The following is a 57,671-nucleotide window of genomic DNA, read 5'->3' as shown; positions in this document are numbered from 1 at the left end:
CATGCTGATCCTGCACCTGCAGCCCAAGGGGCTGGAGGACTTCGTCCGCCTCGTCGTGCCCGAGTTGCAGCGCCGTGGGCTGTTCCGGACGGAGTACAAGGGCCGCACGCTGCGCGACCATCTCGGCCTGCGCCGCCCGCCCTTCCAGCCGCCCGTTTCCGCCGCGGCCCGCGCCGCCGAATAGGAGCCCCGACCATGGCCGACACGAAGCAGATGGCCCTGGCGCTGCTGTGCCACCCGACGGGCCACCACAATGCGGGCTGGCTGCACCCCTCGACCCAGGCGGGCGCCTCCACCGACATCGACTGGTACCGCAGCACGGCGCAGCTCGCCGAGCGGGGGCTGTTCGACCTGTTCTTCATCGCCGACACCCCGGCGGCGCGGACGAGCAACCTCGAGGCCTATAGCCGCTACCCGCTCTTCATGAATGTCTTCGAGCCGGTCACGCTACTCTCCGCGCTGGCGGGAGCAACGCAGCACATCGGCCTGGGCGGCACCGTCAGCACGAGCTTCACCGAGCCCTACAACGTCGCCCGGATGTTCGCCTCCCTCGACCATCTCAGCCGCGGGCGCGCGGCCTGGAACGTGGTCACCTCCGCCAATGACTTCGCGGCGCGCAACTTCGGGCTGGACAAGCTGCCGCCGCATGCCCGCCGCTACGACCGGGCGCGGGAATTCGTGGATCTGGTTGGCAAGCTCTGGGACAGCTGGGAGGACGACGCCTTCGTGCGGGACCGGACAGCCGGCCTCACCTTCGATCCCGCCAAGCAGCACGTGGTGGACCACAAGGGCGAGTTCTTCACCCTGCACGGGGCACTGAACATCGAGCGGCCGCCGCAGGGTCATCCCGTCATCATCCAGGCCGGCGCCTCCGATACCGGCAAGGAACTGGCGGCCGAGACGGCAGAGGTGGTCTTCGCCTCCGACGCCACGCTGGAGGCGGCGCGCCGCTTCTACGACGACCTGAAGGGCCGGATGCCGAAGTTCGGCCGGGAGCCGGAGGCGCTGAAGGTCCTGGCCGGCAAGCCCGTGCTGATCGCGGACAGCCAGGGGGAGGCGGAGGACATGTACCAGACCCTCCAACACCTCATTCACCCCGTGGTTGGCCGCATGCGCCTGGGCATGGACCTGGAGACGGACCTGTCCGACCTGCCGCTGGACGAGCCGATCCCGGAAGACCGGATCCCCCGCAACTCCAACTTCCACAAGGCCTATTTCGACAAGATCGTGGAGATGATCCGCAGCGAGGGGCTGACCCTGCGCCAGCTCTACCTGCGCTACGAGCGTGGCAACCAGACGCTGCGCGGCACCGCGACCCAGGTGGCCGACCATCTCGAGGAGTGGTTCACGGCGGGCGTCGCGGACGGCTTCATGGTGACGCCGAGCCTCATGCCACAGGGGCTGGAGCGCTTCGTAGACGGGGTGGTGCCGGAACTCCAGCGCCGCGGCCTGTTCCGCACGGCCTATACCGGCCGGACGCTGCGCGAGAACCTCGGCCTGAAGCGGCCGCCCAACCGCCACGTCGCGCCCGCGCCGGCCATGGCGGCGGCGAAGTAGGCGGTGTCAGCCACAGGCTCCGCGGTCATGGCCGGCCCCGCATCGGCGGTGCCGGCGCGGCGGCGGTGGAACGCGCTCTGGCTGGCCCTGCCCGGCGCGCTCTTCCTACTCCTCCTTCTCGTCCTTCCCTCGTTGCAGCTCCTGTCCGTAAGCCTCACGGATTCCGAGACCGGCGAGTTCTCCCTCGCCGCCTATGAGCGGGCCTTCGGGGCGCGGGTCTATGCCCGCATCATCGGCAATACCTTCGCGATCGCGGCCCAGACGACCGGGCTGTGCCTCCTGCTCGGCTATCCCCTGGCCTATTGGCTGGCGGGGCTTCCGGCGCGGCGGCAGCGCGCGGCCACGTTGCTGGTTCTGCTGCCCTTCTGGACCAGCGCGCTGGTGAAGAACTTCGCCTGGCTGGTGCTGCTCGGGCGCACGGGGATCGTGGCGGGTGCCTTCCAGGCGCTGGGGCTCGGGCAGCCGCCGGACCTCCTGTTCAACCGCCCTGTCGTCCTCTTCGCCATGGTGCACAGCCTGCTGCCGCTCGCGGTCGTCTCCATGCTGCCGGTCATGACGGGGATCGATCGCGGGCTGCTCCAGGCCGCGGGCACGCTCGGCGCCCCGCGCGCGGCCGCCTTCTGGCGCATCCACCTGCCGCTCTCCATGCCCGGAGTCGCCTCGGCCGGGCTGCTCGTCTTCATCGCCTCGCTCGGCTATTTCATCACGCCCGCGCTGCTCGGCAGCCCGCAGGAGACGATGATGGGGCAGGCCATCATCACCCAGGTCCAGCAGATGGATAACCTGGTCTTCGCCGCCGCCCTTTCGGCGCTGCTGATCGGGGCGGCGCTGCTGAGCTGCCTCCTCTACGACCGCGTTTTCGGCCTCTCCTCCGTCTCGGGCGGGGCCGCTGCGCCGCGCGCGGCGGGCAGCCCCTTGCGGCGCGCCGGCCTCGGCCTTGCCGCCAGCCTCGCCACGCTGTTCGGCGGGCTGTCCGAGGGGCTCGCGCGCCTGCTGGGCGGGCACCGCTTCGGCTGGCTTCTTCCCGCCTATGCCTGGGCCATCGTGGCCGTCCTGGTGCTGCCCCTGCTCGCCATGGTGCCCATGGCCTTCACCAGTGCCAGCTTCCTCTCCTTCCCCCCGCCGGGCTTCGGCCTGCGCTGGTTTGCCGAGTACTTCGCCTCCCCCGTGTGGATGAGCGCGACGCTGCGCTCCTTCGGCATCGGGCTGGCGACGGCGGTCGTGACCACGGCCCTCGCCGCCCTTGCCGCCTTCGGGCTTGCGCGCGGGGCCGGGCGCCTCTCCCGGCCGGTCTTCCTGATGTTCATGACGCCGATGATCGTGCCCTCCATCGTCGTCGCCGTCGCGCTGTTCCAGCTCTTCGCGCGGGTGGGGCTGGTGGCGACGGATGCCGGCATCATGCTCGGCCACACCGTACACGCCATGCCGATCGCCTTCGTCATCCTCCTCGCCACGCTCAAGACCCATGACTGGCGGCTGGACCAGGCGGCGGCGACGCTCGGGGCGGACCGGCGGCGCACCCTGCTGCGCGTCACCCTGCCGCTCATGCGCGGCGGCCTCGTCGGCGCCCTGATCTTCGCCTTCCTCTCCTCCTTCGAGGAGCTGACGGTCGCCCTGTTCATCGGCGGCGGGCTGCGGACCACCCTGCCGAAGCAGATGTGGGACGACGTGATCCTGCAGGTCAGCCCGGTGCTCGTCGCGGCCTCCGTGGTCGTTGTGGTGCTGGTCACCGCGCTCTTCCTCCTGGCCGAATTCCTCCGCCCGGCCCGCCGCGGCCGGGCTGCGTGACGGAACGGCGGCGGGCAGCCCGGCGTCGCCACTCCCCTCCCCCAGGGTTGCCGGCCAGCATCGGCATCTGTCAGGAAGGCAAATCCAGGAGGACAGGGGTGTGGCATGAGCATCGGCCGGCTGCGCGACTTCGTCACTGCAATGACCCGGGCCGCGGACACGGTTCCCGCCGGCTCGGCCCTCATGGAGGCGGCCAGGCCGCTGCTCGGGCGGCTGATCGCCCGGGACGATTGGTTGCCCGAGGCCTGCGCCGTGCCGCACCCGCAATACTACCGGCAGTACCTGCTGCACTGCGATCCGGCGGAGCGCTTCTCCCTCGTCAGCTTCGTCTGGGGGCCGGGGCAGCGAACGCCGATCCACGACCACATGGTGTGGGGGCTGATCGGGATGCTGCGCGGCGCGGAGGTCTCCGCCGGCTTCTCCCGCCGGCCTGACGGCAGCCTGTATGCGGAAGGCGAGCCCGTGCGGCTGGAGCCGGGAGACATCGACGCGGTGGCGCCGGAGATCGGCGACATCCACCAAGTCGTGAATGCCCATGACGACCGGGTCTCGATCAGCATCCATCTCTATGGCGGGAACATCGGCGCGGTGAGCCGGCATGTCTTCGACATGGAGGGCCGCGAGAAGTCCTTCATCTCAGGCTATTCGAACGAGCAGGTGCCGAACCTCTGGGACCGGTCCCGCGCGACCGCGTGAACTGCCGCGGGGATCGGGCGCGTGGAAAGGCTGGACCTCGCCTCCATCAGGACGGAAACGGACCGGACCAGCACGGGGGCCAGGACGGCATGAGCGGATCGGGGGCGGTCGCGGTTGAGCGGGATGGCGATGCAGCAATCCTTTGGCTGAACCGTCCGGAGCGAGGCAATGCGCTGGGACCGGAACTGGTGGAGGCGCTGGACGCGGCGCTCGATGCGGCGCTGGCGGAGGGTGCCCGGCTGATCGTCCTGCGCGGGCGTGGCCGCAATTTCTGCACTGGCCTCGACCTCGCCGATCTCGACGCCGCTGAGGAGGGCGACCTCGCGCTCCGCATCATCCGAATCGAGCTGCTGCTGCAGCGGATCAGCGCCCTGCCGGTGGCGACCATGGCGGTGGCCGGCGGGCGGGTCTTCGGGGCTGGCGCGGACCTCTTCGCGGTCTGCGACCACCGCCTGGCCCTGGCAGGCGCCAGCTTCGCCTTTCCTGGGCCGGCCTTTGGCCTGGTCCTCGGCACCGGGCGGCTGGCCGACCTGTTGGGGGACACCGCCGCGCGCCGGCTGCTCCTCGCGGGCGCGCCGGTGGGGGCCGAGAGCGCGCTCTCCCTGGGCCTCGCCTCCTCCCTGCTGGAGGAAGGGGCGGTGCCCAATGCCGTCGCGGACGCCGCGCGGGCCGCGGCGCGGCTGGACGCGGCCACCGTCGCCGCGCTGCACGGGCGCACGCGCCGGGCTGATGACGATGCCGATCTCTCGGCGCTGGCCCGCTCCGTCGCCCGCCCCGGGCTGAAGCGGCGGATCCAGGACTACCGCGCCGCGGCCATGGCGGCCCGGCCTTCCAAGGCCGGAGCGCCCGGATGAACGCCTACACCGCCTCCCACTGGGGCATCTACGAGGTGGCGCAGGACGCCGCGGGCCGGGCGAGCCTGCACCCAATGCCCGGGGACCCGGATCCCAGCCCCATCGGCCTGCACCAGACCGACGACTCCCTCGCCCGGCTGCGAGTGCTGCGCCCTGCGGTGCGGCGGAGCTGGCTGGAGAAGGGGCCGGGCGCCGCGCCGGAGCTGCGCGGGCGGGAGCCCTTCGTAGAGGTGCCGTGGGAGAGGGCGCTGGTCCTCGTGGCGGCGGAGCTGCAGCGGGTGCGGACGGCGCATGGCAACACGGCGATCTTCGGCGGTTCCTACGGCTGGTCCTCCGCCGGCCGCTTCCACCACGCGCAGAGCCAGGTGCACCGCTTCCTGAACGCGGTCGGCGGCTATGTCCGCCACATGGATTCCTACTCCCTCGGGGCCGGGCGCGCGCTGATGCCGCACATCGTCGCGCCGATGGACGACCTGATGGCCCAGCACACCTCCTGGTCTGTCATGGCGGAGCATACCGGGCTCTTCGTCGCCTTCGGCGGCGTGCCGGCCAAGAACGCGCAGATCTCCGCCGGCGGGGCCGGACGCCACCGCGTGCGGGAGGGGCTGCACCGAATGGCCGCGCGCGGCGTGCGCTTCGTCAACATCGGCCCCGTGCACGACAACCTGGACACGGGCGCGGGGGCCGAATGGATCCAGGCCCGGCCGAACACCGACACGGCGCTGATGCTCGCGCTCGCCTGGGTTCTGCGAGAGGAAGGGCTGGCGGATCGCGATTTCCTCGCGCGCTGCTGCACGGGCTACGAGCGGTTCGAGCACTACCTCTCCGGCGAGGAGGACGGGCAGCCGAAGACCCCGGAATGGGCGGAGGCCATCACCGGCGTCCCTGCCGCCCGCACCGCGGCGCTGGCGCGTGAGATGGCGGCGCAGCGCACGATGCTGAACATCTCCTGGTCGCTCCAGCGCGCCACGCACGGGGAGCAGCCTTTCTGGATGCTTGTGACCCTCGCCGCGATGCTCGGGCAGATCGGCCTGCCCGGCGGCGGCTTCGGGCTGGGCTACGGGGCCACTAACCTGATGGGCAGCCCGCACCCCCGCCTGCCCGGCCCCACACTGCCCCAGGGGCGCAACGCGGTGCGGGATTTCATCCCCGTGGCCCGCATCGCCGACATGCTCCTCAACCCCGGCGCGCCCTTCACCTATGTCGGCGGCCGCTACACCTACCCCGACATCCGGCTGGTCTACTGGGCCGGCGGGAACCCCTTTCACCACCACCAGGACCTGAACCGGCTGGAGCGCGCCTGGCAGAAGCCGGAGACGATCGTGGTGCACGAGCAGTACTGGACGCCCGCCGCGAAGCGGGCGGACATCGTGCTGCCCGCCACCACGACGCTGGAGCGCAGCGACATCGGCTCCGCCACGAAGGAGGGCTTTCTCGTGGCCATGCGCCCCGTCTCGGCCCCTGCCGGGGAGGCGCGGGACGACTACGACATCTTCGCCGGCATCGCCGCCCGCATGGGCGCGGCCGACACCTACACGGAGGGGCTGGACAGCGAGGGCTGGCTACGCCGCCTCTACGACGAGACGCGGCAGAAATCGGCGGGCCAGGGCATCGACCTGCCGGAATACGCGGCCTTCCAGGAGACCGGGCTGATCAGCCTGGCCGAGCATGACCGGCCGGTGGTGATGCTGGAGGCCCTCCGCACCGATCCGGCGGCCAACCCGCTGAACACGCCCTCCGGCCGGATCGAGATTTTCTCCGAGCGGATCGCCGGCTTCGGCCTGCCGGACTGCCCGGGATACCCGGTGTGGCGGGGACCCGCGGAATGGCTGGGCGGCCCCGGCGTGGACCGACACCCGCTGCACCTCCTCTCCGACCAGCCGGTGCGGCGGCTGCACAGCCAGCTCGACGCCAGCGGATACAGCACCGCCGGGAAGGTGCGCGGGCGGGAGCAGGTCTTCATGCACCCGGAGGACGCGGCTGCGCGCGGCCTGTCGGATGGCGACATCGTGGAGCTCTTCAACGACCGCGGCCGTTGCCAAGCCGCGCTGTGCCGTAGTGATGCGGTGATGCGCGGCGTGGTCCGGCTGAACACCGGCGCCTGGTACGACCCCGACCCCGCCACGGGGGTGGAGAAGCACGGGAACCCGAACGTGCTGACGCTGGATGCCGGCGCCTCGGGCTTCTCGCAGGGCTGCTCGGCGCAGACCTGCCTTGTCGAGGTGAGCGGCCCGATAGCCGATCCGCCGCCCGTCACGGCCTTTGACTTGCCGGAGCTGTTGGCCCAGGACAGGTGAAAATCGGGAGGGACGACGCCATGGAAAACCCGCTTCTGCAGCTGGCGGACTATGCGGTTGGCTGGCGCGGCCGCCCGATCGAGCCCGAGCTGGAGGCGCATGCCCGCCGCGCCCTGCTGGACTGGTTCGCCTCCCTCCTGCCCGGCTGCAGCCAGCCCCCGGCGACGACCATAGCCGAGGCCCTGGGGGCCGAAGGCGCCACCGGCCGCGCGGTCTGCTACGTGGACGGCACGATGGTACCGCTGCGCCACGCGGCCCTGGTGAACGGCACCGCCGGCCACCTGGTGGAGTTCGACGACATCTACCGCGATGCCGGCTACCACCCGGCCTGCCCCACGATGCCGGCTGCGCTGGCCGCCGCGCAGGTGCAGGGCGCATCGATGCAGGACCTGCTGCGGGCGATCATCGCGGGCTACGAGGTAGGCTGCCGGATCGGCATGGCGGTGCAGCCCAGCCACTACCGCTACTGGCACACCACGGGCACGGTCGGCACCTTCGGGGCCGCCGCCGCCGTCTCCGTTCTGCTCGGGTTGGACGAGGCGCGGACGGCGCATGCCCTCGCTACCGCCGCCACCATGGCAGCCGGGCTGCAGGGGGCGATCCAGGGTGAGGGGATGAGCAAGCCGCTCCACGCCGGCCACGCCGCCGAGGCAGGCGCCCTGGCCGCCATGGCCGCCGCGCGCGGGATGACGGGCACGCTGGAGGTGCTGCACGCCCCCGCCGGCTTCGCTGCCGCCACCAGCGACAGCACCGGCCGCTGGGAGGCCGCGCTGGAGGGACTGGGCGGGCCGCCCGCCATCACGCGCATCACCTTCAAGAACCATGGCTGCTGCGGCCACATCTTCCCGGCACTGGACGCGGTGACGGCCCTGCGCGACGAGCACGGGTTCGGCGCCGGCGACGTCGCCGCGGTGCATGTCGCGGGCTATACCCAGACCAAAACCCTTTGCGACCGGCCGGATCCGCGCACGGTGGCCGATGCCCGCTTCTCCGTGCAGTACTGCGTCTCCGCGCTGCTCCATCTCGGCGGCGTGCGGCTGGCGGCCTTCGAGGCCGCGAGCATGGCGGACCCGGCCATCCGGGCCGACATGGTGAAGGTGACGGTCGCCATCGATCCCGAGATGGCGGACGCCTATCCCCGGCAGCGCAGCGCCCGCGTTACCATCAGGCTGCGGGACGGCAGGGTGCTGGAGCGGTACCAGCCGACGCGCAAGGGCGACCCGGATGCGCCGCTCAGCGATGCTGAATTGACAGCGAAGTTCCGCGAGCTGGTCGGCCCCGCCATCGGCAGCGCGGCGGCAGCGCGGCTGGAACGGTCGCTGCTGCACGGGGATGCCCTGCCCGGGCCGATCCCCCTGGCAGGGGCGGCAATCGCCAGGCGGCGGGTGGGCTGACGCCCGTTCCCTATTCCGGCTTCACGCCGGTGGCGGCGACCACGGCCCGCCACTTCGTCAGTTCCCCGGCGACGTAGCGGCCGAAGGCCTCCGGCGTCTCCTGCCCCGGCGTCGCCCCCAATTCCCGGTACCGGCGGGCCACGGTTTCGGACCGCAGGGCGTCGTTCAACACCCCGTTCAGCGCCAGCACCATGTCCGGAGGCAGGTTCTTCGGGCCGAAAAGGCCGAACCAGGCCGTCGCCTCGTAGCCCTGGACCGTCTCGCCCACCGTCGGCACCTCCGGCAGGCTCTCGTCCCGCGCCCGGGTGGTGACGGCGAGCGCCTTGATGCGGCCGGCCTTGATATGCGGGACGGAGGTGGTGGTGGCATCCACCATCAGCGGGATGTGCCCGGCCAGCAGGTCGTTCATCGAGGGGCCGCCGCCGCGATAGGGAATGTGCACGAGGTTGGCGCCGGTCATCATCTTCAGCAGCTCGGCGCTCATATGCGTCGTCGTGCCGATGCCGGCGGTGCCGTAGCTGACGGGGCTGGACTTGGCCTGACGCAGCAGGCCGGCGATGTCGTCCGCCGGGAAGCCGGGATGGGCGACGAAGATGTTCGCCGTGGTGCAGGCGAGCGCGAGCGGGGTGAAATCCGCGGCGACGTCGTAGCCGAGGTTGGGATAGAGCGCGGCCTGGATGCCGTTGGTGCCGCCGGAGCCGAAGAACAGGGTGTAGCCGTCCGGCGCTGCCCGGGTCGCCGTGGCCGTTCCCACGGTGCCACCGCCGCTCGAGAGGTTCTCAATGACGATGGACCAGCCCTTCGTCGCCTGGATCTCGGCGGCGAGGATGCGGGCCAGCACGTCCGTCGGCCCACCCGCGGAGAAGGGAATGATCAGGCGGATCGGGCGGGACGGGTAGCCACCCTGCGCCCGTCCTGAGACGGGGCGCAGCAGCAGCGGCGCGGCGAGGCCTGCCCGTAGCAGGGCGCGGCGCGGCAAGGCGATCATGGCGTGTTCCTTCCTCTCCGGACCTTGCTGGGGGCGCGCCGGCCTGGCCCTGGCCGGCGCGCTTCGTCAGGCCGTCGTACCGCCATCCACGGGCAGGGCGGCGCCGGTGATGAAGGAGGCCTCGTCCGAGAGGAGGAACAGCGCCGCGTTGGCGATCTCCTCCGGCCGCGCCGGGCGGCCGAGCGGGTTCACGGCGCCGCGCTTCTTCACCAGCGCCTCCACATCCGCGCCAGCCGTCGCGGCCTGGTCGGGGCGGGCGACGAAGACGCGGAGCATCGGCGTGTCCACGCTGCCCGGGCAGACGGCGTTGCAGCGGATCCCCTCCGGCGCCAGCCGCTTCGCCAGGGCCCGCATGAAGCCGACCACGCCGAACTTCATCGCGGAATAGACCGGGCTGAACACCGATCCCTGCAGGCCGGAGGTGGAGGCCGTGTAAAGCAGGGACGCACCGGCCCTGCCGCGCAGGTGCGGGATGGCGGCATCGGTGGTCGCCATGATCGTGCGAAGATTGAGGTCGATCGCGAGGTCCAGGTCGTCCCGTGGCAGGCCCTCCACCACGGAGGGGCCGGGATGGCCGACATGGTTCCACACGAAGTCCAGCCCGCCGAAGGCCGCAACCGTGTCCTCGACGATGCGGCGGGAGAAAGCGTCGTCCCGCAGGTCGCCGGGAAGGCCGATGGCGCGCCCGCCCGCCGCCTCGATCTCCGCCACGGCAGAGGCCACGCCCGCCGCGTCGCGATCGACCACGGCCACCGCCGCGCCTTCCCGCGCGAAGCGCAGCACGCCCGCCCGCCCCATGCCGGACGCGGCGGCGGTGACGAGCCCGATCTTGCCCTGCAGCCTCATGGTGCCGTCCTCTCCTTTGCCGCCGCGCGGACCCGGTCCAGCACCGGCTGCAGGAACTCCGCGAAATGCGCGTAGTTCTCGCTCATCGGGAAATGTCCGAGGCGGGACATGATCGTCACCTCGCTGCCGGGGATGTGCCGCGCCGTCTCCCGCGTCGCCTCCGGCGAGCAGGAATAGTCGTACTCGCCCGTCAGCAGCCACACCGGGCACTGTGACGTGTCGATCATCGCCAGCCGGTCGCGCAGGTCGCCCTCGGCCTTGTAGAAGTGCAGGTCGCCGCGGAACACGCCGGGGCCGCCCTGCATGTAGTGCCACAGCGTCTCCCATCGCTCGCCCTCCGGCGATTGCGGCGCCATGAGGCCGGAGACGATGCCGGCGCAGACCTCGCCACCGTGCACGTCCGGCCGGTGAGTCCACTCCGTGTCGTAGTAGGGATCGACGTGGGAGGAGGATTGCAGGCCGATCACGCCGCCCAGGCGCGCGCCATGCGCCGCGGCCAGTTCCAGCACCACGCGCCCGCCGATGGAGCAGCCCATCACCACGGGCCGGTGCAGGCCGAGCGCTTCGGAAACGCCGAGGATGGCCTCTACATAGGCGGCGGTGGTGAGCTTGTACTCCTCCCTCCACCAGCCATCGGGCGGGGAGGACTTGCCGTGCCAGGGGAGGTCGAAGGTGATGCAGCGGAAGTGCTGCGTCACCGCCGCGTCGTTCAGCAGCCCGCGCCACTGTCGCGTGTCGGAGCCGGCGGTGTGCAGGAGGAGCAGCGGGATCCCCTCACCCGCCTCCTCGACATAGATGCGGTGCGGCTGGCCGCCGAGGGTGACGGTGATGTAGCCGCCGCGGATCGGTTCCATCATGCCGCGCTCTCCGAATGCGCGCCGCGCAGGCTGGCGAGCGCGGCCTTGAACCACAGCAGGTGGCTCATGAAGGGGTGCAGGTTGCCCTCCAGCCGCAGCTCCCGGCCGCGCACCAGTGCCATCAGGTCGTGCCGGCCGGGTGGCGGCTCCGGCGAGAGGAAGTCGCGCCACGCCGCCGGCTCGATGCGGATGGCCAGCGTCCAGGAGGGCATGACGAAGGGGCCGCGGCGGATGGATTCCACGGCGCCGTCGCGCAGGCGAAGCAGCCATTCCTCGGCACCGACCGCGAGCATCACGTCCGCGTCCAGGAAGCGCCCCCAGCGGCGCAGCATCGGGTCGTCGTTCACGAGCCCGGGCAGGTCTTCCGGCGTCATGACGGCACCATGGCGCAGCCCGCGCCCTGCATGGGCCGGAAGGCCTGGTCGGCGGGTATGGTGCGGGTCGTGGCGTAGTAGTCCCAGGGTCCCTTGCTCTCCTCCGGCGTCTTGACGCGGAAGAGGTACATGTCGTGCACCTTGCGGCCATCGGCGCGCACGGTTCCCCGCCCGAAGAGCGGGTCCTCCGTGCCGTTCGCCTTCATCCAGCCGACCGCCGCGCGGCCGCTGGCATTGTCGCCGAGCGCGTCGCGGGCCTTGAGGTAGTGCATCACGGCGGAATAGCCGCCGGCGTGGATCATCCCCGGCTTCTGCCCGCCCATCTGCGGCGCGAAGCGGGAGGAGAAGGCGCGCGTGCCCTCGTTCATGTCCCAGTAGAAGGCCTCCGTCAGCGCCAGCCCCTGCGCCGCCTGCAGCCCGAGGGAGTGGACATCGGCGATCTGGAACAGCAGCCCCGCCAGTCGCGTGCCGCGCCGGGCGACGCCGAACTCCGCGGCCTGCTTCACGCAGTTCACCGTATCCGTGCCGGCATTCGCAAGGCCGATCACCTTCGCCCGGCTCGCCTGCGCCTGCACGAGGAAGGAGGAGAAGTCCGTGGTGCCGGGAAAGGGGGTACGGGCGGTGCCGAGGACGCGGCCGCCAGCCTCCTTCACGAAGCCCGCCGTATCGCCTTCCAGCGCGTGGCCGAAGGCGTAGTCGGCGGTGATGAAGAACCAGGTGTCCGCACCATCCGCCACCAGGGCGCGCCCGGTGCCGGCCGCGAGGGACCAGGTATCGTAGGTCCAGTGCACGTGGTTCGGTCCGCAATTCGCGCCCGTCAGCGCGGCAGTGGCGGGGCCGGTGAAGAGAGCGACCTTGTCCTTCTCCGCCACCAGCCCGCCGATGGCGAGGGCGACGGAGGAGACGGGCACGTCGAGAATGGCGTCCACGCCCTGCCGGTCCAGCCAGTCCCGCGCCATGGAAAGGCCCACATCCGGCTTGTTCTGGAAATCCGCCTGGATCACCTCCACCCGCAGGCCCGGGCGGGCGCGCATGAAGTCCTCAGCCGCCAGCTTCGCGCCGACCACCGATCCCTGGCCGGTGTTGGCGGAATAGGGGCCGCTCATGTCACTGAGCACGCCGATCCGCACGTTGCGCGAGGGCTGCGCCCGCAGGGCGGGTGCCGCGAGCGCCGAGGCCATGGCCCCGCCGCCGATCAGCAGGGATCGCCTGCCGGTCCGGGTGATCATACTGTTCTTTCCTCCCTTTTTCCTGCGGCCGTTCAGGCCTGCAGCACGCGCTTCACGGATCGCTGTCCCTGCCGAGGCGGATCACGGCGTCCACGGCCATGACGCCGCGTCCCTCCGCCAGGACCATCAGGGGGTTGATCTCGCACTCCACGACATCGCCGCGCTCGGCGAGGCGGGAGATGGCGACGATGGCGGCGGCCAGGGCCTCCATGTCGCCGGGAGGGCGGCCGCGATATCCCTCCAGCGCGCGCAGGGCGCGCACCTCCGCGATCATCTCCCGCGCCGCTCCGTGATCCACCGGGGCCAGGCGGACGCTGCGGTCGCGGTAGATTTCCGTCAGCACGCCGCCGGCGGCCAGCAGGATGATCGGCCCCACCTGCGGGTCGCGCCGGTAGCCCACCAGCACCTCGCCGAGCGGCTTCGTCATGGCCTGCACCAGCACGCGATCCGCGCCGAGCCCCGGACGGTGCGCGGCGACGCTCTCGACGATGCGGCCGGCCGCCTCGGCCAGCGCGGCGTCGGACGCCACGCCCAGCACAACGCCACCGAGGTCCGACTTATGGAGGATGTCGGGGTGCAGGACCTTCACGGCGACGGGATAGGGGAAGGGCAGTTCTTCCCGCCCCGCGCTGGCGGCCGGCAGCGCGACGCAGGGCGCGTGCGGCACGCCGAGCGCGGCCAGCAACTCATAGGCCTCGGCCTCGTCCAGCATCCGCCCCTCCCCGCCCGCCGGGATGGGTGCAGCAGCGGGCCGGGGCTCGCGGCGCGCGAAGGCGGCGGCGATGGCGTCGGCGCAGGCCTCCGGCGTGCGGAAGACAGGCACGCCGGCCTCGGCCAGCATGGCGATCGCCTGCGGCGCCTCCGGCACGCAGAAGGAGGCGATGTGGGCGCTACCCCGCGCGGCCTCCAGCACCGGCTGCACCGCGAGTTCCGGCTGGAAGCGGGAGGAGGAGCCGGCCACCGCGACCACCAGGTCGTATTCGGGCGCGGCGAGCAGCGCGTCCAGCGCCGCGCCCATGACCTCCGGCCTTACCCCGGCCAGGGTGAGGTCGAGGATCCGCCCATGGCCCGGGTCGATACCGGCCGCCGCCAGCCGCGCGCGCGTGGCCTCGGCCGGACCTTCCACGGACACCCCGCGCATGCCCAGCCCGTCCACCACCATGGCCGCCCCGCCGCCCGTGGTCGTCACCACGCCCACCACGGGCTTGCGGGCGCCCGCCTTGCGGATGGGCAGGCGGCGCAGCAGCGCCGGGGCTTCCAGCAGACTTTCCAGCGTATCGACGCGGGCGATCCCGCAATCCCGCAGGAAGGCGTCCGCCACATCGTCCTCCCCGGCCAGGGCGCCGGTGTGGGAGACCGCGAGCTCCGCCGCCTCCGTGCTGCGCCCGAGCTTGTAGGCGACCACCGGCTTGCCGCGCGCCGCCGCGCCGGCCGCGAAATCCCGCAGCGCACTGGCGCCGCGGAGCGTCTCGAGGAACAGGAGGTAGGAGGTGATTCGCGGGTCGTCGAGCGTGGCGGCGCAGATGGAGCCGAGGTCGAGATCGACCTCCGCCCCTACGGAGACGAGCCCCGCGAAGCCAAGCCCGCGCCCCCGCCCGCGCGAGAGGATGGCGCCGATCATGCTGCCGCTCTGGGACGCGACGAAGGCGCCGCCCAGCGGCAGGTCCGGCTCTGCGAAGGCGGCATTGGCGGTCAGCACCATGCGGTGGTGCAGGTTCACTAGGCCGATGCTGTTGGGCCCGAGCAGCCGCGTTCCCGTTCCGCGCAGGCTCTCGCGCAGGGCATCCTCCCGCGCCGCGCCCTCGGGCCCGGCCTCCGAGAAGCCGCCGGCCAGCACCGTCACGGCGGGGATGCCCAGGCGGGCGCATTCCGCCACCGCCGCCATGGCGCCCTCGGTCGGCAGCAGCACGAAGGCGTGGTCCGGGCATTCCGGCAGGGCCGAGAGGCTAGGGAAGGCCTGCTCGCCCATCACCGTCTCGCGCCGGGCGATCGGGTAGACCGTGCCGGCGAAGCCGCCCGCGCGCAGGAAGCGCAGCGGCCGGGAGGCGGTCTTGGTGATGTCGTCGGAGGCCCCGACGATTGCGATGCTTCGCGGCGAGAGCAGGGCGGCGGGCGCGGAGCGCATGGCCTATTCCGCCGCCCGCGGTTCACTCGGGTTCGCGGGCTTCGGGGGGCGCTGGGAGAAGCGGCGGCCGAAGACCTCCTCGGCCAGCCTGTTCTTCATCATCTCGATCGAGCCGCCCGCGATCATCCAGCCACGGCAGCGCCGCATGCAGTATTCCACGAGCGATTCCTCGGAGAAGCCGGTGCCGCCCATGATCTGGATGGCCTCGTTCGCCGCATGGAACCCCGCCTCGTTGCAGGCGAGCTTGGCGAGCGTCGTCTCATAGGCGGAAGGCAGGCCGCGATCGGCGTTGACGGCGGCGCGGTAGAGCAGGAGCTGCGCCGATTCCAGCTTCAGTGCCATTTCCGCGAACTTCCATTGGATGCCCTGGAACTCGCTGAGGGTGCGGCCGAACTGGCGGCGCGTGGCGGCGTGCTCCTTCGCGCGCTCGAAGGCGTAGCGGCCCACGGCCAGCGACCGCGCCGTGTTGCCCACGCGCTCCGCGTTGAAGGCGGCGATCTGCTTCTTGAAGCCGCCCGGGCCGAGGAGGAGGTTCTCCTTCGGCACGCGGCACTCCTCGAAGTAGAGCGCGCTCCACTCCTCCCCGTTTAGGAAGAGCGAGGGCTGGCCGACGGTGAAGCCCGGCGTGCCGCGCTCGATCAGGATGGAGCCGATGCCGTCGATCCCCGGCCCGAAGCGGAGGTAGATGAGGTAGAGCGAGGCCTCCGCGCTATGGGTGCCGAAGACCTTTGAGCCGTTGACGACGTAGTCATCCCCGTCCAGCCGCGCGGTCGTCCTCAGCTCTGTCGCGGCCGATCCCGCCTCCGGCTCGCTCATCCCGAGGGAGATGGTGTTCCGCCCGGCCAGCAGGTCCGGCAGCCACTTCGCCTTCTGCTCAGGCGTCGCGTACTCGGCAAAGGTGCGGATCGGGCCGAAATTGCCGGCCTGGACGACGTCGGCGCTGCGGGGACAGACGAGCGCCACCTGCTCGATCGCCAGCACCGCATCCATCAGCGTGCCGCCCTGGCCGCCATCCTTCTCGGGGATGGTGATGCCCAGCAGGCCCTGGGCGGCCATGAGTTCCGCCACGTCATAGGGAAAGCCCGGCGTATGCGCGCGCTTGAGGGCACCGGCCGCCAGCTTCTCCTCGGCGAAGCGGCGCACGGAGGCGGCAAAGATCCGCTGGTCCTCTGTGAGGTTGAAATCCATGCCCGCCTGTTTCCGCCCGAGATGCCGTTCGTGTTGGAGTGCATGCTGCCCCGGAATGGGGGTGGGCGGGAGCCGACGGCTCTTTATGCCGTCATGATGTTTTGTTATGCCTGATGCTTGTGTCTGAGGAGGGCCGGATGGCCATGCCGGCGCCGCCCTTCAATCCGCTGCACGTCTTCACCGTGGCCGCGCGCCTCGGCAGCTTCACGCGCGCGGCCGAGTTGCTCGGCGTCTCCCAGGCGGCCGTCAGCCGCCAAGTGGCGGTGCTGGAGGGCTATCTCGGGACGCGGCTCTTCCAGCGCGAGCGGCACGGCGCCGCACTGACGCCGGAAGGGCGGATGCTGCAGGATGAGCTGGGGCCGGCCTTCGAGCGCATCGCGGCCGCGGCGGAGCGGGTGCGGCGGGAAGCCCGGACGGCGCCGCTGCGGCTGCGGGTCTACAACACCTTCGCGGCCAAGTGGCTCCTGCCCCGCCTGCACCGCTTCGAGGCGGCCCATCCCGGCATCGCCGTGCGGCTGAGCCATATCGTCTCGCCCGTGGACTTCCGGCGTGACCCGGTGGACCTCGCCATCCAGCTCGGCGACGGCAAATGGCCCGGGCTGGGGTCGCGGCTGCTGCTGCCGGATGTGCTGCAGCCCGTGTGCAGCCCCCGCCTGCTGGAGAGCGGCCCGCCGCTGCGCGAGCCCGGTGATCTCCCGGGACACCGGATGCTCGTCTCCCGTTACCGCCGCAGCGATTGGCGGGACTGGCTGGCCGGGATCGGGCGACCGGACCTGCTGCGGGAGGGGATGGAGTTCACCAGCTCCGTCCTGACCTATCAGGCGGCGGTGGAGGGGCTGGGTGTGGCGATCGGGCAAATGGCCTTGCTGAGCCAGGATGTCCGGGCGGGGTTGCTTGTTCCGCTTTTCGATCTGCCGGTCCGGCGAACCCTGGCGTATCACGCCGTCTGGCCGGCGGACCGGCCGCCGGACCGGAAGGCGCAGGCTTTCCTCGACTGGCTGGGCGAGGAAGTCGGCGCGGGCTCGGCAGGAGCCGGTTGCGTTCCGGAGCAGGGGTGAAGCGCCCGTGCCAGCCGACGGCACCCCAGGGTCGGGCGGAACGGTCCCGATCCAATCCGGCGTCCCGCCGGAAGGGCCGCCGTTCCCGGCGCATCGCTCAGGAATCGCGCGCCAGGTACTCCCAGGAGTAATCGGAGGCCAGGGCTTCCAGAATCGCCGAATGCCCGACGATGAGCCAGTGCCGCAATCCAGGTTCCGCGTTGGCTGTCTCTGCTCGCCAGTCTGACTGGTGAACTTCGTACATGCCGGGATCGGGGCAGAGATTGTCGGCTTCCCAGCGCTGCCGCGGAGTGCGCCCCGCTTCGTCGCGGTCTCCGGGCTGGGCGATTCCGCTGAAATCGAACTGTCCCGGTTCGGGGAGTGGTTCCCGCGACAGCTGCGGCTGCACGCGGCAGCCTCCGAAGCGGCGGAAGGTCACGAGCACCGTTCGGTACCCGGCCTCGTTGAAGGCCGCGTCCTCCGTCTCGCCCGCCTCTTCAAGCCGCGCGATCTCCGCCTCCGCCACATGCGGCCCCAGGAAGACCCGCAGGGATGCGGAGAGACCCTCCTCCGTTGCGTGCACGCCGATGATGCCGCCGGAGGGGGAGATTTTCCAAGGAACTGGCAGGGCCGCCAGCCGGTTCGCACCACTCGTCATCAGGGCAGCCTCACGACATCCAGGATCTTCGTATCGTTCGGCCCGGGCGTGATGGGAATAGCGGGGCCGGGCATGCCGAACTTCTCGCCGCGCTGGCGCAGCGGCGGTTCGTCGAGCCGCTCCAGCAACTTGCTCGTCGAAGGTGTCTCAACCACCTTCGTCGGCTCCATGCCGGCCATGCTCAACGCCGCGAGCGTCCGATTGCTCTCGGCGATCTTCTGGCCTGTCTCGGGATGGGTGAAGAACGTGACCGGCAGCTGGTCCGGGTGCAGGCGCCCAGCCTTCAGGTCCTCCGCAACATCCTTCAGGGCGCGACCGCGAATGAAGTCCGGCGCGTCGGACCCGACATCCCGGAAGGTGGAGCTGATGCGGCGCTGCCCGAACAGGATGTCGCAGGCAAGGCCATAGGGATCGATCCAGGCCCAGGGGTTGGGCGCGTAGACATACGGATTCTCGCCGGCCGCGAGACCCAGCGGGTCCAACGAGATGAACTGCCCGACCCAGGGGTCGTAGTACCGGAACCGGTTGTAGTGAAGCCCCGTCTCCGCGTCCGCATACTGGCCCTGCAGTCGCAGCGGCGCCGCATCGGCAGCGTCCCCTTCGGCTTCCCCCCAGGCGCGATAGCGCGCTTCCCAGGCCACCCCGCCCAGTGTGTCCAGCCACGCCAGCGGGCACCCGTTGGGATCGTTCTGCGCGAGGTGGAATACCCCCTGTGCCGGCCCGTCCGGCTGCACGGAGACCGCGGCCATCGGAACGAAGCTGCCGGGCGCATAGAACCAGTGCTGCTCCCGTCGCGATGCTTCCGCGCATCTCTCCTCGGTGCGCACCTCACCGATGAGGCGATCCCCATCCCACAGGAAGCGCGTCAGGGATCCCGCCGTCCTCTTGCTGATCCGCCGGCCGAGAGCGTCGTAGCGATAGGTCGTAACGTGGCCATCCTGCTGGCTCTCGACCAGCCGCCCGTTGGCGTCCCAGGAGAACCGCTGCCGTCCCCTGGACCCTTCGCGCGCCACAAGGTTGCCGCAGGCATCGAAGCCGTAGGCCTCTCCGTCCAGCTCGGCGGCGCGGACAACGGCGGGATCGATTCCCGCAAGCGCGCCAGACCCGGTATCCCGCAGGCGATTGCCCGCCGCGTCGTTCGCATAGGCATCGCGCTGGCCGGACGGCGCGACGTGCTCCACCAGCTGCCCTGCTGCATCATAGGCGTAGCGGTCCACGCCCAGGCGGGAGTCCTGTCGCTCGATCAAGTTGCCGGCTAGGTCATAGGCGTAGGATTGCCCGAAAGCCTCGCCGCCGGCCGGCATCACCCGCTGGTCCATGATGCGGCCGAGCGGGTCGCGCGCGTAGCGCCGCCGCAGCCCGTCACCCAGCGCGTCCGCAACGGGCCAGCCCAGGGCATTCCGCTCGATCCGCAGGGCCGGATGCTCATCGACCGCCAGCAGCGAGAGACGGCCGAGCGGATCGTACGCGAAGCGCGCCTCGTGGGCCGACCCGTCACCCTCCCCGATGCGGCTGCGGGCCGCCAGAAGGTTGCCGGCCACGTCGTAGTCGCGCTCCACGCCGTGCCAGTCGCCCTGCGTCTCGGATATCAGGCGGCCATTGGCGTCGAAGCGCCGCTCGATCCTGGTCTCAGCGTTCTCGGCGGCAACGAGCCGGCCATTTCCATCATAGGCGAAGTGAACCGCCGAGGTCCCGCCGGAGGCCTCCGGATCGGGCAGCAGCTTGCGCAGCACGCGGCCGACGCCGTCCGTCTCGTAGCGGATCAGCCCCCCGAGCGGATCGCGGCTCGCCTTCAGGCGTCCGGCCGGTGTATAGGCGTATCGTCGCGTTCCCCCCCAGTAATCCCGCTCCTCCACGACCTGCCCGAGCGCATCCCGGCGGAAGTGATGGGTCCGGCCGAGCTGGTTCGTGACGCTGACAAGCCGACCCTCCGTGTCGTAACCGTAGGACACGGCCAGACCATCGGGCTGGATGCTGCGGGACATCGCGCCCAGGCCGACATACTCGAAGCGGGCGATGCTCCCGTCGGGGCCCTGCCGTGCGACGAGGTTGTCCTCCGGATCGTAGGAGAACCCTGTCGCGCTCCCGTCCGGTGCCGTCAGCCGGACAAGCCGCCGCCGCGCATCGTAGTGGTAGGCCGTGACCTGGCCGAGCGCATCCTCGCGCCGCACGAGGTTGCCGAGGCCATCATACCCGAAGCGGGTGACGCCACCGGCCGCATCCAGGACCGCCGCCAACCGGCCCTGGTCGTCATACTGGAACCGGGTGCGCCCGCCCAACGGGTCCTGGCAGGACATCAGGCGCCCGCGGCCATCATGTTCGTAGCGGCTCTCGTCGCCACCGGGGCCGCGCTGGAGAAGCGGCAGCCCGCTATCGTCGTACTCGCGCTCCCATGCCGCGCCGTTGCCATCGACGACCCGCACCGGCTGATCCTGCTCGCCGAATTCCATCGCGATGGTGGTCCCGTCGGGACGCGCCATCGCCAGCAGGTTCCCCCGCGCGTCATAGGTGTAACCCGCCCGCAGGCCGTCCTGGTTCACCACGGCCGAGGTTCGCCCTGCCGCGTCGTACTCATAGATGGTCACGCCACCAAGGGGATCGAGTTCCCGGATCGGCAGGCCGCGCTCGTCGAAGCTTACGAGCGAGACATGGCCGAGCGAGTCGGTGATCCTGACCTCGCCCGCGCCCTCGAAATAGGTGAAGCGATAGTCGAGCAACCCGCCATCACCCCAGGCGCGCACCGCGCGCCAGCCCTCCCCCGATCGGTCATAGGCGTAGTGGAAGGACAGGCCGTTGCGATCGCTGTGGCGTAGCAGGCGGTGCTGGTCGTAGGTGAAGCGAAGCGGCTGGTTCAGGGCGTCCTGCGCCTCCACCAGGTTCCCTGCGTCATCCTGGACGTAGCGGACGAAAACGTGCTGCCCCTCTCCCGGCAGCCGCAGCGAGAGTTGGCGGATGGTTCCGTCCGGTCCGTTCTCCACTTCGACCCGCTGGCCCGTCGCCGTGCTGCGGATGCCGACAAGGCGCCCGCCCTCGCGCTCGAAAGACAGTGCGTTGCCGAATCGGTCGGTGATGCCGGCAAGGGGAACCTCGACCGGCGCGTGCCGCCCACGGGGAAAATGAAAGCTCCTTCCGTCCTTCAGCCGCACATGCCAGGCATCGCCGGCATCGATGAGCCGCGCGCCGTCCATGATCTCCAGCACGGCGCCGGCCTCGCCAGCGGACTTCGGCAGGCCATCGAACAGGGCCGATCCGTACTCCGGGTGATAGAAGGCGACGCTGCCGTCCCCGGGGTCCACCGACAACCGGGAGTCGGCGGGGCACTCCCAGCCGTAGCCGCATGCGCCGCGCCTGTGCCGCTCCGAGGCATAGCGGCGCGTCCAGTGGAGCGGCAGAGGACCAGGCAGGACGAAATCCTCCTGGTCCAGGATGACCTCGCCGGTGGCGATGTTCACCGGCTCGGCGCGCAGGACGCTGCATTTCAGGAAACCCGGGTTGAGGTGGCCGAACTTCGCCTTCCGCCAGTCCCGGAAGCGCTCCGCCAGCCCCTGCGCGAACTTCGTCTTGCCGAGCTTACCCAGCCCGGCGAAGCCCACCTTGAACGCCATCCCCATGAGCGAGATGGTCGGCGGCCCGCCGACGAAGACGTTCGTCGGGATTGCCAAGTTGTTGACCGTGGGCAGCGTCATCACCCGCGGCCCGCCCTTGCGCTTCGGGCGGGGCGGGCTGGGCATGCCCACCGCCTGGCAGGCCAGCACGGGAACGCCGAGGAAGGACAGGGGGTCGCCGTCCGCCACCACGGTGGCGCTGCCCATGAAAAGCTCGTCGTCCTTGTCCGGCAACTTCGGTGCGAAGGGAAACCCGGGCGGGATGTGCACGGCTTGGCCGGCCGTGCCGGCAACGGCGCGCTTCATGCCGCAAACCGTCACCGTGGCCCCGAAGAAGGGGACGTAGTCCATCGGGTCGAAGACGACGGACATGTGCGGCGTCGGCAGCGGCACCGGAGATGGCGAAGGTGGAACGACGCAGAGATGGATGTCCACCCCGATCTGCGGGTCGCCGTGCTTCGCGACGGGGATCATGACCCGGCCGCCCCCTCCACCCCGAGCGGCCAGGCCGGGCCGAGCAGCGCGCGCCCAGCGGCAAAGGCCTGCCGGAACGCCTCTGTCCCGCCTGCCACGAGGGCCTGGAGGCGCGCTTCGGCCTCGGTCCCGTCGGCAGCGCGGCGCAAGGCCAGCTCCTTCTCGACGGCCGCGAAGACCTCCGGCCCGGTCGTGCGCTCCAGTTGCGTCGCGCGGGCCTCCGCCGCTTCCAGCACTGCGTCGGAGCGGGCGGCCGCCTCGGCCCCCACCGCCTCCAGCGCCGCCATCCTCGACGGATCGAGCACCCGGAGCATGGCGCTCGCGGCGACCGGCAGGGTGGTCATCCCCCGCACCTCCGGGCGCAGGCGCGCACCGGTGTCGAGCGCGCGGCGGCCCCGTTCCAGCGCCCCCGCCGCATCCTCCTGGCGGGCGTGGCAGAAGGCGCCCATCCGCATCGCCTCCACGGCCAGAAGGAGGTCGGGAATCCGGAGCGCGATCTCCGCCGCCTCGTCGTAGCAACGCGCGGCCTCTGCGGGGCGACCGGCGGCGAGATGCGCGCCGGCCTCACCGAACCGGGCCTGGATCAGGAGCTTCTGGCCGGCGGGATGCCCGGCCTGCACCGCCCGGCCCGCGGCCTCGTCGGCGACGCGATAGGTGCGGACCGCCTCGTCAAACCGGCCTTCCTTCAGCTGCGCCCCAGCGACCAGCACAGCGATCGCGACCTGTTGGTCATCCCAGCCCTGGCGCTTGGCGAAATCGAAGGCATCGGCCGCCTTGGCACGCACCACGGCGGCGGGCGCCTTCTCCACCAGAGCCACGAGGGCCATGAGAAGGTTGCGGAATACCCCCGCGGGCCCGACCGTCACCTCCTGCGCGAAGGTCTCCTGCGCGAGGGCCAGCATGTCCACGGCAGGCGAGAGGAACTGGATTCGCGGATCGCCCGCGCCGGCCAGCGCCCGGAGACGCGGCTGCTCCAGCGGATCCGTGACGACGAGGCGCAGCCGCTCCGGCATTTCCGATGCCAGGGCGCGGCGAAGCCAGCCGCCGAAAGCCGCGTCGTCCGAGACCTCCGTCGGCATCAGCACGGCGGCGAGGTGGCCGATGTGTCGGTGGTACCGTGCCCCGAAGGAGCGCAGGGCCTGCACGAAGCCCCAGGCGGAGTCCGGCAGGCCGTCGGGATCAAAGTCCCAATCCGCCGCGATGCCTTCCCGTGCCAGATCATCCTCGCTCGCCGCGTAGATCCCGGCCAGAGCGGCCTTAAGGGCGCGGGAGTACTGGATGGAGTGTTCGAAGGGTGCCTTGAGGACGATGCAGAGATCGCGGGTCGTGTACTCCGCCTCGTGCTTCTGGGCCTCGAAGAAGCATTCGACGAGCCGGATTGCCGCGCCCGGAGCCTCCCAGACCAGAAGGCGCCTCGCCGGATCGCCGGTGAACTCTTCCCAGAGCGCGCGGAGATCAAGGAGCCGCCGCTCCACCGGGTTGAGGGCCACCGCGCCGTCTCCCTCACCCGTTCAGGGAGATCTTCGGCCCGCTCACCGAGACTCCCGACATGTCCAGCTTCACCGTGGACGGGCCGGAGCTGATGGTGATGGCCATGGGCGTGATCTCGATTACCGATCCGGCGACCGCGATCTTGATGCTGGCATCCGAAGTAAAGGTGGCCGCGCCCGTGGAATGGATGTCCGTGGTCGCCGTGGAGCTCTGCTTGATCTCGCCGGTCACGGTGGTCTCGTGCTTGCCCGTCACCGTCTCGGTCAGCCCACCATCGACGGTGACCTTGCGGCCGCTGGAGACCGTGCGGTCCTCGCCGCCCGTGATCTTCTCCGTCAGCTTGCCGTTGATCGTGTCCTCCCAGGGGCCGTTTACCGTGCTCTTGAGGCCGCCGGTGATGGTACTCGTCGCGCCGTCCGTGATCGTCTCCTTGTAGCCTTTCGAAACCGTCACCTCCTGCCCGCCATCCACCGTCTCGGTCAGCTTTACCTTCACATGCAGGTCGGCATTGTTGTCGACCAGGGTGTGCATGTCCTTCACCGCATGGATGCGGATGTCCTCAGAGCCCTTCTTTCCCTCCAGCACCACCTCATTGCCGGAGTGGTCGCGGATGGCGCTCTGCGTCTTGTTGGCGGGCATGCCGACAGAGTTGCCGTTCTTGCCGTTGTAGACCCGGCCGGTGATTAGGGGCCGGTCCGGGTCGCCCTCCAGGAAGGAGACCACCACCTCGTGCCCGACATGCGGCATGAACATCCCGCCCCAGCCCTTCCCCGCCGAGTTCTGCGAGACGCGCACCCAGCAGCTGTCGCGGTCGTCGCCCTTCGCGTAGCGATCCCAGTGGAAGCGCACGCGCACGCGGCCGTGCTCGTCAGTGTGGATCTCCTCGCCCTTGGGGCCGACGACGGTGGCGGTCTGCGGCCCCTGCACCACGGGCCTGGGCGTCGCGCGGGGCGGGCGGAAGACGACGCTCGCGAGGAAGGCTTCAAAAGTGTTGGTGTAGCTGGTCCTCGCGTTGTCGCCGGCAAAGTAGCTCCCCTCACGCGCCTCGTGCCGGACGCGGCGGACCACGAAGGCCTGACTTGTCTCTCCCGCCGGGAAGTTCGCCCCGAGCTTGAAGCGTGCCCCAGGGAAGAGGCCCATGTGGCTGCTGGCGCCGAAGGCGGTATGATAGGTGGCCTCCTCTGCCTCCACGCGGCGCAGCGTCAGCATCCGGCCGTAATTGAGGTCCGAGTAGCGGCCCGGATAATCGTAGCGCTCGAGTTCCTGGGCATGCGCGACCGGGATGGTGGAGGGCGCCTCTGCCTTCAGGTCCGTGGCGGGCGAGAGAAAGTTGAAGTCGTTCTGGGCCCACCGCCCGGGATGCAGCGCGTAGAAGTGGTCCCATGCCGAGATCTGCCCGGCATGGCCGTCCTCGGAAAAGTCGACTGCGTCCTGCTCAAGGGGTCGGAACGAGTTATTTTTATCGGCAACGACCATGACGTGCCGACCTGCCTCATGGCGGAAGAAGTAGAAGATCCCTACTTCCTCCATCAGGCGGGACAGGAAGTCGAAGGTGGTCTCGCGGTATTGCACGCAGAACTCGAGTTTCGGGTAATCCTCGCTGGAGAGGCTCATCTCGAAATCGGCGAAGCCGTATTCCTTGAGGACCCGCTGGACGATTCCCGGCACGTTCAGGTCCTGAAAGATCCGGCAATCGGAGGTCTGGGTGAGGAGCCAGAGCCAGGGCACCACTCGGGCGCGGTAGAGGCGCATGCCCCGGATGTTCATGCCCCCGGCGGAGAAGCGGGACACGACGCCGCGCACCGGCCTCTTCTGCCCGTCGTTGTTCCGGATCCAGAGCGTGACGTCATACCCGACGATGTCCTCGGGCCGGATGGCGTGATCTAAGGAGAGCAGTTCCAAGTCGAAGCGGAACAGCTCGGAGATCGCCTCCTCGCCGCTGACCGAGGTGAGGATGAACCTGTCTTCGCCGAGCGGCGTCTCGAGGGAAATAAGCCGCGCATCCTGGCTGACGTCAGAGTAGCCCCCAGCGCTCGCCTGCGACATGTCCGCATCCCCACTCGAAGCCGGTCCGGACCGCTTTCCGCAACAGCTGCCGCAATCCCAGGCGATCCAAGCAGCACCGCCGGCACCTGTCACGCATCGATTTTACCGCCCCGTCCGGCATCCCGGATGAGCGGCCGCCCCGCCGCGGCGTCGCCGCGGCGGAACGGGCATCACGAGGCGTGCTCGCGCGATCAGCTCTTCACCATCTTGATGAGATCATAGGTCACCTTCGACCCGGCCTGCGGCGTGCCCTTGATGTCGAGCAGGGAGGGCGAGATCATGATCTTCGTGAAGTTGAGCGAGATGCTCTCCTGCGGAAGGTCGCCGCCTGAGGTCGTGCTGTAGCCGGACACACCACAATCCGTCAGGTCGTAGGTCAGGAAGGTATCGACCTTGTTCTTCGTCGTCGTGGTGAACTTGATCTGCACCTTCGTGTCGAAGGAACCCGCCACTGCGTCCTCGAACAGGCCGGAAGAGGCCGCATCGAAAGGCTTCGTGACAACGACCTCGCTGATGGAGGGCGCGGAGGCCTCGCGCGTCTGACCGCCGCCACCGGTGCTGACACCGCGGCCGACCCCGACCTGCATCGAGTTCAACTCGATCCACTTCACGAAGCCCTCGGTCGTGACCTGACCGTTGACGTTGCCGAACTTCATATAGATAGCCACGTTACACTCCTCTCCTTGTTCTGCGCGAGACCTCGCGCCTTCGGGACCTCAGCTCACCGCGTAGGCGAAGCTCCCGTCCGGCTTCAGCCCAACATGAACCGCGCCGACCCCCTTGCCCTCTGCCAGCCGCGTCAGCACCTCGGCTGAGAGCTCGGGCAGGAGGGTGCGAGACAAGATGTTCTCCACGTTGCGCGCACCGGAGGAGCTCTCCGTACAGCGGGCCGCGATCGTCTCAACCAGCGCGGGATCCCAATCGAAGCTCGCGCGATAGCTGTCATGAACCCGCGCGCGGATCCGGCCGAGCTGCATCGCCACGATCTGGCGGATGATGGCGTCCGGCAGCGGGAAATAGGGCACGATCGTCACGCGCCCGAGGAAAGCCGGCTTGAAGTACTTCGCCAGCTCCGGCCGCAGCGCCTCCGCCAGGCCCGCGGCGTCGGGCGCCGTCTCAGGATCGGCGAAGAGCTTCGCGATCAGGTCTGTGCCGGCGTTGCTCGTCATGATGATGACGGTGTTCTTGAAGTCGATGTCACGGCCCTCGCCGTCCTTCATGTTCCCCTTGTCGAAGACCTGGAAGAACACGTCCTGGACGCCGGGATGCGCCTTCTCCATCTCGTCCAGGAGAACGACGCTGTAGGGCCGGCGGCGCACCGCCTCGGTCAGGATGCCGCCCTCGCCGTATCCCACATAGCCCGGTGGGCTACCCATCAGGAGGCTGACCTTATGCTCCTCCTTGAATTCGGTCATGTTGATGACCGTCATGTTCTGCTCGCCACCGTAGAGCAGGTCGGCCAGCGTCAGCGCGGTCTCCGTCTTGCCGACGCCGGAAGTTCCGACCATCAGGAAGACGCCGATCGGCTTGCGCGGATCGGTCAGCCCGGCGCGGCTGGTGCGGATCGCCTCCGCCACCGCCTCGAGCGCGTGGCTCTGGCCGACCACGCGGCGCTCCATCGCCTCCCGCATGTTCAGCACGGTGCGGATCTCGTCGGACTGCATGCGACCTGCGGGGATGCCGGTCCAGCTCTCGACGATCTCGGCCACCGCCTGCGCGTCCACGGCGGGAAAGATCAGCGGCTTCTCGCCCTGCAGCGCCCGCACCTGCCCGTTCGCCTCGGCCAGCGCCGCCCGGTCGGCCGCCGTGTCCGTGCCGGCCGGCGCCGCCTCGATCCGTATCCGGATCTCGGAGGCCGAGGCGACAAGGCGCTTCTCCTCGTCCCACCGCGCCTCCAGCGCCGCAAGTTCCGCCGTGACGGTCTCCCGCTCGGCCTTCAGCTCGGCGTCCCGTGCGGCGTGGTCGTGGCCCGAGGACATCTCGCGCGCGACGATCGCCAGCTCCGTGTCGATCAGCTCGATCCGGCGGCGGCGGTCCTCCACCGAGGCCGGCACGGCGTTCTGGCTCATCGCAACGCGCGCGCAGGCGGTATCGATGAGGCTGACGGCCTTGTCCGGCAGCTGGCGCGCCGGGATGTAGCGGGCGGAGAGCTTCACGGCCGCGCTCACTGCCTCGTCGAAGATGCGGATCTTGTGGTGCTTCTCCAGCGTGCCGACTAGGCCGCGGATCATGCTGACCGCCACCGCCTCGCTCGGCTCCTCCACCTTCACGGTCTGGAAGCGCCGGGTGAGCGCCGCGTCCTTCTCGAAATATTTCTTGTACTCAGCCCAGGTCGTCGCCGCGATCGTGCGCAACTCGCCGCGCGCGAGCGCCGGCTTCAGCAGGTTCGCCGCGTCGTTCTGCCCGGCGGCCCCGCCTGCGCCGATAAGGGTATGCGCCTCGTCGATGAAGAGGATGATGGGCTTGGCGCTCGCTTTCGTCTCCTCGATGACGGATTTGAGGCGGTTCTCGAACTCGCCCTTCACGCCCGCGCCGGCCTGCAGCAACCCCATATCGAGTGTGCGCAAAGTCACATCTCGCAGGGCCGGCGGCACGTCGCCGGAGGCGATCCGCAACGCCAGCCCCTCGACAACAGCCGTCTTGCCCACGCCCGCCTCGCCGGTGAGGATCGGGTTGTTCTGCCGACGACGGGTCAGGATATCGACCATCTGCCGGATTTCGAAGTCGCGGCCGAGGATGGGATCGATCTTGCCCGCCCGCGCCTGGGCCGTCAGGTCGATGGTGAACTGGTCGAGCGCGGCGGAGCCACCGGGGCGCGGCGCCTCGCCGCCACCCGCCGCAGCCTCGGAGCCCGCGGCCTGGCCCGTGGCCTGCGCGGCCTCCGCCGTATTGGCGCAGACGGAAGCGTAGTCGCGCTTGACGAGGTCGGGCTGGATCCGGGCGAACTGACCGGAAGCCTCCCGCGCGCGGCGTGCGAGCGCCTCGTCGGCGAGCAGCGCCCAGAGGAGATGGCCGGAGCGGACGCGACTGGCCCCCTGCTCAACCGAGGCGAGAAGCCAGCCCTGCTTCACCATCTCGACGATTTCCGGCGAGAGGGAGGGTGCGCGGGCATTGCCCGTCTTCATGCGCTCAAGGGAGCGGTTCAGGTCGGCCAGAAGCCGCGAGACCTCGATCTCCCAGTGACGGAGGATCGCGGCGATATCCGTGTCGGCACGGTCCACGAGACCGAGCAGGACATGCTCGATCTCGACATTGTAGTGGCTGCGGGACAAGGTCATCCCTGCTGCCCCTTCCAAAGCCCGACGGCATGTCTCATTGAGCCGGCCGATCAGCGGCTTGAGATCGATCGAGGCCAAGGCGTCGTGTCCTGCCGTTCCGCCGCGAACCTTACGGTGCTACAACGGCTTCGTAAAGCATCCGCCCTGACGTCACGCACGGAGCCCCCGCATTGGCGCAGCTCATCGACGATCTTGACCTCGACGCCGTACTGGCCCCGGTGAGCGACGATGCGCCTGCCGGAACGGATCTCCGGGAGGACTATTCGCCAAGTTCCGTTTACTTCCAGCTTCGGGATGCGCGCGCCGAGGCGCGGGACGCCGAGCGGCAGGCCGAGGCCATCGAGGCGGATGAGGTGACGGCGCCGCAATGGCGCACGGTGCAGAGCCTGGCCCTTCGTGCGCTGACGACCGGCGCGAAGGACCTCGAGGTCGCGGCCTGGATGACGGAGGCCATGGTCCGGACGGGCGGCCTGCGCGGGCTCGCCACCGGCGCCGCCGTGATCACCGGGCTGGTCGAGCGCTACTGGGACAACCTGTTCCCGATGCCGGACGAGGACGGCATGGAGACCCGCGTCGCGCCGCTCGCCGGCCTGGCAGGCCAGGGCGTGGACGGCACCCTCATGCAGCCCCTTCGTAAGACCGTGCTGTACCATCGGCCGGACGGATCCCCGTTCGGCCTCTGGCGCTATGTCGCGACCGTCGAGCTGGCCGGGATCTCCGACCCAGAGCGCCGCGCCGCGCGGCTCGAGGCCGGCGTGGTCCCGTTCGAAGAGGTGGAGCGTGAGGCCCGCCTGGCAGGACCGGCGCACTGGTCCGCCCTGCGAGCGGAGGTCGCGGATGCGCTGGAGAGTTGGACCGCGATGGGCAATGCGGTGGATTCCAGCGCTGGCGCCGACAGCCCGTCCACGAGCCGGGTTCGCGACCTCCTCAGTCAGATCATTGAGATTTGTGACCGTTTCTCTCCGGCCATCGATGCTGCGGGTGCGAACACATCCCCTGCTGGCGGCGCATTCACCGCCCAGGCGTTGCCAGACGGATCGCCGTCCGCGGGGAATTCCCTGATCGGTGCGGCCGCCGTGATCGCCGGTCGGGAACAGGCCTTGCGCCAGCTCGGCGAGATTGCCGCGTGGTTCCGCAAGACGGAACCGCACTCCCCACTCTCCTACACTCTCGACGACGCCGTGCGCCGGGCGCGCATGACCTGGCCGGAACTGCTCGCGGAGGTCCTGCCGGACCAGACGACGCGCGACGCGCTCATCACCGCGCTCGGAATCCGCCCGTCGGCGCCCGAGGAGTAGGCCTCCCTCCTGCCGGCCCCGCAATGAGGTTGACGTTACGCCCTGACACCCAATAGCCTTCCCGCCCGGGAGCCACGGCGTCCGAATCCGGTTCGTCACACCCCTGGCGTTCCGTGTGACTTTCCCGCCCGCCGCGACAACGCGGCCTTGCCTGAGGAAACACTTCCCATGAGCGGAAGCATCCACGACAAGCTGAACCGCGTCCGCAAGCCGCGCGTCCATATCACCTACGAGGTGGAGACCGGGGATGCGCAGATCGTGCGCGAGCTTCCATTCGTCGTCGGCGTCATGGGCGACTTCTCGGGCGACCCCACGGCACCGCTGAAGCCGATGAGCGAGCGCAAGTTCACCCAGATCGACCGTGACAACTTCAACGACGTCATGGCGACGATGAACCCGGGCCTGAATCTGAAGGTGGACAACACGCTGGCGGCCGACGGGACGCAGATGGCGGTGAACCTGAAGTTCAACAGCATCGAGGACTTCGAGCCGGCCCGCGTGGCAGCCCAGGTCCCCGCCCTGGCCGCGCTGATGGAGACGCGGTCCAAGCTGCGCGACCTGATGAGCAAGGTGGACCGCTCGGAGGAGCTGGAAACCCTGCTGGAAAAGGTGTTGCGCTCGGACAGCGAGCTGAAGTCACTCTCGGGCGAGCTCGGCCTCGAGAAGAAGGAGGGCTGATCCATGTCCGAGACCTCGTCCTCCGCCGCCAGCGCCTCCGTCACCACCGAGGACGCGCCCGGCCTCCTCGACCAGATCCTGGTCAACACGCGGCAGACCGAGCCGGACCGCGCCCAGGACCTGGTGAAGACCATGGTCGAGCAGGCGCTTTCCGGCACGATCACCTTCGACAAGAACCTCACCCGCACCTTCGACCAGGCGATCGCCGCGATCGACCGCAAGCTCTCCGCCCAGCTGAACGCGGTGATGCACGACCCGAAGTTCCTGAAGCTGGAGGGCTCCTGGCGCGGGCTGCACTACCTCGTGCAGAACTCCGAGACGGGAACTGGGCTTAAGCTGCGGGTCCTGAACGCCAGCAAGCGCGACCTGACGCGAGACCTGACGAAGGCGGTGGAGTTCGACCAGAGCCAGATCTTCAAGAAGATCTACGAGAACGAGTTCGGCACGCCGGGCGGCGAGCCCTACGGCGCGCTGATCGGCGACTACGAGTGGACCGCCCACCCGGACGATGTCGAGACGCTGCGGCTGATGTCGAACGTGGCGGCCGGCGCCTTCGCGCCCTTCATCTCCGGCGTCGGCTCCGGGATGTTCGGCTTCAAGGACTGGACCGAGCTGTCCAAGCCGCGCGACCTGGCCAAGATCTTCGAAGGGCCGGAATACGCGAAGTGGCGCTCCTTCCGGGAGAGCGAGGATTCCCGCTTCGTCAACCTCGTCATGCCGCGGGTGATCGCGCGCCTGCCCTACGGTGCGGCGACCAAGCCGATCGACGAGTTCAACTACGAGGAGGCGCCGGCGGACGAGACCGGGGCCGCGCGCGCCATGGGCCACCACGACTACTGCTGGTCCAACGCCGCCTATGTCATGGGTGCGCGGCTGACGGATGCCTTCGCCCAGTACGGCTTCTGCACCGCCATCCGCGGCGCGGAGGGTGGGGGCAAGGTGCAGAACCTGCCCGCCCACGTTTTCACCTCCGATGACGGCGATGCGGACACGAAGTGCCCGACGGAGATCGGCATCACCGACCGGCGCGAGTTCGAGCTGTCCAATCTCGGCTTCCTGCCCCTGTGCCACTACAAGAACACGGATTACGCGGTGTTCTTCGGGGCGCAGTCCACGCAGAAGCCGAAGAAGTATGACCGGCCGGACGCGACGGCGAATGCGGCCATCTCTGCCCGCCTGCCCTACATGATGGCCACCAGCCGCTTCGCGCACTACCTGAAGGTGATGGCGCGCGACAAGATCGGCTCCTTCATGGAGGCGAGCAACGTCGAGGGCTGGCTGAACCGCTGGATCCAGAACTACGTCAACACCAACGAGAATGCGGGCCAGGAGATGAAGGCCCGCTTCCCGCTGCGCGAGGCGAAGATCGAGGTGAAGGAAATTCCCGGCAAGCCCGGCTCCTACAACGCCGTCGCCTTCCTTCGCCCCTGGCTGCAGATGGAGGAGCTGACGACGAGCATGCGGATGGTCGCCCGCGTGCCGCAGGCCTCCTGACGGCGTCCGCCGTCTCCGGGACCGTGGACGACAGCCCCTCCGCCCTCGCCGGCGGGGAAACCGGGCCAGAGGCGGCACCGCTCCGCGACGCCGTCCTCTCCGGGAGCTTCTTCGGCACGCGACACGCGGTGGCGGCGGCCCGTCTGGGGAATTTCACACAGGGCGGCGGGACGCCCGGTGACCGGCTCAGGGAGTGGTTCGGCGAGGGGGCGGATCGCCTCGTCGCCGCGGGCGCCGACGCGCTCCGTGCCGCGCTGGACGCGGACATCGCGGCCATCGACGCACTGCTGGGCGAGCAGCTCGACGCCATTCTCCACGCGGAGCGGCTGCAGGCACTGGAAGGGCGCTGGCGCGGCCTGGCATGGCTCGTCCGCGGCGTGGAGCCGGGGCGGCGCGTGAAGGTCCGGATCCTCAGCATCGCCTGGGCCGAGATCTGCCGCGACCTGGAGCGCGCCCTGGAGTTCGACCAGAGCCGCCTGTTCCGCTGGATCTACGAGGAGGAGTTCGGCATCGCCGGCGGCGAGCCCTTCGGGCTGATGGTGATCGACCATCCCGTGCGGCACCGTCCTGCCCCAGGCGCCCCAACGGACGATGTGGGCGCCATGCTGCGCCTATCCTCCATCGCCGCCGCAGCCTTCTGCCCGATGGTGCTGTCGCTGCACCCCTCCGTGCTGGAGGTGGACGACTTCTCACAGCTCGATTCCGTGCAAGACATCGCGTCCCCGCTGAAAGGGCCGATGCACGCCCGCTGGCGGAGCCTTTCCGCGCGGCCGGACATGCGCTTCATCGCCGTCGCCATGCCCCGCCTGCTGGCTCGCCATCCCTGGGCCGACGACCCCGCGCGCACCGATGGCTTCCGCTACCGGGAATTCGCACCCGATGCGGCCAGCCGAAGCTGGATGAGCGCCGCCTACGCCTTCGCCGCCAGCGCCCTTCGCGCCTACGCCAACTTCGCCTGGCCCGCCGATATCCGCGGGGTGGAGACGGACCGGGTGGGCGGCGGCCTCGTGACGGATGTGGCGCCGGAGCCCTTCGCGAGCGGCCCGCCGCTGGCCTGGTCGCGGACCGGGCTGGAGCTGAGGATGGGTGACCGGCAGGAGCGCGCCCTGGTGGAGGCCGGGCTCATGCCCGTCTCCGCCCTGCCCTACTGCTCGGAGATGGTCTTCGGCGCGGTGCGGAGCCTGCAGATGCCCGCCACCCACATCGGCAACAACGCGGCGACCGCGGACGCCAATGCACGCCTCTCCTCGCAGGTGAACTCCATCCTCTGTGCCTCCCGCTTCGCCCATTACCTGAAGGTCATGGGCCGCGACATGGTCGGTTCCTTCCAGACCGCCGACGCGATCGAGCGGCGCCTCTCCATCTGGCTGCAAGGCTACGTCAACACGAACCTGAGCAGCACCGGCGAGTCGCGCGCGCGCTACCCGCTCGTTGCCGGGGAGGTGCAGATCCGCGAGCGCGCGGGCCAGCCCGGCGTGTTCAGCTGCGTCGTCCGCCTGCAGCCGCATTACCAGCTGGATGACGTCGCCACGACCTTCAGCCTCGTGACGGAGCTGACGGCCTCCGGCAGCCGGTAGTTGCGGGCGATGGCTGCGGTGGCGCAATGGACCGAAGGATGAGACAGTGGCCGCGGCCCGCGCCGCGGGAACACCGCAGGAGAGGATGAGCCATGTCGTCGAGCACGGGTACCGACACGGGCGGGCAGGATGCGGGAAGCCTGTTCCGCGCCGGCTGCCTCTCGGACGCCATTGCCGCCGCGAATGGCGCGGTGCGCAAGGCCACCACGAATGTCGGCGCGCGGGTCCTGCTGGCGGAGCTGCTGCTCTTCGCCGGCAACCTGGAGCGGGCGGACGTGATGATGGACGCCACCGGCGACCTCGATCCCATGCTCGGCGTCGTCATCGCCGAGTTCCGCCAGCTGATCCGCGGCGAGCAGGCCCGGCGGCAGGTGTTCCGCGACGGCCGGGTGCCGGAATTCCTGGCCGATCCCACCCCGGCCCAGCGATCCGCCCTCGCCGCGCTCACCGCCCTGCGCGCGGGCGACGCCGCCGAGGCGGGGCGTCTGGCCGCGGAGGCGGAGGCGGCGCGCGCCCATCCCGCCGGCGCCGCCGCGGGCCAGCGCTTCGACGACCTGCGGGACGCGGACGACATCCTCGCCGCGAACTTCGAGGTCATCACCACCACCGGCAAGTATTTCTGGATTCCGACGGAGCGCGTCCTCTCCATCGAGTTCCACCCGCCGAAGCGCCCGCGGGACCTCTACTGGCGCCGGGCCAGCATGCAGGTCGCCGACGGCCCGGACGGCGACGTGTACCTGCCGGCGATCTATCCCTTCGACGCCGCCGACCCGCAGCTGACGGACGAGTTGCGCCTGGGCCGCGCGACCGACTGGCACCAGGCCGGCGAGGGCGCCCCGGTGCGCGGCATGGGTGCCGTGACCCTGCTGGTGGGGGAGGAGACCGCGACGCTGATGGAGCTGGAAACCCTCGTCTTCGACGGGCGGGAATGAGCGGCGCGCGCAACACCGACACGCTGGACGGCACCTGGCGCGGGGAGCGGGGCCGCGCGCAGCTCCCGCTTCTGGACCGGTTGACGGACGCTGAGCCCGACAAGCCCGCGGACCCGCCGATGAGCGCCTCGGCCGCGCTCGCGGCCCTGCGCGCCAGCGTGCGGGCGGACCTGGAAGCGCTGCTGAACACGCGCCGACGCTGGCGCAGCTGGGATCCTGCCCTGACCCAGCTGGACCAGTCCCCCATCGGCTGGGGTCTGCCGGATTTCGCGGGCGGCGCCTTCAACGATCCCCGCCGGCGCGAGGCGCTGCGGCGGGAAGTGGAAACCTGCATCCGCCGCTTCGAGCCGCGCTTCGCCAGCGTCACCGTGACGCTGGAAGGGGCGGCGGAGGAGCTCTCGGCCACGCTGCGGCTGCGCGTCGATGCCCTGCTGCACGCGGATCCGGCGCCGGAGCCGATCTCCTTCCGCACCCTGCTCGACGCCAACACGACGGATTTCACCGTCTTCGCGCCCGAGGGCTGATCGCGGTGTCGGACGCACTTCTACCCTACTACAACCGGGAGCTGGACGCGCTGCGCCGGCTGGCGGCCGAGTTCGCGGAAACCTATCCCAAGATCGCCGGCCGCCTGCGCCTCAGCCGCGACGCGGTGGACGACCCCCATGTGGCCCGGCTGCTGGAGGGCGTGGCCTTCCTCGGCGCCCGCGTCCAGCACCGGCTGGACGACGAATTCCCGGAGCTAACGGACGCGCTGCTTTCCGTCCTCTACCCCCACTACCTCGCGCCCATGCCGTCCGCCGCCATCATCCGCTTCTCCGCCGATCCGGAGATGACCGGCCCGGCAAGGCTGCCCGCGGGCCTCGCGATCGAGACAGAGCCCGTGCGCGGCGAGACCTGCGCCTTCCGCACGGCCTATGGCGTCACGCTATGGCCGGTGGAGATCGATGCGGTGCGCCTTTCCGGCATGCCGCTGCCCGCTCCGCCGAACCCCGCCGCCGCGCATGCCTCCGGCGTGCTGCGGATCAGCCTGCGCTGCGCCAATCCCGCCATGACCTTCTCGCAGCTCGGCGTGGATGCGCTGCGCTTCTTCCTGCGGGGGGAGAACGGCGCGGGGCTGATGGAGCTGATCCTCGCGCACGGCATCTCGGTTGCCGTCGCGGATGGGCCGGCGGACCCGAACCCCGTCATCCTGCCGCCCTCCGTCCTGCAGGCGGTCGGCTTCGCGCCGGACGAGGCGCTGCTGCCCTGGCCTGCGCGCTCCTTCTCCGGCTTCCGGCTGCTGAGCGAGTATTTCGCCGCGCGAGAGAAGTTCCTCTTCGTGGACATCCTGCGCCTGGACGCCAAGACTCTGCTCTCGGCCGGGAACCGGATGGACATCTTCGTCTACCTGGACCGCCTGCCGCCGGAGCTGGAGCGTGCGGTGGATGCGGGTAGCCTCGCGCTCGGCTGCACGCCGATGGTGAACCTCTTCCCCCAGCGCTGCGAGCCGATCGCGCTGGACAGCACGAGCATCGAGTACCGCATCGTTCCCGACGCCCGCCGCCCCTCCGCGCTGGAGGTGTGGTCGGTGGAGCGGGTGCGGGAGGGTCTTCCAGGCGGCGGCTTCCGGCGCTGGGAATCCTTCTACCGGCTGACGCGAGAGGGATCGCCGGGCGGCGAGGAGTCCGATGCGGAGCCGGGCGGCACCTACGGCACCGCGCGCCGACCCGCGCCGGGGCGGGTCCGCGGCAGCGAGGTCTTCCTCCTGCCCCACGACCCAGCCTTCGACGCGGACCGGGAAGGCGATGTGGTGCTCTCCGTCGATGCCCTCTGCTGCAACCGGGACCTGCCGGCAGCCCTGCCCTTCGGCGGCGGCCGCCCCGCGCTGCGGCTGGTGGAGGGGCTGGCGGTCGTGACCGGGCTCACCTGCCTCACGGCCCCCACCAGCACCATGCGCATGCCGCTGCAGGAGCGCGGGGCCTGGCGGCTGATCTCCCACCTCTCGCTCGGCCACCTCAGCGTCGTCGGCGGCGTGGATGCGGCGAAGGCGCTGGCCGAGGTGCTGCGCCTCTATGACGGGCGCGACACCGCGGAGACCCGCGCCTCCATCCGCGCCCTGCTGGACGTGACCTCCGCCCCCGGCACCGCCCGAGTGCCCGGCGCGCGGGCGGGTGGCTTCTGCCGCGGGCTGGACGTGACCCTGACCTGGGACGACCAGCTCTGGACCACGGGCGGGCTCTATCTCCTCGCCTCCGTGCTGGAGCGCTTCCTCGCCCTGCACGCCACGGTGAACTCCTTCGTCCGCACCCGTGCCGTCCTGCGCGGCCGCCCTGGCACCGCCGCCGCCTGGCCGGCCCGCGCGGGCCGGCAGGTGCTGCTGTGAAGCCTTCTTCCCGGTCCCGCGGGCGAAGCGCGCTGGGCCGGCTGCTCGCCGATCCCCGCCGCTTCACCTTCGATGCCGCGGTGCGCGTGCTCGGCTTCGCCCGCCGGCAGCCCGACCCGGCCGAGGCCGCGCGCTTCGTGAGCCTCAGCGGTGCCGCCTATCCCGGCAGCGAGGTGACCCTCGTCGAGGATCCGCGCCAACCATCCCCGCCGCGCGTCGCGGTCGGGCTGATCGGGCTGACGGGGCCGAGCGGCGTCCTGCCGCGCCACTACTCCGATGCCGTGACCGCCGCGCACCGCAACCGCTCCCACTCCCTCGGCGACTTCCTGGACGTGCTGGCCCACAGGATGGTCGCGCGCTTTGCCGCGGCCGGGGCCAAGTACCGGCCGCAGCGCGCGGCGGATACGAACCTGCTGACGCCGAAGCCCCGGGCGGAGACGCAGCCGGGACTCGAGACGGAAGCGGAACCCGGCCCCAGGGCGCAGAAAGGGACGGAGGATGGGGGCCCGGTGGGCGGAGCCCTGCTCGCGCTCACGGGCTACGGCATACCCGGCTTCGCGGAGAGGCTGCCGACGGGCAACGCGCCCCTGCAGCACTATGCCGGCTTCTTCTCCGCCCGCCCCCGCTCCGCCGAGCGGCTGGAGGCGATGATCTCGGACTGGCTGGAGCGCCCGGTCCTCGTCCGGCAGTTCGCGGGCGCCTGGCTTGCCGTGCCGCCGGACCAGCGCAGCCGGCTCCCTGTCGGCCTCGCGCCCGGCGCCTTCCACCGTCTGGGCGAAGACGCCGCGATCGGCATCCGCGCCTGGGACCAGCAGGCGCGCATCCTGCTGCAGATCGGCCCGCTGGACCGTGCGAGCTTCGAGCGGCTGCTGCCGGACGGGCCCGACCTGCGCCGACTGGTCGCGCTCGTGCGCGCCTTTGTGGGCTTCGAGGTCGGCTTTGCCGTGAACCTTATCCTGGACCGGGATTCCGTGCCGCCCCTCGCACCTGGCGGGGAAGCGGGCATGACGCCCCGGTTGGGGTGGAACACCTGGCTACCCATGGGCAAGGGCGAGCGGCGGCGGAACCACGCGGCCGATGCCGTCTTCGAGGCGGAGATCGTGGAAGCCCAGCCAGTGGCCAGGGCCTGATGGACATGGAGGGGACCAGGGCGTGACGGCGGGAAGCGACTGGGGCGGCGGCTATGTGACCGACCTCGAATACATCGAGGGCTACTATACCCAGCAATCCCCGTCCCAACTCGTGCTCGCCTGCACGCTGCGCGGCATCGCGGCCGATCTTCCCGGCCCGGGCGAGCCGGTGCGCTACCTCGAACTCGGCTGCGGCCAGGGCATCGGCGCCCTCGTCCTCGCCGCCGCGAACCCCGCCTGGACCGTCACGGCGGTGGACTACAACCCCGCCCACATCGCCAGCGCCCGCGCGACCGCCGCCGCGGCCGGGATCGGGAACGTCACCTTCCTGGAGGCCGATCTCACGACCCTGGCGGGCAGCGAGGCAGCGCGAGCCATCCCCGAGGCAGACTTCACCAGCATGCACGGCGTCTGGACCTGGGTGAGCCCGGAGGTGCGCGCGGGCATCGTGCGCCTTCTGGCCGAGAAGGTGCGGCCGGGCGGCGTGGTCCATGTCAGCTACAACGCCCTTCCGGCCTGGCAGAGCGCGATCGGCATGCAGCGCCTTGTGCTGGAGGGCGGGCGGCGCGCCGCGCGGCGCAGCGAGGCTGCGGTCGTGGCCGGGCTGGACCTCGTGCGGGAGCTGAACGCGACGGGGGCGCACTATCTCCAGACCAGCCCGCTCGTGCAGCAGCTCCTGACCGCCACGAAGGACCTAGCCCCGGAATACCTGACCCACGAGTACATGAACGCCCACTGGGCGCCAGCTTTCCACGCCGATGTCGCTGCCGCCATGTCCGGCGCCAAGCTCGACTGGGTGGCGACGGCCGCGCCGCTGGAGAGCTTCCCCACCCTCATGCTGACGGAGGAGCAGAGGGCCCTCTATGAGCGCTTCGACGACACTGCGATGCGCGAGCTGGTCATGGACACCTGCCTGCACCGGCAGTTCCGGCACGACGTCTATGTTCGCGGCGCGCACCGCCTGCGCAGCGGCGAGCGGGACGAGCGCCTCGCGGCCATGACCCTCGTTCCCGTCGTCTCGCCCGCCGAGCTCGACACCAACCTCGCCGTGCCGGCCGGCACGGCGGAGATCGGCGGTGGGCTGAAGACCCTTATGGCCGCGGCGCTGGAAGGCCCCACCACGGTCGGCGCGCTGATGGCCCGGCACCCCGGCGTCAGCAACGCGGCGGAACTGGTGGCCGTGCTTGTCGGCACGGGACAGGCCCAGGTCACCGCCGGCGTCGCGGCCCAGGCCCCCTCCGCCGATCGGCTGAACCGCCTCCTCGGCGGCCGCGTGCGGAGCCTGCTGGGTCCGCGCGGTGCCGGCGGCCTCGCCTGCTCCCTGACCGGCGCCGGGCTGCTCGCGCCGAAGCTCCTCCAGTTCATCACGGCGCGCCTGCTGGCCGGGGACCGCGAGGACGCCGCGGGAACCTGGGCGGAGGCACTCTCCCAAGGGCTGGACGAGACCGGCCGCCAGGAGGTGCCCGCCCTCATCGCGCGGGTCCTGGAGCAGCGGGTGCCCCTTCTCCGAACCCTGGGCGTTGTGCCGGCCTAATCCCGCGGGGGCAGCCCCCGGGGCGGCGTCAGCCCGCGGCCGGCAGGACCCGGACGGTCACGGCGGTGACGTTGTCCGTAGCCCTCGCCAGCAGCGCCGCCGCGATGAGCCTGTCCGCCCCGTCCTCCGGATTGCCGGCGAGAAGCTCCGCGATGCGGGCATCGTCCAGCGCCTTGCAGAGGCCGTCGCTGCACAGCAGGAAGCGATCGCCCGCCTTCAGGGAGCCGGAGCGCTTGTCGAGGTCCAGCATCTCCGGCGCCGCCCCCACGGCGCGAGTGATGATGTTGGCCTGGGGATGGCGCACGGCTTGCTCGGCGGTGATAGCGCCGGCCTCCAGCAGGTCCTCCACCACGCTGTGGTCCCGGCTGACCTGCGTGAGCACGCCGTCGCGCAGAAGGTAGACGCGGGAATCCCCGGCCCAGAGGCAGGCGAAGTGCCCCTGCTGCGCCAGCAGCACGACCACCGTCGTCGCCATCAGCACCTTCGGGCCGCGCCGGGCGCTCTGCTCCATCAGGGAATTGTGCGTGGCCGCCAGCCGCGTGCGTACCTCCTGCAGGACCTGGACGGGGGCCAGGCCGGGCGGGATGCCGCCCAGCGCCTCGGCCACGGCGGCGGAAGCCACCTCGCCCGATTCATGCCCGCCCGCGCCGTCCGCCACGGCCCAGAGGCCGAGGTCGGGTCGGTCCACGAAGGCGTCCTCGTTATGCGTCCGCACCGCACCCGCATGGGTTACGGCGCGGGATTGGAAGGCGGGGCGGGTCGGGCGCCAGGTCTCGTCCACCATCTCGGTCATCCCCGATCCACCCCCCAGCCGTCATCGATCAGGCCCGCGAAGGCGCGTCCCTCCGGCAGACGTCGGCCGCGCTCCGCGCGCGGCGCGACGCGCGGCGCGCCCTCGGTCCACCAGGCGGCAAGGCCGCGCTCCGCCACGACCTGCTGTTGGGCGGCGGGCCCGCCGGAACCCTCCAGCGCGGCCATGGCGAGACCGAGCACCGCATCCGGGTCCAGGTCCTTCTCCAGCGCGTCCAGCCCCGCCTGCTCCGCTCCGGCGAGGAAGCCGTGCAGGTCACCCGGCCGCTCCGCCCAGTCGAAAGGGGCCACGGCGGCGACCGTCAGCGGGAAGTAGCGCCCGGCGCGGTCCACGCTCGGCAACCAGACGCCGGCCACGCCGTCCCGCCCCAGCAGCCCGGGCGGCAGGACGAAGCGCCAGACCGGCGCCTCCAACCAGGCCGCCACCCAGTCCTCCCCGGCGATCTCCCGCACGGAGAGGAGGCCGCGCTGCCACCAGAGATCCCAGGCATCGACGAAGTCGCGGGGCAGGCCGAGGCGCAGGAAGTCGCCACGGGCCGGCAACTTGCCGAACACCCCGGCCCGCACCACGGCCCCCATCCCGGGACCGGGGCCGGACGGGGAGGCTACTCCACCCGCGGGCACCGGAACTCCTGCAGCAGCCCCGGCGCGAAGGGGTTGTTCACGGAACCGGCGCGGATCTCGAACACGGCCTGCCTCTCGCCCAGCCGGTAGGTCAGGGTGAAGCGCTCCGGCGACCCCGCGGGGCGTAGCGTGCCGCGGTTGAACATGCGGAACATCGCCCAGGGCCCGGCATCCGACAGCACCCCCGTCCCGCCCGCCGGCGGCGGCTCGAAGACGAGGCGCACGTTCTGCATCCGCGTCGGGCCGGGCCAGGTGATCTGCGTCGTGCGCGGCGGGCCGTGGCTGTAGGTCACGGAGGTGCCGTCGAAGTCGAGCGAGACCTGCTTCGCCTCGGCATCGAGCTGCGAGGGCGTGATATCGAAGCGCACGCTCGGCGCCGCCGCACCGCCGGAGAAGAAGAGATCCCGGATGGCCGCCGCCCGCTGGAACTGCGCGACATCGGCCTGGGAGACGGGCGCCGGCACGCCATTGGCGGCCTGCGGCTTCCAGACCGTGCCGGAGGTGTCCACATAGGGCTTGAGCTGCGTGTTGAAGAAGCCGTCGATCAGCCCGCCCGGCGCGAAGAGCCGGCCGAAATCGTCCAGCGGCGTCTCTTGTGCGCTGCCCGGCACGAAGGGGAAGCGCCCGTTCACCGCCACTGGGCAGAGCGCCGCCGGGCCGCCCGCGCCGTTATAGGCGGCCGCGACCTGCTGCCGGGCGCCGCCGCCGCGCAGCACGTTGCCGCTGCCGGCCATGGCGAGAAGCCAGCGCGCGACGGGCTGGGGCTGCCGCTGCGCCTCGGCCCGCAGCGCGAGGGTCGGGTCCGGCCCCGGCGGTGTGGCGGGCGCCGCATTGCCGATGGGCGCCGCCGCCAGCTTCGCCAGCTGCTGCTGGAGGTCGTTCAACAGCTTCAGCAACTGGCTGATAGGCGCCCCCGCCCCGCCGGCGACAAGGTCGCGCAGCGCCTGGTAGCGCCGGTCGATCTCCGTGCCGGGCGGCAGGGCCGGGGCCGCGCCGGGCTGCACGCCGCCGAGCACGGCCGTCACGCGGGAAGCTTCCCCGGCCACGGCGTTCGCCGCGCCGGTCGCCGCGCCCCCGGCCCGGTTGGCCAAGTCGGCGACCGCGCCCGCCACACCGGGCGTCGGCGGTGGCGGCTCCGACAGGGTGAGCTGCCGCGCGACGGATTCCAGCAGCGACTTCATCGGGGATTGCGGCGAGGAGAGGATGTAGAGGTCCTGCGAGGCCTGGGTGAGGCTGCGAAGCGGCACCACGTCCAGATCCTGCAGCATCGCGTCCCAGGCCGCCGCGTAGTCGGCGACGTAGAGGGCGACCACGGCCTGCTCCAGCTGCTGCAGCTGCGGCCCGATGAGGTTCACCTCGGCATTGGTGCCTAGAACCCAGCTCTCCGAAGCCACCTCCCGCACCGCGCCCGTCAGCGCGGGCAGCAGCACGCGGTGGAAGCCGGCCAGGGTGAAGAAGCCCGGCACGCCCGCGTTCAGCGGCTGGCCGGAGGGGCGCACGAAGACGCTCTGCCCCGCCGCCCCCAGCGCCTCGGAGGGCCGCCAGGGCGGCAGGGCCTGGGCGGCGGCGGAGGGCTTGATGCGGGAATAGACCCTTGCTGCCAGCGGCACCCGGCTGAAGGTCGCCCGCGCCTGCGCCACCAGTTCCCCGTCCAGCGCCACCAGCGGCAGCGGGCCTTCCAGCAGCCTGTCCAGGTGCTCGCGCAGGCTGGCGAGGATCGGGGCGTTGAAGGCGCCGGGATAGGTGTTGCGCCAGTCCACCGCCATCCATTCCCGCACCAGGGCGCGGTCCAGCGGCCCCTGGTTGCCGAGCATGAGATAGACGCGGGAAGCCTCGTAGAGGAAATCCGGCCGCGTGAGATTGCCGCGCATCTGCGCTTCCAGCCGCCAGATCATGCGCGGCAGCAGGGCGTGGTTCAGCGCGTGGCGGTACACCACCTCGGCGCCCGCCTCGAGCTTCGCGCGCTGCGAGAGCCCGAAGGCGGAGATCCCGTCCTCCGGCATTCCCTCCGGCTGGGAGAGCTTGCGCGCGCTGTCGAGCAGCGTGAGCAGGCGCGGCAGGTCGGCATCCGCGACGGGGTCGAGCGGCAGCCGAGCCGCCCCGGTCTCGTACTCCGCCAGGGCCTTCGCCGTGGCATCCAGCTCCGCCTGCCCCTGGGAGCGGCCCGCCATCATCCAGCCGCCCGCCAGCACTGCCACCAGCAGCAGGGACGCGAAGGAGGCCGCGCGGATGATGAAGCGGCGGCGCCTGACCTGCGGCGGCTCGCTCCCCAGCATCGCCTCGCCGAAGATCACGCCAGTCAGGAGACGGTGCAGGAAGTAGCTGCGGCCGCGCTCGGGCCGCAGACTCGCGGCCCGCTGCTGGTCGATGCCGAAGGACCGGGCGATGGCGCCGGCCAGCCGGTCGATCGGCGTCCCCTCCTGCGTGCCGGAGGTGAGATAGACGCCGCGCAGCAGCGGCGCGGGATCCATGCGGGAACCGCCGAAGGCCTCGGCGAGGAAGCCGGCCACCGGCTGCTCCAGCGAGGCCACCTGGGCGGGGAAGCCCGCGATCAACGCGCGGCGCTCCGGGCTGCGCTCCGCCTGCAACCGCGCGAGAAGGCGGTCGTTCAGCCGCTCCACCAGCAGCCGCAGCTCCGCCGCGAATCCCTCGGCCGGGCCGGCGCCGGCGGCAGGCCGGGCGCCCTTGTAGGCGAAGGTGGCGCCCCAGACCTGCTCCCGCCGCTCGCGGTCCAGATCGTCGAAGAACTCGGTGAAGCCCGCCAGCAGGTCCGCCTTCGTCAGCAGCGCATAGACCGGCAGGCGGACGGCAAGCTTCTCCTCCAGCTCCTTGATGCGGCGGCGGATGGCCCGGGCATGGGCGATCCGCTCCTCCGCCGGGGCCGCGGCGATGTCGCTGAGGGAGATTGCGACGAGCACGCCATTCAGCGGCTGGCGCGGGCGGGTGCGGCGCAGCAGCGCCAGGAAGCCCTCCCACCCCGCGCGGTCCACCTCCGCGTTGGAATCCTGGGTCGTGTAGCGGCCGGCGGTGTCGATCAGCACCGCCTCCTCGGTGAACCACCAGTCGCACATGCGGGTGCCGCCGACGCCGGCTACCGCCCCCTGCCCCATCTCCGCCGCCAGCGGGAACTTCAGCCCGGCGTTCAGCAGGGCGGTCGTCTTGCCCGCGCCCGGCGGGCCGATGATGGCGTACCAGGGCTGCTCATAGAGATAGCCGCGCGTGCCGCGCGCCTTGCGCAGCAGCGCCATCGCGGCGGAGAGGCGCTCGCCGAGCGCCGCCACCTCCTCCGCGCGCTCCTGGCCGCGGGCGTCCGCAACGGGCGCCGCGATCCCCGTTGCCAGGTCGCGGTCCCGCCGCCGCCGGCGCCGGGTGACCAGCAGGTTCGCCACCACCCAGATCACCAGCATCACCAGGATGATGGCGGCCCGCGGGATCCAGTCCTCCAGCACGGACAGCAGCGGGCCGAAAAGCCAGATGAGGAGGGCGAGGAGCGCGACGCCGACGAAGCTCAGCACCCAGCGCCAGGGTATGCGACCCAGAAAGCCCATGGCCTCAGCCCCCGGTCCGGTGCAGCACGATCTCGATCCGCCTGTTCTGCTCCCGCCCCTCAGGCGTGGTGTTGGGCGCCAGAGGATCGGCATCCGCCCGCCCCTCGACGGTGAGGCGGCCCGGATCGCCCGCCGCCTCTCCCAGAATGGCGGCCGCGGCGCGGGCGCGGGCGGTGGAGAGCTGGAAGTTGGAGGGGAAGGCCACCGTGCGGATCGGCTGGTTGTCGGTGTAGCCGATCACCTGCGCCGGGCCCGGCTCCGTCTTCAGCGCCTCCCCGATGCGGACCAGCACCGGCTTGAAGTTCGGCTGCACCGTGGCGCTGCCGGAGGGGAACATGCCGCGGTTGCTGATCCGGATGATCGGCGTCGCGGCGGTGCCCGTCACGGTCACCAGCCCCTGCGCGATCTCGGGCGCGAGGAAGGTCCTCAGCCGGTCCACCGCGGTGGGCTGGTTAGAGGGCGGCGGCGGGGGCGGCGGCCGCACGATCGCGGCGCGGGAAATGGCCGGCATCGTCGCGGGCGGTGCGGCCAGCATCCGGGCATAGAGGTCGTCCGAGGCCGCGTTCAGCCCGCCGGAGGTCCAGATGAACAGCCCGCCCAGCGCCGCGAGCGCCGCGGCACCCGCGACCCAGAGCGGCACCCGCATCCGCGCGGCGCGGTAGGGGGCGGAGACGCCGGCCGTATGCGGCGCCAGCTCGGCCGAGGCGGCCGCCCGGTGCTTCGCGATGATCGCGTAGGTTTCCTCCCGCACCGGCTCGATCCCGGCCGGCACGTGCGGCGCCCGCCGGTACTTGCCGATAAAGCCGAGCGACATGCAGAGATACATCAGCTCGATCACCGGCATGAAGCGGCCGGGATTGTCGTTCATCTGCTTCAGCAGGTCGAAGAAGCGCTCGCCGCTGCGCACCTCCTGGTGGAAGGTCGAGACCATGGAGCGTTCCGCCCAGCCGCCGCTGCCACCCCAGGGAGTCGCGAGCACCACGTCGTCCAGCGTGGCGCAGAGGGCGTAATGCGCGGGCCGCAGTTGCTCCAGCGGGATGCCGGTAGCCTGGGCCGCCTTCTCGAAGGCGCGCACCTGGGCCACCGCGCGCTCCCGCAGGTCGCCCGCGGCCGGCGGGCGGGCGGTGTTCCGCAGCCGCGTGACGAGCTGAAGCAGCGGGGCCGCGACGGCCACCAGCGGATTGACCCCGACAGCCAGGTCCGTCGTGCCCTCCGCGACCGGGGGCGGCGGCACGGGCGGCGAGTAGGGCGCGGCAGCCGCCGGCTGGGGCGGTGTCGCGGCAGGCCGGCGCCCCCCCGGCACCGGACGGATGATCGTCCGGTCGCTGTCGTCGGGCTCCGAGAACGGATTGTCGCTCATCCCTGCCTCCCGTGATCCGGACTAGCCCCGGATGGCCCAGAGCTCGAGGTTCAGATTGGGAAAGGGGTTGGAAACGTGGATCCCGAAACCACCCGCGGACTGCATCTGCTTCCAATGCGGCGAGTTGGCGTCCAGCTCGAAATAGGTGGCACCCGCGTAGAAGGGCAGCTGGCGCGGCGCCACCGGCAGCGGGCGCACGTCGATGCCGGGCAGGGCGACGTTCACCAGCTCGACGATCTGCTCCACCGCGCCGATCTTCACCTGCGGCGGGAAGAGGCGCCGCAGCGTCTCCGCGGGCACGTCCGCCTGCACGACAAGGACGAAGCTGGAGCCGCGCAGGATGCTGCGATCCTTGATCGCCCCCACGCGCACGTTGTGCCGCCGCTCCTCCAACGGGATGGGCACGGCGTTTTGCTCGAGGACGAAGGAGAGGGAGCGGCGCAGGTCGGCGATCACCGGCTCGAAGCTGCGCTGCAGGTCCGCGTGGCGATAGGGTGGGTAGATGGAGGGGCGCCGCTTGGCCTCGGTGAAGGTCGCGAAATCGCCGGCGATCTGCACCAGCGCCGCGTAGAGGTCGGCCGGGTGGACCGCGCCCGCATCGGCCCAATGGCCGATAAGCTTCTGCGCGCGGTTCACGGATTGCAGCAGCAGGAAGTCCGACACGTCGGCGACGCCGCGCCCGCCGGGCTGGGTCATCCGCCCGGCCAGCGCCTCGCCGCGCTGGTTCAGCATCCCCGCCAGCTCGTTCAGCAGGCCCATCAGCGGCGGCGTCGCGGAGCAGAGAAGCGCCGGTGCGATCCAGCGGTCGTCCAGGGTCACGCGGCGGTCCGATCCCACCTCCACGACGCGCGCGAGGCCGATGCAGTGATAGCCCGCGCGGTTCTCCGTCTCCAGCATGTAGCGCATGCGCAGGCGCCCGACCTGCAGCTCGGCGGGCTGGGGCGAGCCGGAATGGGTGTCATAGGCCTCGAAGGGCTGCTGCAGCAGCCGGGCTTCCAGCACCGCGTCCGAGACGACCTCCACCGCGCCGTTCTGGCGGATCGGCAGGGCGAGGTAGACCACGGCGTTCCGCACGCTCTCCGCCAGGTCCAGCGGCACGGGCTGGTCGGTGTCGCCGGGGGTGGAGAAGGGCGTGCCGTCCTCGAACACGCCGCGCCCGGAGACGAGCGCGAACTGCCCGGTGGCGAGCAGGTCGCGGTTCACGACCATCTCCGTCATGCCCCAGCCATGCGGCCGCAGCGCCGCCGTGCGCTCGCGCACCAGCGTCTCCAGCCAGCGGTCCTGCTGCTGGAAGTGCTGGGAACGAAGGAACATCCCCTCGTGCCAGACGACGCGGTTGGTCCAGCTCATGCTGCGAAGCTCATGCTGCGGCCGGGGCAGGCGCCAGGGTGGCGGTGGTGCCGGAGGTGGTGAGGAGGAGCCGCGTCGGCCCGCTCGGCGCGATGGGCTGGGAAACCCGCCACTTCGCCCCGTCGATCGCGCGGAACAGCACGACCGCGCCGAGGAACTTCGCCGCCGGCTTCATCTCCCGCTCGATCGAGACGCTCTCCCCGGGGCGGATGATCACCGTCTCCGATCCCACCGCGTCGGCGCCGAGCGTCGCGCCCTCGCGCTCGGTCAGCGCGAAGACGTCCGCCGCCTCGAACTTGCCCGTGCCGGCGAGGAAGAACAGGCGCACGGAGACGGGCACCGCCTGCCCCGTCGCGTCGGGGTTCTGGTCCGCCCCGCCCCGGATGGTCAGGGCGAGCACCGGCGGGGGCGGCGGCGGCGGCGCACCGCAGCGCGCCAGCAGGAGCGCGGGCAGCACCAGGAAGGGCCGGCGTTGGATCATGGGATCTCCCTGCGGGACGAGAGCTCTTCCAGGGCCTGCTCATAGGCCTTGGCGAAACTCTTCCCGAAGACGCTGTCGAAGTTGTCGGCCAGCGCACCGCTCACCTCGGCGTGCAGGGCCTCGAAGGCCTCCCAGGCGCGGGCCTTGCGCCCGCCGGGCAGCACGGAGAAGCCGCCCTTCTCCGCCCCGCGCTCCAGCGCGCCGGGGTCGAAGCGCGCCAGCAGCGCGCGCACCGCGGCCTGCATCGCCGTCACCGTCGCCAGCTCGTGCAGCCGCATGTCCCGCAGCGCATCCGCCATGGCGGCGTCCGGCCGCATCGCGTCGCGACGCCCGATCCCCAGCATGGCGAGGAGCGCGTCGTCGTCGCCGGCGGAGAACTTCAGCGGGTTGTTGCCGGTGGTGCGGATCATCGTCTGCTCGATCCGGAACTCGCCCTTGATGGAAGCGCGGGCGATCAGGGCCTGGCGCAGCCCGCTGACCGCCGCGCGCAGGGCCGCGCCCGCCGCCTCCAGCGTGGCCGCAGGATCGGGCACGGCCTGGTCGCCGAGGCCCGTGCCCCGCAGGAAGGCGGAGAGCAGGGCCGGATCCGGGGCGCCCTCGGCCCGGGACGGCTCCGCCGCGGGCGGGCTTCGTTGCAGCGCACCCGAAACCGCCGGCGGCGGCACGGCCGGCGGCGGAGCCACGGACGCCATCTGCGGCGGCGGGGCCGGCGGGATAGCGGCCGGCACAGGCATGGGAGCCTGCACCGGCGGCGTTGGCGGCGGGGCCGAAGGACGGCTGGCCGGCAGGTCGAGATCCCAGTCGTCCGGGATCAGATTGCTGCCGCCCGACCGTCCCGGCGGACTGTCGATCGGGCCGAAGGGTTCGGGTTGGATAGGGAAAGCGGCGTGCAGGGCCGAGGCGTGGTCCGGCTGGGTTGGCCCCTGGAAGGGATCCTCGGCCGGTGCCAGCGGATCGAAATCATCGGGCAGGAGCAGGCTGGGCCCGCCGATCGACGAGCCGGGAAGGCTCGTTGGAGCGTCGAACCGGTCCCCGAAGGGGCGCGGCGGCGGGGGCGGCTCCGCGAAGGGGTCGAGCATGCCGGGCGAGAGCCCGCCCGCAGCGGGCGTCCTCTCGAAGGAAGAGGGCGGCGGGGGGGTGAAGCTGTGCTCGGCGATCCGCACCTCGATCTCGAAGGTGCCGAGCGTGATCCGGTCGCCGTCCCGCAGCATCCGCTCCCCGCCCGGCCCGAGCGGGGTAGGCGCGTGGTTCACGAAGGTGCCGTTGGAGCTGGTGTCGGTGAGCTGCCACGCGCCGGATCGGAACGCGATCCGGCAGTGCCGCTTGGAGAGATGCCGGTCGGGATCGGCGAGCACCCAGTCGTTGTCCGGGCCGCGGCCGATGGTGATATCGCCGCCCGTCACCTCGCGCCGTTCCGGCGCGACGCTGTCGGGGCAGCGGATCACGGACAGGGTCAGGCTCAAGGCCGCACGCGCTCCTGCCCGGCCGGGGAACGCCCGCGCCACCCGAAGGGCATCGTCGATCCGTGACCGCTCATTCCGCCCTCCCAGATCCTTCCGCCGGAACAATAAGGCCGTGCCGTCCGGCAAGGCTAGTGCGCCCCTCTGCAATCCCCCGCAGGACCGTTCCGGTAGCGGCGGCGGTGCGCCCGGCCTATCCTCCGGTGGCGGCGCGCAACCCGAGGAGGCCTGAACGGAGAATGGCGATGGACCAGATCCCCTCCCCCACCGTCCTCAGCACGGACGAGATGGGCCGGGTGGCGCCGCCGATCATGACCTCCGTCGGCCAGGGCGCCATCAACAACCCGGCCGACGTCTTCGTCATCCAGTCGCTGCTGAACGAGCGCCTGCCGAAGCCGCACACGCCCGTTCCCATCACCGGGGAAGCCGATCCCGGCTTCGTCCTGGCGATCGAGGCCTATCAGGCCGTGGTGATGGGCATGAACCCGCCGACCGGCCAGGTGGCGCCGGGCAGCCCCACCTACTACTCCCTCGCCGCGCGGCCGCTGGTGAACGCGCCGCCGCCGCCGACGGTGCGCTATGGCCATGTCGGCATCGTGCCGCCGGACGTGCTGCAGGCCGCCACGGCGTCCCAGACCCGCTGGCGCGTCCCAACCTCCATCACCCTTGCCCAGTGGGCGGTGGAGAGTGCCTGGGGCGCGTCCATGCCGCCGGACAGCAACAATCCCTTCGGCATCAAGGCGGTGGGATCCCAGCCCGCCGTGGAGAGCAACACGCGGGAGGTGGTGAACGGCGCGGACCAGTTCATCCGTGCGAAGTTCCGCCGCTTCGACAACCTGGCGGAAGCCTTCGACCACCACGGGCGGCTGCTGGCCACCAGCCCGGTCTACACCGCCTCCATGCGCTTCACGCACGATCCCGAGGCCTTTGCCGATTCGCTCACGGGCGTCTACGCCACGGATCCGAAATACGGCTACATCCTGAAGTGGGTGATCAACAACTACGGATTCCGGCGCTACGACCAGCCCGCAGCGGCGCCCTGAACCGCCCAAGGCCGCCGGGGTCATCCTGTGCCGATCGACGTGGCTGCCCTCGGGTGCTGGCAGCCGTGTTGGCGTTCCGTCCAGGACTAAATTCTATGAGCAGGAACACCGGATTGCCGCTCACCGACCTGTGAGAAGCTTCGGAAGAAGAAAAATCAGTGATGCATGTCACGCAGCAGGCTGCGCGATCCTTGCCATGGCATCGCACGTCTCGTTATGAATCCGTCTGTGGAACAGTTTTCACGACGCAATCACTTGTGTCGGGAAGCTTTCCCGACATGAAGCGCAAAGAGGCCGTGATATGGGGAAGCGGCTGGGATTGAAGCGGGCGCGGTTCTCGCGTGCAGTTCTCGCGACCTTCGCGGGCCTTCTTCCCACAGCCTTGGCCGCCCAATCGCCCGAAAGCCTCGTCATCCCGCCCGGCGGCACGCCGATCCCGCAGATCGCCCCTGTGGTGCCGCCCGTGGTGGGGCCGGATACGGGCCGCGCGCCCGTCGCGCCGGCGGCCACTCCCTCCGATGCGGGCAGCGTCTCCATCCGCGGCGTGGTCTTCGAGGGCGCGACCGCCTTCCCTGCCGAGCGCCTCACCGCGGCAACCGGTCCGCTCACCGGCCCCTCGGTGCCCGTCGCCTCCCTGGAGACAGCGCGCGCTTCCATCGTGTCGTTGTACCGCGAGGCAGGCTATCCCTTCGTGACGGCGGATGCCGTGGTGGGCGCCGATGGCGTGCTGCGCTTCCGCATCACGGAAGGCCACGTGACGGAGGTGCAGCTGGATGGGGATATCGGCCCCGCCGGCACCCAGGTCCTGCGCTTCCTCAACCGCCTCATCGGGCCGCGCCCGCTCGACATCGAGACGCTGGAGCGGCAGCTCCTCCTCGCGCAGGACATGCCGGGGATCGCCATCCGCACGGTGCTGCGCCCGGCGGGCACGGAGCCCGGCGCCCTCTCCCTTGTCGCGCAGGTCTCCCGCCGCGCGGTCACGGGCTTCGTCACGGGCGACAACCGCGGCTCCCGCCTCACCGGGCCGGCGCAGTTCCTCGGTGCCGCGCAGTTCAACAGCTTCACGGAGTTCGGGGAGCGAACGGAGCTCGCCGTGTTCTACGCCGACGGCGACACCCAGCTCTTCGGGCAGGTCGCGTCGGAGGCGTATGTCGGCGGCTCCGGGCTGCGCGTGCGCCTCTATGCCGGGCGCGGCCGCGCCACGCCGAACGGCGTGCTGCAGACGCTCGGCTACCGCGGCGAAACAACAGTGGGCGGCCTTTCCGCCACCTATCCGCTGATCCGCAGCCGCTCGCAGTCGCTCAACCTCGTCGGCGCCTTCGACGTGATCGACAGCGACATCGACATCGACGACGCGAACCGGCGCAGGCCCCGCTTCAGCCGGGACGCGCTGCGCGTGGTGCGCCTGGGCGGGGACTGGGCGGTGTTCGACCTTCTGGCCGGGGATTCCCGGCCGGCGAGCAACTTCTTCGTCCTGCGCCTATCGCAGGGTATCGACGGGCTCGGCGCCCGCTCCGGCGAAGGGCCGGACGCCTCCCGTGCCGGCGCGCGGGCGGGCTTCACCAAGATCGGTGGGGAGGCGACGCGGACCCAGGCCCTGTTCCCGATCGGGACGCAGGCTACCGTCTCCCTCCTCGGCACGGTGGCGGGCCAGTGGACGAACGATGTCCTTCCCCCCTCGGAGAAGTTCTACCTCGGCGGCAACCGTCTCGGCCGCGGCTTCTACACCGGCGAGGTGACGGGTGACCGCGCGATCGCCGTCTCGGCGGAGCTGCAGGTCTCGACCACGGTGGAGACGGAGGTATTCGGCCAGGCCCTGCGCTTCGACCCCACCGCCTATGCCTTCTACGACTACGGCAAGACCTTCGAGAACCTCTCCTCCGATCCGAATCGCCACCTCGCCTCCGTCGGGATCGGGTTGCGGACCGTGATCAACGAGCGGTTCGAGGCGGGGATCGAGGGCGTGCACCGGCTGACACGCCACCCCGGCGGGGCATCCCTGCCGGCACAGAAGGAGGACGCGCTGTTCTGGCGCTTCCTCGCCCGGTTCTGACGGGCAGGATGGAGGGCGCGGGCGCATGAACGGGAACCTGGCATTCCGGGCGGCGCTGCTCTGCGGCACCGCCCTCGTTCTCCCGGTGGTGGCGCTCGCGCAGGCCCCGAATGCCCGGCCACAGGGCGGGCAGGTGGTGGCGGGCGGCGCGACCATCGCGCAGGACGCGTCGCGCACCAGCGTGGTGCAGTCCACGGACCGGGCGGCGGTGGACTGGCGCTCCTTCGACATCGGGCGCGACCACACCGTCCAGTTCCAGCAGCCTTCCTCCTCCTCCCTCACCCTCAACCGCGTGACCGGGCCGGATCCCTCGCAGATCGCGGGGCGGATCACCGCGAACGGGCAGGTGGCGATCGTCAACCAGTCCGGCGTGGTGTTCCACCAGGGCGCGCAGGTGGACGCGGCAGGGCTTGTCGTCTCCACCGCCAACATCACGAACCAAGCCCTGATGCAGGGCGGGCGGCTGAACTTCGACCAGCCCGGGCGGCCGGGCGCGCGGATCGAGAACAACGGCAGCATCACCGTTCGGGAGGCCGGGCTCGCCGCCCTCGTCGCGCCGCAGGTGGCCAATCGCGGCAGCATCACCGCCCGCATGGGCCGTGTCGCCCTCGGCGGCGCCGAGACCGCCACGGTGGACCTGCACGGCGACGGGCTGATGTCGCTCGAGGTTACCTCCCCCGTGCGGCAGCGCCCCGCGAACGGTGAGGCGCTGGTGAGCAACACCGGGCGCATCACCGCGACCGGCGGCACCGTTGTCCTCACCGCCCAGGCGGTGGACGGCATCGTGCAGGATCTCGTGCGCGCGGGCGGCACGATCTCGGCCGATACGGATGCTGCCACGGGCCGCACCGGCCGCGTGGTCGTCGCCGGCACCGGCGGCGCGGTGCGGATCGAAGGCGCGGTGACCGCCACCGGCACCGCCGCGAACACCACCGGCGGCACGGTGCAGGTGGCGGGCGACCGCACATGGGTCGCGCCCGGCGCGCGGGTGGATGCGTCCGGTCGCGCGGGCGGCGGCACGATCCAGGTCGGCACCAACGGGCGCAGCGCCGCGGCCACACGGGTGTCCCGACGCACCGGCATTGCCGCCGGCGCGACCCTGCGCGCGGATTCGACCGAGCGCGGCAGCGGCGGCACCGTGATCGTGAATTCCACCGACTACACCGCGCATGGCGGCGAGATCTCCGCGCGCGGCGGGCCGAAGGGCGGCGATGGCGGCTTCGTGGAGGTCTCCGGCGGCAAGGGCCTGGATATCGCCGGCACGGTGAACGTGAACGCGGGCCTCGGCGGGCTGGCCGGCACATTTCTGATCGACCCGACGAACCTGACGGTCGTCGCCAATGGCGACACGCGCGCCAACGTCGATGCGGCGACTTACGGGGATGGCGTTCTCTCGGCCAACGAGCCGCCCGCCGGCGACGCCTTCATCACCGCGGGCGCCGTGAACGGCGTGGGCGGCAGGCTGCGCCTGGAAGCGACGAACAGCCTGACGGTGGACGCGGCCGTCGACAAGCCGACGGGCGATCTCGAACTCATCGTCCAGAACGCCACTGTCGGTCCGTCCCAGACCCTCACGGTGAACCAGCCGCTGAATCTCGGCGCCGGTGCGCTCACCCTCGGCGCTCCGACGATCCGGATCAACAACCTGGTCCAGGTCGCCGCTGGGCAGACCATCACCCTGGACCTGCCCGGCTTCACCACCGGCGCGCCGGTCGGGACCGTGACGCAGGCCGGCGCCGGCCGCTTCGTGGGCGGAACCCTGCAGCAGACCGACGTCAGCGACAAGCTCGGCGCCTTCCGCAGCTTCGCGATGGACGGCGACAACCGCCTGTCTAACCTCGGGCTGCTCTCCGCCCGGGATGGCGGGATCACGCTGCGGAACCTCGGCCCGCTGACCGTGACCGGCAACCTCTTCGCCACGGCCGACACGCTTCGGCTGGACGTGACCGGCGACCTCCAGGTCAACACCCGCATCGAATCGACCGGCCCGGCGCTTCTCGCCCGGGCAACGGGCAACATCACCCAGGCGACCGGCAGCGTGATCCGTGCGCCGGGCGTCAACCTCTACGCCTCCTACGACTTCGCAACGGGCGCGGAGAACCTGGCGGGATCGGGCGGCATCTTCCTGAACGGCAACCTCTCCGCGGGCGACGCGACGATGCCGGGCGCCCTCGATCTCGCGGCCGGCACGGCGGGCATCGTGCAGGGCGGCGGCTTCATCGGCGCCGGCACCCTGACGCTCCGCTCGGGCGGGAACGCCCTCCTCGACTTCGCCGGCGCCAGCAGCACGCCGAGCGTGCAGGTCAACACGCTCGGCCCCTCGTCCGCGGCAGGCAGCATCAGGCTGTTCAGCCGGGCGCTCACCTTCGGCGGGCTACGCCTCGCCGGCGACATCGCGGTCGGCGACACCCTTTCCCTGTCCCAGTACAGCGAGAACATCACCCAGGTCTCCGGTTCCATCGTCGCGCCCAACCTCCGGGCGGTTGCGCCCAGCAGCGTGACCATCGACGGCACCACCAACCGGATCGCCGCGCTCACCGAGGCCTCCGGCCTCTCGGTCGATATCCGCACCCAAGGCAATCTCCGGGTCGTCGGGCCGGTCTCCACGAACAGTTCCACCGCCACCCTTACCGCGGACGGGGACATGGACGTCCTCGGCTCCGTCACCGCGGCGTCGAATGTCGCCCTGCGGGCCGGCGGGGACATCCGGCTCGCGGCCGGCAGCGTGGTCCAGTCGAACGGCGCCTCCACGGTCACGATCCTCGCGGCCTTCGATACGACGCTGGGCGGAAGCGATCTCACCCGCGCCGCCTCGATCACCATGGCGGGAACGGTCGGCAACCCGGCCCGGCCCGGCCAAGTCCGGCTCGGCGCCGGCACGGGCGGCATCACCCAGGCCGGCGGGCGGCTCGTCGCCTCGGACCTCGTTACCCGCAGCGGCGGCACCAGCGCCCTCAACGGCGCAGCGGCGGGCACGCCGAACCAGGTGGCGGTGCTCAGCGGGCTGGCCGGCAACGTGAGCCTCGACAACGGCGCCTCCGACCTCGTGATCGGCTCCGGCGCCGGCCAGTCGCTCGCCGGCGGCTCTTTCGTGGAGATCCGCGCCGGCAACGTCGGGCTCTTCCCGGGCGCGGATCTCTCCGCCTCGGACCGGATCTCCTTCCAGGTAAGCGGGCTGAGCCTGCAGCCCTTTTCGGGCACCCCGGCCAGCATCTCCGCCCCGCTGGTGGATATCGCGCCGCGCACGGCCGGGAGCGTCGCCGTCGGCACCGCCGCGGGTCCGGAACCGCTCTCCCTCGCCCCCGACCTGCTGGCGAGCATCTCCGCCAGCGTCCTGCGGATTGGCCAGGCCGAGTTCAACGGGTCCATTCCCACCACCGCCCAGGACATCCGCTTCGCCACGGCCTTCAGCTTCCCCGGCGCACTTTCCCTGAGCGCCACCGGCAACGTGACGCAGGAAGCGGCGGCGAACCTGACCATCGGCGCCCTCAGCAGCCTCGTCGACGGGCGGCTGATCCTGACGAACGCCGGCAACAGCATCCCCGTGCTGTCCGGCAACCTGGCCCGTACCAGCTACGCGCTGCGCACCTCGGGCGACCTCGATATCGGCTTTCTCCAGAGCCCCGAGGTCGCACTGACCGCCGTGAACGTGACCCAGGGCCCCACGGGCTACGTCCGCGGCGGCACCCTCTCCCTCCAGGCCACGGGCTCGGTGGACCTGGGCGGCGCGAACGCCATCACCGGGCTGCTCTCCTCGAACGTCGCCGGTACACTGCGGCTGGACAACACCAGCCCGCTCCTCACGGTGCCCGCGAACGCGCTCGTCCAGGCCGGCGGCGGCATCGCGGTGAATCAGGCCGGCGGCGGCCTGCAGGTGGGGGGCATCGTCAGTTCCTCCGCCGGCTCCATCGGCCTGACAACAACGGGCGACATGACGGTGTCCGGAACGGTCACCGGTGGCGGCACTGTCGGCCTGCGGGCGGGGGGCGACATCGCGCTTCAGGCCGGCAGCACGGTGGCCAGCTATACCACGCCATCCAGCGTCTCCGTGCTCGCGGGCTATGACCCGTCGACCGGCACCACGAACACCGCCGGCGCCAGCTCGCTTACCCTGGCAGGCCAGTTGGGCGACGACTCCCTGACCGGCGCCGTGGAGATCGGCGCGGGCACCGGCGGCATCCTGCAGACGGGCGGGCAGGTTCTCACGGACAGCCTCTCCGTCCTCTCGGGCGGCGATGCGCGGATCATCGGCGCAACGGTGCCGAACGAGATCACGGGCCTGGCCGCGAGCAGCGTGGCCGGCACCTTCCTGCTGGATACGGGCACCGACATCACGACGATCGGCACCGTCGCTGCGGGCAGCCTCGGCGTGACCTCGTCGCGCGGGATCACGGTCGGAAGCTTCCTCGACAGTACCGGTGCCGTCTCGCTCTCCGCCGGTGGCGGCATTCTGGAGACGGGTGTCGGCCGGATCTCGGCCACCAGCCTTGCCGTGCAGACGACCGGCGGCGGGGCGGACCTGCGCGGCGCCAACACCGTGGACGCCCTCGGGTCCTCCAGCGTTGCCGGCGCTCTACGGCTGAACAACACCTCCGCGCTCCTCACGGTGCCGGCCGGCGGCGCCGTCCAGGCCGGGGTAGACGTCGAGATCAGCCAGGTCGGCGCAGCGCGGGTCGCGGGTACGATCACCTCCACCGCGGGCGCGGTTCAGGTGACGGCCGCGGACAGTCTCACCGTGCCGGGCACCGTCACCGCCACCAGCGGCGACGTGGCGCTGCGCGCGGGTGGCGATCTCGCGCTGGAAGCAGGGGGCACCGTCCTCTCGGGCGGCACCGCTTCGGTCCTGGCGGGCTACGATCCCGTATCCGGCACGACGGACCTCACGCGGGCGTCCAGGCTGACCCTGGCCGGCACGCTCGGCGACGCGACGCTGACCGACCTCGTCCGCCTCAGCGCGGGCACAGGCGGGATCACGCAGACCGGTGGACGGATTGCGGCCGCCAGCCTTGCCGCGACTTCCGGAGGCGATGCACTCCTCGACGGCGCCTCTACACCCAACAGCGTCTCGACACTCGGCGCCACCAGCGTGGCAGGCACCTTCCTGCTAGACAACGGCAATACGGACCTCCTCACCAGCGGCGACGTCACAGCCACC

40 protein-coding genes (2 of these 40 only partly in view) are annotated in these 57,671 nt (G+C 71.2%); 20 read left to right on the top strand and 20 right to left on the bottom strand.

Annotation, left to right across the window (positions count from 1 at the left end; genetic code table 11):
- From J5Y10_RS03355 to J5Y10_RS03325, 7 genes are all read left to right on the top strand, one after another.
- Positions 1-184, top strand: the end of a protein-coding gene (locus J5Y10_RS03355; protein ID WP_209370702.1) for an LLM class flavin-dependent oxidoreductase. The gene continues 1,175 nt to the left of window position 1, outside the view; only the last 184 of its 1,359 coding nucleotides appear in the window; its start codon lies off the left edge, out of view; the stop codon is at positions 182-184.
- 11 nt (positions 185-195) lie between these two features.
- On the top strand, positions 196-1,557 hold the full coding sequence (locus J5Y10_RS03350; RefSeq protein ID WP_245214273.1) for an LLM class flavin-dependent oxidoreductase: 1,362 nt from the start codon (positions 196-198) through the stop codon (positions 1,555-1,557).
- A 27-nt stretch (positions 1,558-1,584) separates the two neighbouring features.
- On the top strand, positions 1,585-3,345 hold the full coding sequence (locus J5Y10_RS03345) for an ABC transporter permease subunit (RefSeq protein WP_209370700.1): 1,761 nt from the start codon (positions 1,585-1,587) through the stop codon (positions 3,343-3,345).
- A 105-nt stretch (positions 3,346-3,450) separates the two neighbouring features.
- Positions 3,451-4,041: a cysteine dioxygenase family protein gene (locus J5Y10_RS03340; protein WP_209370698.1), complete on the top strand. Its 591-nt coding sequence runs from the start codon at positions 3,451-3,453 to the stop codon at positions 4,039-4,041.
- A gap of 89 nt (positions 4,042-4,130) precedes the next feature.
- Positions 4,131-4,895 (top strand): enoyl-CoA hydratase/isomerase family protein, encoded by a 765-nt coding sequence (locus J5Y10_RS03335; RefSeq protein WP_209370696.1) that lies wholly within the window; start codon positions 4,131-4,133, stop codon positions 4,893-4,895.
- A complete protein-coding gene (locus J5Y10_RS03330; protein WP_209370694.1) occupies positions 4,892-7,192 on the top strand; it encodes a molybdopterin guanine dinucleotide-containing S/N-oxide reductase in 2,301 nt (766 codons plus the stop codon). Before J5Y10_RS03335 ends, J5Y10_RS03330 begins: the two co-directional genes overlap by 4 nt.
- 20 nt (positions 7,193-7,212) lie before the next feature.
- Positions 7,213-8,586, top strand: coding sequence for an MmgE/PrpD family protein (locus tag J5Y10_RS03325; RefSeq protein ID WP_209370692.1), 1,374 nt, complete (start codon positions 7,213-7,215; stop codon positions 8,584-8,586).
- 10 nt (positions 8,587-8,596) lie between these two features.
- Here J5Y10_RS03325 and J5Y10_RS03320 read toward each other — a convergent pair whose 3' ends face one another.
- The 7 genes from J5Y10_RS03320 to J5Y10_RS03290 all read right to left on the bottom strand — a co-directional run bounded on the left by J5Y10_RS03320 (position 8,597) and on the right by J5Y10_RS03290 (position 16,193).
- Positions 8,597-9,574, bottom strand: a complete 978-nt coding sequence (locus tag J5Y10_RS03320; protein ID WP_209370690.1) for a Bug family tripartite tricarboxylate transporter substrate binding protein — start codon at positions 9,572-9,574, stop codon at positions 8,597-8,599.
- A 66-nt stretch (positions 9,575-9,640) separates the two neighbouring features.
- Positions 9,641-10,420 (bottom strand): SDR family NAD(P)-dependent oxidoreductase, encoded by a 780-nt coding sequence (locus J5Y10_RS03315; RefSeq protein ID WP_209370688.1) that lies wholly within the window; start codon positions 10,418-10,420, stop codon positions 9,641-9,643.
- Positions 10,417-11,277: an alpha/beta fold hydrolase gene (locus tag J5Y10_RS03310; RefSeq protein ID WP_209370686.1), complete on the bottom strand. Its 861-nt coding sequence runs from the start codon at positions 11,275-11,277 to the stop codon at positions 10,417-10,419. Before J5Y10_RS03310 ends, J5Y10_RS03315 begins: the two co-directional genes overlap by 4 nt.
- Positions 11,274-11,651 (bottom strand): hypothetical protein, encoded by a 378-nt coding sequence (locus J5Y10_RS03305; RefSeq protein WP_209370684.1) that lies wholly within the window; start codon positions 11,649-11,651, stop codon positions 11,274-11,276. Before J5Y10_RS03305 ends, J5Y10_RS03310 begins: the two co-directional genes overlap by 4 nt.
- Positions 11,648-12,880 carry an ABC transporter substrate-binding protein gene (locus J5Y10_RS03300; RefSeq protein WP_209370682.1) on the bottom strand — a complete coding sequence of 411 codons (1,233 nt, stop codon included), beginning with the start codon at positions 12,878-12,880 and terminating at the stop codon, positions 11,648-11,650. The genes J5Y10_RS03305 and J5Y10_RS03300 overlap by 4 nt, the downstream gene beginning before the upstream one ends.
- Positions 12,881-12,932: 52 nt before the next feature.
- On the bottom strand, positions 12,933-15,005 hold the full coding sequence (locus tag J5Y10_RS03295; RefSeq protein WP_209370680.1) for an acetate--CoA ligase family protein: 2,073 nt from the start codon (positions 15,003-15,005) through the stop codon (positions 12,933-12,935).
- A gap of 3 nt (positions 15,006-15,008) precedes the next feature.
- Positions 15,009-16,193 carry an acyl-CoA dehydrogenase family protein gene (locus J5Y10_RS03290; protein WP_209370678.1) on the bottom strand — a complete coding sequence of 395 codons (1,185 nt, stop codon included), beginning with the start codon at positions 16,191-16,193 and terminating at the stop codon, positions 15,009-15,011.
- A gap of 137 nt (positions 16,194-16,330) precedes the next feature.
- On the opposite strand from J5Y10_RS03290, the gene J5Y10_RS03285 reads away from it, so the two are divergent.
- Entirely contained in the window at positions 16,331-17,251 is a 921-nt protein-coding gene (locus J5Y10_RS03285; RefSeq protein WP_209370676.1) for a LysR substrate-binding domain-containing protein, read from the top strand.
- A 97-nt stretch (positions 17,252-17,348) separates the two neighbouring features.
- Here J5Y10_RS03285 and J5Y10_RS03280 read toward each other — a convergent pair whose 3' ends face one another.
- The 6 genes from J5Y10_RS03280 to tssH form a co-directional block, all read right to left on the bottom strand.
- Complete coding sequence (locus tag J5Y10_RS03280) at positions 17,349-17,888, bottom strand: hypothetical protein (RefSeq protein ID WP_209370674.1); 540 nt, start codon at positions 17,886-17,888, stop codon at positions 17,349-17,351.
- Complete coding sequence (locus J5Y10_RS03275; protein ID WP_209370672.1) at positions 17,888-21,967, bottom strand: RHS repeat-associated core domain-containing protein; 4,080 nt, start codon at positions 21,965-21,967, stop codon at positions 17,888-17,890. The genes J5Y10_RS03280 and J5Y10_RS03275 overlap by 1 nt, the downstream gene beginning before the upstream one ends.
- Positions 21,964-23,457 (bottom strand): hypothetical protein, encoded by a 1,494-nt coding sequence (locus J5Y10_RS03270; RefSeq protein WP_209370670.1) that lies wholly within the window; start codon positions 23,455-23,457, stop codon positions 21,964-21,966. Before J5Y10_RS03270 ends, J5Y10_RS03275 begins: the two co-directional genes overlap by 4 nt.
- Before the next feature lie 13 nt (positions 23,458-23,470).
- Positions 23,471-25,504: a type VI secretion system Vgr family protein gene (locus J5Y10_RS03265; protein ID WP_209370668.1), complete on the bottom strand. Its 2,034-nt coding sequence runs from the start codon at positions 25,502-25,504 to the stop codon at positions 23,471-23,473.
- Between the two features lie 191 nt (positions 25,505-25,695).
- Entirely contained in the window at positions 25,696-26,172 is a 477-nt protein-coding gene (locus J5Y10_RS03260; protein ID WP_209370666.1) for an Hcp family type VI secretion system effector, read from the bottom strand.
- A gap of 48 nt (positions 26,173-26,220) precedes the next feature.
- Positions 26,221-28,860: a type VI secretion system ATPase TssH gene (tssH, locus tag J5Y10_RS03255; protein ID WP_209370664.1), complete on the bottom strand. Its 2,640-nt coding sequence runs from the start codon at positions 28,858-28,860 to the stop codon at positions 26,221-26,223.
- A gap of 92 nt (positions 28,861-28,952) precedes the next feature.
- On the opposite strand from tssH, the gene tssA reads away from it, so the two are divergent.
- The 9 genes from tssA (at position 28,953) to J5Y10_RS03210 (ending at position 39,787) form a co-directional block, all read left to right on the top strand.
- A complete protein-coding gene (gene tssA / locus J5Y10_RS03250) occupies positions 28,953-30,080 on the top strand; it encodes a type VI secretion system protein TssA (protein WP_245214272.1) in 1,128 nt (375 codons plus the stop codon).
- Positions 30,081-30,248: 168 nt separating this feature from the next.
- Positions 30,249-30,758, top strand: coding sequence for a type VI secretion system contractile sheath small subunit (tssB, locus tag J5Y10_RS03245; protein ID WP_209370662.1), 510 nt, complete (start codon positions 30,249-30,251; stop codon positions 30,756-30,758).
- Between the two features lie 3 nt (positions 30,759-30,761).
- Entirely contained in the window at positions 30,762-32,252 is a 1,491-nt protein-coding gene (tssC, locus tag J5Y10_RS03240) for a type VI secretion system contractile sheath large subunit (protein WP_209370660.1), read from the top strand.
- 23 nt (positions 32,253-32,275) lie between these two features.
- Positions 32,276-33,829 carry a type VI secretion system contractile sheath large subunit gene (gene tssC / locus J5Y10_RS03235; RefSeq protein WP_209370658.1) on the top strand — a complete coding sequence of 518 codons (1,554 nt, stop codon included), beginning with the start codon at positions 32,276-32,278 and terminating at the stop codon, positions 33,827-33,829.
- A gap of 92 nt (positions 33,830-33,921) precedes the next feature.
- Positions 33,922-34,761, top strand: coding sequence for a type VI secretion system accessory protein TagJ (locus tag J5Y10_RS03230; RefSeq protein ID WP_209370648.1), 840 nt, complete (start codon positions 33,922-33,924; stop codon positions 34,759-34,761).
- Positions 34,758-35,285, top strand: coding sequence for a type VI secretion system baseplate subunit TssE (tssE, locus tag J5Y10_RS03225; protein WP_209370646.1), 528 nt, complete (start codon positions 34,758-34,760; stop codon positions 35,283-35,285). Before J5Y10_RS03230 ends, tssE begins: the two co-directional genes overlap by 4 nt.
- 5 nt (positions 35,286-35,290) lie before the next feature.
- On the top strand, positions 35,291-37,123 hold the full coding sequence (tssF, locus tag J5Y10_RS03220; RefSeq protein ID WP_209370644.1) for a type VI secretion system baseplate subunit TssF: 1,833 nt from the start codon (positions 35,291-35,293) through the stop codon (positions 37,121-37,123).
- Positions 37,120-38,253, top strand: a complete 1,134-nt coding sequence (gene tssG / locus J5Y10_RS03215) for a type VI secretion system baseplate subunit TssG (RefSeq protein ID WP_209370641.1) — start codon at positions 37,120-37,122, stop codon at positions 38,251-38,253. Before tssF ends, tssG begins: the two co-directional genes overlap by 4 nt.
- 22 nt (positions 38,254-38,275) lie before the next feature.
- Positions 38,276-39,787, top strand: coding sequence for a class I SAM-dependent methyltransferase (locus tag J5Y10_RS03210; protein ID WP_209370639.1), 1,512 nt, complete (start codon positions 38,276-38,278; stop codon positions 39,785-39,787).
- A 28-nt stretch (positions 39,788-39,815) separates the two neighbouring features.
- On the opposite strand, the gene J5Y10_RS03205 is transcribed toward J5Y10_RS03210, so the two are convergent.
- Genes J5Y10_RS03205 through tagH form a run of 7 tightly spaced genes read right to left on the bottom strand, consistent with a single transcriptional unit; the run spans position 39,816 to position 49,423 of the window.
- On the bottom strand, positions 39,816-40,580 hold the full coding sequence (locus J5Y10_RS03205; protein ID WP_245214270.1) for a PP2C family protein-serine/threonine phosphatase: 765 nt from the start codon (positions 40,578-40,580) through the stop codon (positions 39,816-39,818).
- Positions 40,577-41,167, bottom strand: a complete 591-nt coding sequence (tagF, locus tag J5Y10_RS03200; RefSeq protein WP_209370637.1) for a type VI secretion system-associated protein TagF — start codon at positions 41,165-41,167, stop codon at positions 40,577-40,579. Before tagF ends, J5Y10_RS03205 begins: the two co-directional genes overlap by 4 nt.
- Positions 41,168-41,202: 35 nt before the next feature.
- Entirely contained in the window at positions 41,203-44,769 is a 3,567-nt protein-coding gene (gene tssM / locus J5Y10_RS03195) for a type VI secretion system membrane subunit TssM (RefSeq protein ID WP_209370635.1), read from the bottom strand.
- Between the two features lie 4 nt (positions 44,770-44,773).
- Positions 44,774-46,129 (bottom strand): type VI secretion system protein TssL, long form, encoded by a 1,356-nt coding sequence (gene tssL, locus J5Y10_RS03190; protein WP_209370632.1) that lies wholly within the window; start codon positions 46,127-46,129, stop codon positions 44,774-44,776.
- A 21-nt stretch (positions 46,130-46,150) separates the two neighbouring features.
- Positions 46,151-47,479, bottom strand: a complete 1,329-nt coding sequence (tssK, locus tag J5Y10_RS03185; protein WP_209370631.1) for a type VI secretion system baseplate subunit TssK — start codon at positions 47,477-47,479, stop codon at positions 46,151-46,153.
- Positions 47,480-47,489: 10 nt separating this feature from the next.
- Positions 47,490-47,960, bottom strand: a complete 471-nt coding sequence (tssJ, locus tag J5Y10_RS03180; RefSeq protein ID WP_209370630.1) for a type VI secretion system lipoprotein TssJ — start codon at positions 47,958-47,960, stop codon at positions 47,490-47,492.
- Complete coding sequence (gene tagH, locus J5Y10_RS03175) at positions 47,957-49,423, bottom strand: type VI secretion system-associated FHA domain protein TagH (protein ID WP_209370629.1); 1,467 nt, start codon at positions 49,421-49,423, stop codon at positions 47,957-47,959. The genes tssJ and tagH overlap by 4 nt, the downstream gene beginning before the upstream one ends.
- A gap of 242 nt (positions 49,424-49,665) precedes the next feature.
- Here tagH and J5Y10_RS03170 point away from each other — a divergent pair, with 242 nt between their 5' ends.
- From J5Y10_RS03170 to J5Y10_RS03160, 3 genes are all read left to right on the top strand, one after another.
- Positions 49,666-50,463, top strand: a complete 798-nt coding sequence (locus J5Y10_RS03170; RefSeq protein ID WP_209370627.1) for a glycoside hydrolase family 73 protein — start codon at positions 49,666-49,668, stop codon at positions 50,461-50,463.
- A gap of 382 nt (positions 50,464-50,845) precedes the next feature.
- On the top strand, positions 50,846-52,516 hold the full coding sequence (locus tag J5Y10_RS03165) for a ShlB/FhaC/HecB family hemolysin secretion/activation protein (RefSeq protein ID WP_209370625.1): 1,671 nt from the start codon (positions 50,846-50,848) through the stop codon (positions 52,514-52,516).
- Positions 52,517-52,541: 25 nt separating this feature from the next.
- On the top strand, positions 52,542-57,671 hold the 5' portion of the coding sequence (locus J5Y10_RS03160; protein WP_209370623.1) for a two-partner secretion domain-containing protein. Its footprint extends 1,692 nt past the window's final position; only the first 5,130 of its 6,822 coding nucleotides appear in the window; the start codon lies at positions 52,542-52,544; its stop codon lies off the right edge, out of view.

The organism is Roseomonas indoligenes (assembly GCF_017813365.1).
In the GTDB taxonomy this organism is placed as follows: domain Bacteria; phylum Pseudomonadota; class Alphaproteobacteria; order Acetobacterales; family Acetobacteraceae; genus Roseomonas; species Roseomonas indoligenes.
This window is presented reverse-complemented; position numbering and strand designations above follow the sequence as displayed.

Bases quoted from the DNA above. Each gene is read 5' to 3' on its own strand.
- J5Y10_RS03300 (WP_209370682.1), bottom strand. From the start codon at position 12,880: ATGATCACCCGGACCGGCAGGCGATCCCTGCTGATCGGCGGCGGGGCC.
- J5Y10_RS03305 (WP_209370684.1), bottom strand. From the start codon at position 11,651: ATGACGCCGGAAGACCTGCCCGGGCTCGTGAACGACGACCCGATGCTG.
- tssC (WP_209370660.1), top strand. From the start codon at position 30,762: ATGTCCGAGACCTCGTCCTCCGCCGCCAGCGCCTCCGTCACCACCGAG.
- tssK (WP_209370631.1), bottom strand. From the start codon at position 47,479: ATGAGCTGGACCAACCGCGTCGTCTGGCACGAGGGGATGTTCCTTCGT.
- J5Y10_RS03290 (WP_209370678.1), bottom strand. From the start codon at position 16,193: ATGGATTTCAACCTCACAGAGGACCAGCGGATCTTTGCCGCCTCCGTG.
- J5Y10_RS03325 (WP_209370692.1), top strand. From the start codon at position 7,213: ATGGAAAACCCGCTTCTGCAGCTGGCGGACTATGCGGTTGGCTGGCGC.
- tssL (WP_209370632.1), bottom strand. From the start codon at position 46,129: ATGAGCGACAATCCGTTCTCGGAGCCCGACGACAGCGACCGGACGATC.
- J5Y10_RS03310 (WP_209370686.1), bottom strand. From the start codon at position 11,277: ATGATGGAACCGATCCGCGGCGGCTACATCACCGTCACCCTCGGCGGC.
- J5Y10_RS03330 (WP_209370694.1), top strand. From the start codon at position 4,892: ATGAACGCCTACACCGCCTCCCACTGGGGCATCTACGAGGTGGCGCAG.
- J5Y10_RS03230 (WP_209370648.1), top strand. From the start codon at position 33,922: ATGTCGTCGAGCACGGGTACCGACACGGGCGGGCAGGATGCGGGAAGC.
- J5Y10_RS03275 (WP_209370672.1), bottom strand. From the start codon at position 21,967: ATGATCCCCGTCGCGAAGCACGGCGACCCGCAGATCGGGGTGGACATC.
- J5Y10_RS03335 (WP_209370696.1), top strand. From the start codon at position 4,131: ATGAGCGGATCGGGGGCGGTCGCGGTTGAGCGGGATGGCGATGCAGCA.
- J5Y10_RS03315 (WP_209370688.1), bottom strand. From the start codon at position 10,420: ATGAGGCTGCAGGGCAAGATCGGGCTCGTCACCGCCGCCGCGTCCGGC.
- tssE (WP_209370646.1), top strand. From the start codon at position 34,758: ATGAGCGGCGCGCGCAACACCGACACGCTGGACGGCACCTGGCGCGGG.
- J5Y10_RS03350 (WP_245214273.1), top strand. From the start codon at position 196: ATGGCCGACACGAAGCAGATGGCCCTGGCGCTGCTGTGCCACCCGACG.
- tssM (WP_209370635.1), bottom strand. From the start codon at position 44,769: ATGGGCTTTCTGGGTCGCATACCCTGGCGCTGGGTGCTGAGCTTCGTC.
- tssJ (WP_209370630.1), bottom strand. From the start codon at position 47,960: ATGATCCAACGCCGGCCCTTCCTGGTGCTGCCCGCGCTCCTGCTGGCG.
- J5Y10_RS03265 (WP_209370668.1), bottom strand. From the start codon at position 25,504: ATGTCGCAGGCGAGCGCTGGGGGCTACTCTGACGTCAGCCAGGATGCG.
- J5Y10_RS03295 (WP_209370680.1), bottom strand. From the start codon at position 15,005: ATGCGCTCCGCGCCCGCCGCCCTGCTCTCGCCGCGAAGCATCGCAATC.
- tssB (WP_209370662.1), top strand. From the start codon at position 30,249: ATGAGCGGAAGCATCCACGACAAGCTGAACCGCGTCCGCAAGCCGCGC.
- J5Y10_RS03345 (WP_209370700.1), top strand. From the start codon at position 1,585: ATGGCCGGCCCCGCATCGGCGGTGCCGGCGCGGCGGCGGTGGAACGCG.
- J5Y10_RS03280 (WP_209370674.1), bottom strand. From the start codon at position 17,888: ATGACGAGTGGTGCGAACCGGCTGGCGGCCCTGCCAGTTCCTTGGAAA.
- J5Y10_RS03285 (WP_209370676.1), top strand. From the start codon at position 16,331: ATGGCCATGCCGGCGCCGCCCTTCAATCCGCTGCACGTCTTCACCGTG.
- J5Y10_RS03170 (WP_209370627.1), top strand. From the start codon at position 49,666: ATGGACCAGATCCCCTCCCCCACCGTCCTCAGCACGGACGAGATGGGC.
- J5Y10_RS03340 (WP_209370698.1), top strand. From the start codon at position 3,451: ATGAGCATCGGCCGGCTGCGCGACTTCGTCACTGCAATGACCCGGGCC.
- J5Y10_RS03320 (WP_209370690.1), bottom strand. From the start codon at position 9,574: ATGATCGCCTTGCCGCGCCGCGCCCTGCTACGGGCAGGCCTCGCCGCG.
- J5Y10_RS03205 (WP_245214270.1), bottom strand. From the start codon at position 40,580: ATGACCGAGATGGTGGACGAGACCTGGCGCCCGACCCGCCCCGCCTTC.